Raw genomic sequence first — 55725 nt, forward strand, 5'->3', positions numbered from 1 at the left:
CGGTGCACCCGGCGCTCGTCGCGCGCCAGCCGGGTGAGCGCGTGGTCGTCGCCCAGTTGCCGGGCGAGTTCGTCACCGGTCTCCGTGCGCAGCTGGGCCGCCTCGTCCTTGCGGCCCAGCGCGCCGAGTGTGACCGCCAGGTTGGAGGCGACGCCCAGCACCTCCGGGTGGTGACCGCCCAGGACCTCGCGCAGCGCCCGCACGGTGCGCTGCTCGATCCGCAGCGCCTCGTCCAGTTCGCCCAGGTCCGCCTTGGCGTTGGCGATGTTCACGGCGCAGAACAGGGCGTGCGGGTGCCGTTCGCCCAGCACCTCCCGCATGACCCTGAGGGCGGCCTGGAGCAGCTGCTCGGCGGTCTCCGGCGCACCGCAGCCCCACTGGTAGATGCCCAGGTTGTTGAGGGCGGCCAGGGTGTAGGGGTGCCGCTCCCCCGGCACCTCCCGGTACTGGTCGACGACCTCCTGCGCCAGGTCGCGGGCCGCCACCGGCTCCCCGGCCGCGTACAGGTCGGCGGCGAGGTTCAGGTCGCAGGCCAGCGAGTCGGGGTGCGCGTAGGTGTACTTGGCGCGGTACCGGTTGCGGGTGGCCGTGGTGAGCCGCCGCGCGTCCTCGAGCCTGCCCGCCCTCCGCAGGGACACGGCGAGGCTCTTGCCCGCGGCGAGGGTGCCGGGGAAGGCCCGGCCGAGGGTCTCCTTGTAGTTGTCGTACGTGCGCGAGAGCAGGGCCACCGAGTCCTCGTACCGTCCGACCTCGCGCAGGTCACGGGCGAGCGAGGTGGCCGAGGACAGGGTGTACGGGTGCTCGGGCCCGAGCACTTCGGTGCGCCGGTCGAAGACCTCCTGGTCGATCTCGCGGGCCCGGGAGTACTGGCCGACCATGCGGAGGTTGAGCGCGAGGTTGTTCGCGGCGGCCAGGGTGCGCGGGTGGGAGTCGTGGAAGATCTGGCTGAAACCCTCGTGCGCCTCGGTGGCCAGCTCCATCGCCCTGCCGTACTGGCCGAGCGCGCCGAGGTCCATGGCGAGGCTGGAGGTCGTCATGTACGTGTGCGGGTGGGACCGGCCGAGGACCGCGCGCTGCCGCTCCAGGGTGACCTCGTCCAGCTCTCTGGCCTCCACGTAACGCCCCTGGGAGCGGAGGATGTTGGAGAGGTGGAAGCGCAGGTAGAGGTACTGGAGGTCGTCGTTGCCGAGCATCTCGCGCCAGGCGTCGCGCAGGTCCTCGGCGAGTGCGCCGGCGGTCTGCCAGTCGCCGCGCTTCCAGAGGTAGCGGACGCGGTCGATGAGCAGCCGGCGGGTCTCGGGCTCCTTGCAGTACCGGGCCTCCGAGGTGCCCAGGTGCGGCCAGATGGTGGCGAACCGGGGCCAGGTCTCGGGGTTGTCGATGGGCTCGTCGTCGTCCGGCCTCGCTCCGGCGAGGATCCGGTGGACGGCGTGCCGGGCGTCGCGCTGCTCCTCCTCGGACAGCTGGGCCCGGATCACGGCCTGCACCAGCCGGTGCACCTGGATGGAGTTGGACACCTGGTCGACCTTGGCCAGGGCGAAGCGTCCGATCTCCCGGATCACCCGGCCCAGCACCAGCTTCTCCTGGAGGGAGGCGTCGTACGGCTTGAGTGCCTCGATCATCTCCTTGCTGTAGAGGAGGTTGGCGTGGATCGGCTCGGGCGCGAAGAACGCGCACAGCTGGAGCAGCCGCACGGCGGCCGGTGAGCGTTCCTTGAGCCGTTCGATGGAGACGTTCCAGGTGGCGGCGACCGGCTCGGGGTAGCCGGCCGGCTGGTTGAGCGACAGGGTGCGCGCGGCGGCCTCCTGGAGCTGTTCCAGGTAGGCGGCGACGGGGGTGGCGGTCTCCGCGATCCAGGCCGCCGCCTGTTCGACGGCGAGCGGCAGGTCGCCGACCGCCTCGGCGACCTTGTCGGCGTCCTCCGCGCTCAGGCCCTTGGCGCGGCGCTGGAGGTGCTCGACGGACTCCTCGCGCAGGAACACGTCGACCGGCAGCGCGTCGCCGTACTGCGACCAGGTCTGGTTCCTGGAGGTGACCAGGATGTGCCCGCCGGTGGGGAAGAAGCGCTTCAGCGCGTCGGGGTCGTCGGCGTTGTCGAAGACGAGGAGCCAGCGGTTGGTCGGCACGCCGCGCCGCAGCAGGTCGATGGCCTCCTGGGAGGCGGCGGCCATGTCGTCGCCTCCTTGCGCGCCGAGGCGGACGGCGAGCTCGGCGAGCCCGGCGATCACGTCGTCGGTCTGCTCGGCGGACATCCACCACACCAGGTCGTAGTCGGCCATGAAGCGGTGGACGTACTCCAGGGCGACCTGTGTCTTGCCGACGCCGCCGAGCCCGTACAGGGTCTGCGGCTGGGGCAGGACGACGGCCATCCCGCCGCCGAGCTGGTCGCGCATCCGCTCCAGGACCATGGACCGGCCGGTGAAGCCGGGGTTGCGGGGCGGTGCGTTCCAGATCTTCGGTACGGTCCCGGGGAAGCGCGGCCCGGGCGGCACGCCCTCGTTGAGCTTGACCGGCCGGTCCAGGGCGCGCAGCAGCGCGGCCGTGGCGTTCACCTCGTCGAGCCGGAACAGGTCGACGGGGTTGCGGTCGATGTACGGGGTGGTCAGCCGGACGTCTCCGACGCGCACCGGCAGCAGGTGCCGCCGCCCGCCGCCCGGGTCCTCGGCGGCGGCCCGCTCCCACACCTCCACGGCGCGGGCCGACTTCAGGTACGCGCTGGACAGCAGGACGACCGTGCGGGCGGCGTTCTCGGCGGCGTGCAGGGCGTCGCCGCCGGTGGTCGCCGGGTCGGCGGAGACGTCGCGCGGGACGACGCGGAAGCCGGCGCGGGTGAGGACGGACTCGATCCAGTCGGCCCACATGCGGTTCTCGGCGACGTACGACAGGAACAGGTCGGCGGGCAGGGCGGGGCGGCGCCGGGTGAAGGCGTCGCGGATCCGCAGCCGCACCTCCTCGTTCACCGTCGGCATGGCGGTGACCTCGCCGTCGGTGACGACGGCGGTCAGCCGTTCGAAGGCCGACAGCAGCGAGTTGGCGATCCCGGCGTCGTCGCCGAAGGTCGCGAGGGTCTCCTCGTACGCGTAGTAGGGCCGGTACGGGATCTCCACGGCCCCCCAGTAGGCAGCGAGTTCCTCGCCGGTCATTCCGCTGGGGAAGCCGTCGAACTTCAGCCGTGCGAGGGCCCGGCCGGCGTCGGCCTTCTCCTTCTCGCCCTCGTCGATGCGCATCGGTACGGGGAAGATCCGGATGCCCCGGCCTCCGTACCGTTCGTCGATCTGGCGGGCGACGGCGGCGGCGCCGTCCATGGACTGGTCGCTGAGGGTGAAGCAGTCGACGAGCGCGTCGGGCAGGTGGACCGTACAGATGTCGGCGATGTCGCTGAGGCCGGTGCGGCTGTCGATGAGGACGTAGTCGTAGTTGGCCTTCATGTCGTCGCGCAGCGCGTCGAAGAAGTGCCCGCCGCCGAGCCGGTCGTAGAAGTTGTCCCAGTCGAAGGTGGAGACGGTCGCGGAGTACTCGCGGTTCTGCTTGCCGGCGGAGACGAAGTCGAGGGTGCCGCCGTCGGGGAACTCCCAGCCGAGCGCCTCGGGAGTGAGGGAGACGGCGTGCGGCTGGATGCGCGCGTAGTCGCGGTGCCAGTCGTCGGGTCGCTGGACAGGACTGGTGGCGGCCCAGGCGTACTCGGTGATCAGGTCGATGACGCCGGTGGTGGCGCCGAGGGTGGACGGGTCGAGGAAGGGGTGGAAGAAGCGGTGCAGGCCGGGTGCCTCCAGGTCCCAGTCGACGGCCAGGACCCGTTTGCCGTTCGCGGCGAGAATCCAGGCCGTGTTGGCCAGGGCCATCGTCCGTCCCGTACCACCCTTGTAGGAGTAGAAGGTGACGATGCGTCCGTCACGACTGGCTGTCATCCAGGTCCTCCGCATCGGGCGCGATCTCGTGCGTCTCGGGAATGAAGTGCGTGGTGCCCAGTTCGTTGGCCATCGGGCCGCGCAGCCGGGGCCGCTCGGTGTGCCGGCCGCCCGCGGGCGGGTAGACGGCGGCGTGCCGCAGGTACTGCTGGGCGGCCGCTTCCACCACCTGGGGCAGGATCTGGCCGAACGCCTCCATGCTCGGTACGCCTCTGGCGGCGGCGCGGCTCGCGGCGCGGCCCTGGCCCATCTTGATGGGCATGGTCTCTTCGAGTGTCCGGTTCAGCTCCGCGTCGGCGGCCCTGGTCTGGTGGTCCATCTGGTTGCGGGGGACGACGACGCTCACCCAGGGGCGGTGTTCCGCGTCGAAGGCGGCGAGCCGTTCGCGGCGCTCGTCGTCCTTCAGGGCCCAGCGGTCGAGGAGCAGGATCTCGGGGCGGCTGGGGGGCTGCTTGGCGTCGGGCGGGCCGGCGTCGTGGTCGAACGAGGTGACGGTCGCCTGGTAGTTGAGCGAGCGGACCAGGTCCTCGGTGACGTAGGCGAGCGGCCGGGCGGCGTCGGGGTGGTACGGGTTCCAGTCCTGCGGCATGTCGCCGTAGTACTCGGGGTCGCGGCCCTCGGGCAGTTCGTGGCGGGTGGGGGCGGCGACGGTGACCTGGAGGGGCCTCGGGCCGCGGCCGGGGGCGCCGAAGGCGCTGGGTGCGGCGCGGTAGTCGACCGGTCTGCCGGGGCTGATGGCCGCGGTGTCGGCGACGGAGACGATGCGTTTGGCGAGTTCGTAGACGGCCCGTTCGTACTCCTCGGCGAATATCCGGAGCTTGATCAGACCGTAGAGCCCGTCGGTGACGTACCGGTCGCCGAAGTCGCGGTGGTTGAACTGCAACCGTTCGGCGGGGCCGGGGAGTTGCTCGGGCGGGACCGGTACCCACAGGGCGGGCACGATCGCTTCGGCGGGTTTGTTGTGTTTGGCGTGGTGGTAGATCGCCCGGGTGGCGAAGGCGTACCACTCCTTGCCGCACATCTCGCTGGCGAAGTAGCGGGGCGAGAAGAGGGGGACGAAGACCCGGCAGGTGGCCAGGACTTCTCCCAGCCTTTCCGACCAGCCCTCGCCGGATCGTATCTCCCGGTCCATGAACCCCGCGGGGGCTCCGGCGGGGAGATCCGTCATGGCCATCACATGGCCGCACAGATCGCGGAAGAGCCGCTCCACCCACATGTCGGGATCGGGGCCACCGGCTCCGTACCTCGGCGTGTGCGCATAACTCAGGAAGAAGTACGGCCGATGGTTCGCCGCTCGCGCTTGCGGTGACGCCTGCACACGACCCCCGTCCTCTGTGATCACTCGCATCCGGGATGAGAAGGATACGAGCTGATTAATCATTCCGGAGCAGGCTTTGCTCCACCCCCACGACGTTCAGTCATTCAACGCCGCTTTTCGGTCATCCCCGCGACAGCATGACGGACCGTTCCCTTGATCGGCACAGTTCCTTGCGTACTCCCGCGACCAGGAGTTTGCCGCTCACGGTGAGTTCGGCGGCGTTTTCCAGCAGGTCGAGCGCCCTTTCGACATGATCGGCACACCCTTCCTCGTACGCCGCGAGACCGGCCCGCTCGTACGCCCCGGCGAGCAGGACGGAGACTGGCACCGGCGCGTCCTGCCAGGGCGCGGGGTGGGTCCAGGCGCCGTCCAGCGCGTAGAGGTCCGCGACGTCGAGCAGCGCCCGCAGCTTGGCCCGCCGGAAACCGCGCAGGAGGGCCCGCGCCAGTTCGTGTTCGTCACCGCCGAGCGGCAGGCCGAGCGCCCCGTACCCGTGCCGCCCCACGGACGGTTCCGACCCGGTGACCGGTGTCAGGGTGGTCAGGCACGCGGCGGCCTCCTCGGCCGCTTCCGGTGCCACGTTCCTGAGCAGCGCCCAGGCGCTCTCCAGCCGCCCGTCCCACTCGGCGGCCTCACCAGGCGTGAGCCGGCCGGCGGCGGGCACCGCGAAACGGTCCCGGTACGGGTCGAGGTCGTCGAGCGCCGCGCCGTGCGTCCCCCGCCGCACCGGCCGCCATCCGGGGCCCTCCTCCCCGAGCCGTGCCACGCGCAGCTCCGCGCCCCCGGCCGCCCGCACCAGGAACCCGTCGCCAGCCGGCCGCACCTCCACCGGACCGGCGGCGTCGACCGTGCCGAGCGTCGGCAGGTGCAGCGCGCCGCCCCGGTGGGCGATCCGGACCGGGACGTCGACCCGACCACGTACGGCGGCGGCGGCCACGTACCGGGCGAGCTCCTCCGCCGGGCCGGTCGCCCCGGGGCGCCCTTCGCGCAGGGCGTCCAGGCAGTCGAGCAGCCAGGTGCGCGTGTAGGGGTGGGCGAGCACCTCGTCGAGCCCGTCGGAGCACCCTTCGACGGCGCCGGCCAGCTCCCAGGCCTCGGCCCACCCCTCGCCGCCGCGCCCGTCGAGCTCGCTGTGGAGTTCGGCGAGGAGGACACGGGTCAGGTCGTGCTGTTCGGCGACGAGCGTGCCGGTGTCCGTCACGGCGGGCGCCGCGGTGGCGGCCGCGGTCCGGTCCTCGATTCCCCGGACGAGCGCTTCGAGGTCGGCGCAGTAGACGGACGGGTTGTCGAAGTGGCTGTCGGCCCGGTAGCGGTGGGTGTAGAGGCCGCCGCCGCAGGAGCGGACGACGGGGCATTGCCGGCAGGTCTCGCTGACGCCGTCGAGGCCGAGCTGGCGGACCCGGACGCCGGGGTGGGCGGCGACGTCGTCGAAGGAGTGCCGGTAGACGTCGAACCCGGTGGCGGCGGCGCCTTCGTAGGCGCTCTTGAGCGAGTCGACCTGTTCGAGGGTGCCGTCGGTCTCGACGACCACCAGGTCGGTGGGGGCGAGGCCCAGGGACTCGGTGAGGCTGGGGCCGCCGTTCAGGGTGGACAGCACGGACTCGAAGAGCCGTACGGGGACGGGCCTGCCCCGGTCGTTCCACCGGTCGAAGACGGTGAGGAGCCACTCGGCGTACGCGGTGGGCGAGCCGTCCGGGCGCGGCGGGGGCTGTTCCCAGGTGGCGTGCGGCAGCAGGAAGTCGATGCGCGGGGGCGCGAGCGCGGTGAGCGCGTCGTACACGGCGACCGGGTCGTTGGCCACGTCGATGGTGCACAGCAGGCCGAGGTCGAGGTGGCGGTAGCGCTCCTGGTGCAGGAGGTCGACGGCCTTCAGTACGAGGGGGTGGCTGCTGCGGCCGTCGGCGAACCGGCGGTGGCGGTCGTTGGCCGTCCTGTCGCCGTCGAGGGAGATGCCCACCTTCACGCCGTACTCGTCGAACAGATCGAGGTAGCGGGGGCTGAGCTGGAGGCCGTTGGTGTGGATCCGCAGGTCCAGGTCGGTGACCGGGGCGAGGGTGGTGGTCAGTTCCTCGCAGACGCGCCGGAGGCGCGCGGGCCCTGCCAGCAGAGGCTCCCCTCCGTGCAGGATCACTGACACGGAGGGCAGGGCATGTTTCTTGGCATGCTCGGCCAGTCGCAGAGCTGTCCAGGAAATGGCCTGGTCAGAGATTGCCTTGGGGCGGGTACGCCAGCTCTGATCAGCGTGTTCGTAGATATAGCAGTGGTCACACGCAAGATCACACCTGCTGTGGACCTTCAGAACGATCTCGCGGAATGGGACCAGGGGTCCAGTCATTCCGCCAGTTTAGAGCGCGGAGTTGAACGTCGAGACGCGCTCGGTACGGTCGGTCACCGAGGGCAGAACGCGGCTGAGCTTCTTGGCGGCTGCCGCACCTCGCACGTCGATCTCGGCGAGAGGCACACGGTTCTTCTTCGCGACCGCGAAGGTTACTGAGGTCTGAAAGCTCACGACGGCCGTCCTAGGGGAGTGGGTCGGTTGGGGATAACCGCACCGTTGCAGTGTCGGCGGCACGACTTTACTCTCATGCCCACCCACAGCAAATCAGCGCAAGGGGTTGAAACAAAAGCGTTGCGCCAGTATTCCCCGACCGACCCGGAACGAGCCATTCCATCGAAAGAGTGAAGACAAAACCGCAGACGGGGGTGCGCATGACCGGGTTTCAGGGCCCACTGCAGAGCATGGTCTTCCGAAACGCAGATCTGCCCGTGCTGTTCCACCGGGCGGACGAGATCGCCATCGCCCGCCAGCGCGACGCGGTGCAGGACACCCGCTTACAGCTGTGGCTGCTCGTCCTGGGCGCCTGTCTGGCGGCGGCACCGGCCGGCTGGCGCATCGGCGATACGTTCCAACCTGCGGGCGCGCTCAGTGCGTTGGCGTACGCGGGCGTGCTCCTGGCCACGTATCGCGCCTCCAGGCGCCGAGCGAAATCGCATTGGCAACTGAACCGTTCCGCCGCCGAGTTCATCAAGTCGATGTCCTGGCGGTACGCCGTCCACGGCGCTCCCTTCGACGCCGATTTTCCCGACCCCGACGGGGAGTTCCTGTCCCGGCTGGAAGAGGGACTCGGGGAGCTGCGGAAAGTCGGCTGGGCCGACCCCCGCGCCTCGGCGCCGGCCGATGACCGGGCGGAGCTCATCACCCCGGCCATGCGGATGCTGCGCGACAAACCCTTCCGGGTGCGCAAGGAGACGTACGTCAGAGACCGCCTGATCGAGCAGCGGAACTGGTACCACAGGAAGACGGTGGTGTCGCGCCGGGCGACCGCGCTGTGGTCGGCGACCATCTCCGTGCTCACCGTCCTCGCACTGTTCCTGGGCGTGTTGCGGACCTTCTCGGTCGGCGACTCGGCCGTACTGGCCGCGCTGCTGTCCGCCGCGGCGGCGGCGTGCGTGGCCTGGAGCGAGATCCGCCGCCACCAGCCGCTCATCGCGGCGCACTCCCTGGTGGAGGAGGACCTGGCGGCGATGCACACCGCCATGGAGACGGTGATCGGCGAGGACCGGTGGGCGGCGGCGGTGTACGAGACCGAGCGCATCGTCTCCCCCCAGCACACCGACTGGCTGGTGCAGCACCGGCGCTGACCCGTCAGGGGCGTTCGACGCCGGTGCGCCAGACGACGGTCACCGGCTTCCCTCGGGCGCGGGCGTAGCGGACGATGTCGCCGGTGCCGCCCAGCCCGCGGGCGGGGCGGCCGTCCCATACGGCGATCAGCCGGTCGCAGTGGTCGGCGATGTAGGTACCGGCCGCGAAGTACGCCTCGTCGGTGGAGCGGGGGTAGTCCATCCGGACCTCTCGGGTGGCGCGCTTGCGGAAGGCCTGGTAGCGGGCCAGCTCGTCGGGATCGGTGAAGCCGTCCTCGTAGTCCCCGCTGGGGATGACGACGGTCAGCTCGGCGCCGCAGTCGAGGGCGATGTCGGCGAAGAGCTGGTCCGCCCCGGCCGCCAGGCTGGACAGCGCCTCGAGCGGACCCTCGTGATCCCGGAGCGCGGTATGGATGGCGGCGCGGACCGCGGCACGCACATGGGCGTCGAGCTCGTCGGGGATGTCCCTGTGGCCGGTCACTCCGATGCGCCTCATCCGCCCCCGCTCTCCGAAGTCGCCCTGCGCCCGAGCGCCGTCACATCCTCTCAAATGTGGGCGCTTCCGGGCAGGGCGTCGAGCCCCCGGCCGGAATTCCGGCCGGGGGCCCGTGGCGCTGGGCGGTGCGGTCAGTAGACGCTGACGCGGTAGGCGTTCAGGGCCTCGGTGACCGGCTGGAAGAAGGTGGTGCCGCCGGAGGAGCAGTTGCCGCTGCCGCCGGAGGTGAGACCGATGGCGCGGCTGCCGGAGTAGAGCGGGCCGCCGCTGTCGCCGGGCTCGGCGCACACGTTCGTCCGGATCATGCCGTACACGATGTCTCCGCCGCCGTAGTTCACGGTGGCGTTCAGGCCGGTGACCGAACCGCTGTGGGTGCCGGTGGTGGAGCCGCGGCGGGTGACGGACATGCCGACGGTGGCGTTGGCGGCGCTGGTGATGTCGACGTTGCCGACGGTGCCGGGCTTGGCGATGGAGCTGTTGGAGTAGCGGACGATCCCGTAGTCGTTGTTCGGGAAGCTGGAGCCGGTGGTCGGACCGAGGACGGTGGTCCGGCCGGAATTGGCGTACCAGGTGCCCGCGCCGTCGGTGCAGTGACCGGCGGTGAGGAAGTACGTGGTGCCCGCGCTGTCGCGGACGTTGAAGCCGAGCGAGCAGCGCCAGCTGCTGGCGTAGACGGCGTCGCCGCCGGAGATGAGCTTGGTGAACTTTCCGGGGGTGCGCTCGATCTTCAGGGCGTCGGCGTTGGCCCCGGCCTGGCGCTTGATCTTGGCGATCTCGGCCGGGGAGACGGTCGAGTCGACGGTGACGACCAGCTTGTCGGTCGCCGGGTCGACGTGCCAGGCGGTGCCCGGTACGTCGGCCTTGAGGACGGCCGAGCCGGCGGCGGACAGCTGGGCGGCGCTGAAGGACCGGGGCGACTCGGCGTTCGCGGCGGGGACCGCGAGGGTGGCGGCGGCGGCGAGACCGGTGGAGACGGCGAGCAGACGGGTTCGTCTGGCTATGCCACTGCGGGGGGTGGTGCGCTTGATCCTCACTTCTCGTTCCTCCCGAGGGGAATCGGGGGCCCGCCGTGGGGGTGCCGGGCCCGTGAGGCGCAGTCAGGGAGGGTGTTCGGTTTTCGGACACGGTGTGCCCCTGACAAGCGCTGCTTCGGGAGTATTCGCGGGCCCAACCGGCTGCCGCAAGGGCGTGTTTCGGCCGAGCGGTCGCGGGCGCGGCAAAACGCCCGGCGGCTCCTGACCGTCGCCGGGGTCCGTCCCTGTGACGTATCGACGGCTCACCGCGTTCCGCTCCCGCCTTCGGGGACGGGGACCGGGACGCTGACCACCTGGAGGCTGTACGGGGAGCCCCGGAGCCGGAACACCGGCTCGCCCGAGAGGCCGCGCGGCGCGCCGGTGCTCCGAGGTCGAAGTCACGTACCGCCCGGATCCCTTCGCGGCGCGGGGCGACCACCGCGCCGCTCCCCCGCCGCGACCGGCGGGCGGGGACCGGCGCATGACCGGCGGTCAGCCGGACGTCGCCGGTCAGGAGCGTGCCGTCGACGGTGACGCCGTCGGCGGGGGTGGCTCCGAGGAGCACCCGGCCGCCGTCTTCGCGCCACGTTCCCGGGACGGCCGGAACTCGCCTTTCCGGGTGGCCGGAGGGCCTGGGGGCTCCCCGGACGGACTCCGGGGAACCTTCAGGCGGTCGCCTTACGGTGCGTCAGCAGCCGTCGCAGGGGCAGCAGCAGTCGCAGCCGCCCGGGTTGCAGTCGCAGTCGCGGCAGCAGCCCTCGCGCTTCTTCCGGGACCAGGGACCCTCGTACTCCTTGGCGCAGCAGATCTGGCACGTGCAGAACAGCCAGGTGAAGGCGGCGCAGCCGGCCAGGAGGCCGCGGGGCTTGGGCCGGGAGGGCTCACCGCCGGGCCCGCCGAAGCCGGGCGGCATCCCGCCGCCGGAGCCTCCGGAGCCTCCGTGGCCCCCGTAACCGCCCGAACCGCCACCGTGACCGCCGGGGCCGCCGGGGTGACCGCCCGGCTCGCCGCCGTAGGGGTTCGACGGACCGCCCGGCTGACCGCCGTAGGGGTTCTGACCGCCGTACGGGTTCTGACCGCCGTACGGGTTCTGCCCGCCGTACGGGTTCTGCCCGCCGTACGGGTTCTGCCCGCCGTACGGGCCGTGGCCGCCGCCCTGGTGCGGGGCGCCGCCGCCGTACCCCTGGTGCGAGCAGGTCGTCGTGCCGAACGCCCGGTCCACCGACTGCCGCAGCTCGTGTGCGAGCAGCACGTGCAGCAGCTTGTCGTCCACGAACTGCGCGTCCCGCAGCGCGAGCCGTATCCCGTGCAGTGCGTCGTCCGCCAGCCGGCGTGCCTCGGCGAGCGGGGTCCCGGTCGCGGTGAGCGGGTTCCAGGCACCCGACACGGCGTCGGCCTCGCGGTCCTCCACGGCGTCCAGCAGGTGGGCCAGGCGCCCGAAGAGCCGCCCCGCCTCGGCGAGCGGCGCCACGTTCTGCGGCTTGCCGGCCAGGATCGCGGTGTGCGCGAAGGCCGCGGCGGTCGCCGTCTCGGTCGGCTCGGTGACGTGCAGCAGGGGCGTGCCCGGCCCGGCCAGCGCCTCGATGCCGGTCTGCCGGTCGACCGCGTCGACCAGGACGGCCGTGTCGAAGCCCAGCTCGCGTCCCGCCCGGGCGCCCGCACGGTCCCAGCCGAGGGCCACGCGGCGCGCGGCGGCGGCCATCGGACGGCGGGCCAGCAACCCGTCCCGGTCGGCGACATGGTCCCGTACCTTCGCCGAGGCCAGGACCAGCGAGACGGCGGCCGCGAGCCGGGCTCCCTCGCCCCGGGCGACGGGCGCGGTCCGCATGGCGCGCAGCGGGCAGGGGCCCGCGGTGCGCCGCTCGCCGCCGGTGCGTTCGGTCTGAGCCTCCGTCAGGACCGAGACGATCAGGCCGTCGTAGTTGGTGGCGATCCGGGCGAACTGTCCGTGGTCGGCCCGAAGTGCCAGGCAGAGCCCGCACAGATGGGCCATCCACTCTGTTTTCAGCCCATCGGTGAGCCGATGTGTGCAGGGCCTGACAATTCCGAACATGGTGCTCCCCCGTGACTGGCGCGAACTCGCGGCGGGCATCGTACCGGGCCCGGCTCGTTCACCCGTACGTCCGCACGCTCACCCGTACGGCGGGAATTTCATATTTGAGTTACGCAGGCCCCTTCTCAGGGCCCTTACGCCCGGGGAACCTTGACGAATCGCCACATCTTCTGCACCAGTACCGTCACGAATCGCTCGCGCGGTGACTGTCCACTTGGCGCGCGATCCGCATGATGGACGACCATAGGGATAGCGGAACCACAAGTGACCGCGTGAAAGGAGGCGTCCATGGGATCGGTGCGCAAGGCGAGTGCATGGCTCGGCCTCGTCGAGGACAACGACGAGCGCTACTACGACGACGAGTACGCCGAGGGTGACCGCAGCAGCGACGCCTGGGTGACCGACCCGCGGGTGCGCGTCGCCTCCGAGACCGCCCAGGAGGAGGGCCGCCGGATCGCCACGGTGTCCCCCGACGGGTTCCGGGACGCCCGGAGCATCGGCGAGCTCTTCCGGGACGGCGTCCCGGTCATCATGAACCTCACGTCCATGGAGCCCGCCGACGCCAAGCGCGTGGTCGACTTCGCGGCCGGCCTGACCTTCGGGCTGCGCGGCTCGATCGAGCGGGTGGCGACCCGGGTCTTCCTGCTGACACCCGCGGACACGCAGATCGTCAACGGCGAGCCCGGGACTCACACCCAGGACGGCTTCTTCAACCAGAGCTGATGGGCGAGGCCGTTCACCGGAACGCGTCGAGGCCGGTGAGCGCCTTGCCCAGCACGAGCTGGTGCATCTCCACGGTGCCCTCGTAGGTGAGCACCGACTCCAGGTTGGTGGCGTGCCGCATGACGGGGTACTCCAGTGAGATCCCGTTGGCGCCGAGGATCGTCCGCGAGGTGCGGCAGATCTCGATGGCCTCCCGCACGTTGTTCAGCTTGCCGAAGCTGACCTGCTCGGGGCGGAGCTTTCCGGCGTCGAGCCGTCGCCCGAGGTGGTGGGCGAGCAGGATGCCCTTGTGCAGCTCCAGCGCCATGTCGGCGAGTTTCGCCTGGGTGAGCTGGAAGCCGCCGATTGGCCTGCCGAACTGCTCGCGCGTCTTCGCGTACTCCAGCGCCGCCTCGAACGAGGAGCGCGCGGCGCCCATGGCTCCCCAGACGATGCCGTAGCGCGCGTGGCTCAGGCAGCTCAGCGGCCCCTTGAGCCCGGTGACGCCCGGCAGCGCGGCATCGGCCGGCAGCCGTACGTCGTCCATGACGAGCTCACTGGTGACGCTGGCGCGCAGCGACCACTTGTGCTTGATCTCCGGCGCCGAGAAGCCGGGGGTGCCGGTCGGGACGGCGAAGCCGCGGATGCCGTCGTCCGTCTGCGCCCACACGACGGCGACCCCGGCGACCGAGCCGTTGGTGATCCACATCTTGCGGCCGTTGAGGACCCAGTCGGTGCCGTCCTTCTTGGCGTACGTGCGCATCGCGGCCGGGTCCGAGCCGATGTCCGGCTCGGTCAGGCCGAAACAGCCGATGGTCTCGCCCGCCGCCATGGACGGCAGCCAGCGCTGCTTCTGTTCCTCGGAACCGAACCTGTGGATCGCGTACATGGCGAGCGAGCCCTGCACGGAGACCAGGGAGCGGATGCCGGAGTCGGCGGCCTCCAGCTCCAGGCAGGCCAGCCCGTACTGGACGGCGCTCGCACCCGCGCAGCCGTACCCCTCCAGGGACATGCCGAGCGCGCCGATCGAGCCGAGCTCGCGGGCGAGCTCCCGGATGCCCGGCAGTTCGCCCTTCTCGTACCACTCGGCGATGTGCGGCAGGACCCGGTCGGCGGCCCAGGTGCGCACGGTGTCGCGTACGGCGAGGTCCTCGGGGTCGAGGAGGTCGTCGATGCCGAGGGGGTCGGCGGGGTCGAAGGGCGGGAGCTTCGCGGGTGCGGACATGGACGAGGACCTCCGAGCGGCACGGGGCGACACTAAAACTAGCGGTGTTAGTTACGCTGCGCCGCCGACGTTACGACGCGGCTCCACCGCGCGTCCAGACCCGGAGACGGGCGCCACACCCGGCAGTGTGCCCCACCGGCGGGGCACCCGCGCTCACCGCGTGGTGCGTCCCGACCTGGCGGGCTCCGCCGGTTCGCGCCGGGCGGGCACCCGGGCCGGCGGCACCGCGTCCGCTCCGGTGGCGCACTCCCCTTCCGGCCAGGAGTCGGCGGCGCCCAGGCGGGCGTCGATGTCCGGCTGGCACTCCATCACGCGCGGCAGCCGCAGGGCCATCAGCGCGCCGAGCAGCAGGAGTCCCGCGCTGACGGCCAGCGTGACGTGCAGGCCGTGCACGAACGCGTGCCGCGCCGCCGTGCGCAGCGCCTCGCCCGCCGGGCCGCCCAACTGGGCCGCGACCTGGTAGGCCTCCCCCAGCGAGTTGGCGGCGGCCGAACCGGCGGGCGCGGGGACCCCCGGGACATGGGCGAGGCCGGGCCCGTACGCGGCGTTCATGACGCTGCCGAGCAGGGCGATCCCCATGCCGGCGCCCAGCTGGTAGGACGTCTCGCCGATCGCGGCGGCCCCGCCCGCGCTGTGCGCCGGGGCCTCGCTCAGCATCGACTCGTACGCTCCGAACAGCGTGGTCTGGAGCCCGAAGCCGAGCAGCACGAAACCGACGGTGAGCAGCAGCGGCCGGTCGTGCTGGCCCATCAGGACCAGCAGCAGGACGGCTCCGGCGGTGAGGACGAAGCCCCAGCCGACCATCCGGCGCGGGCCGACACGCCGCAGTGTGTACGAGCCGGTGGCGCCCGCGGCCATGGCGGCGAAGGTGAGCGGCAGCAGCCGCAGTCCGGTCTCCAGCGGGGTCAGCCCCAGCACCAGCTGGAGGTACTGGACGGCGATCAGCTCCAGGCCGACCAGCGCGAGCATGGCGAGGACGATGCAGCCGACGGAGGTGGTGAAGGCGGCCCGGGCGAACATCCGCATGTCGATCAGCGGGTGGGCGCGGCGCTTCTGCCGCCGTACGAACAGGACCAGCAGGGCCGCGCCGAGCAGCAGGGGTCCGGCCGTCTCCGCACCCAGGACGGAGCCTCCGGCGCCGGCCCGCTTGACGCCGAGGACCACGCCCAGCACACCGGCCGCCGCCATGAGTGCGCCGAGCACGTCCCAGGGGCCGTTCCCGCTGCCCTTGGACTCGGGCAGCAGCCAGCGGCCGAGGGGCAGGATCAGCGCCATCAGCGGGATGTTTATGAGGAAGACCGAGCCCCACCAGAAGTGCTCGACCAGGAAGCCCCCGAGGACGGGCCCGGTGGCGGCGCCGACGGCCGCGACGGCCGTCCAGATGCCGATCGCGGTGGCGCGCTCGCGCCGGTCGGGGAAGACGGCACGGAGGATCGACAGGGTGGCGGGCATGATCATCGCGCCGCCGATGCCGAGCAGCGCGCGGGCCGCGATCAGCACGGCGGGCGTCTCGGCGAAGGCCGCGACCGCGGAGGCCACGCCGAACAGTCCGTACCCGGCCAGAAGTACCCGGCGGCGTCCGACCCGGTCGCCGAGCGTGCCGAAGAGGATCAGCAGCGAGGCGCAGACCAGCGGGTAGGCGTCGACGATCCACAGCAGCGCCGTGGAGCTGGGGCGCAGGTCCTCGGTGACGGCGGGGACGGCGACGTGGAGGACGGTGGCGTCGAGCGCGACCAGCAGCAGGCTGACGCAGAGGACGACGAGGACGACCCAGCGGTTGGCACCGCCGCCGGTGGCACGCAGCCGTGCTCCGGCCGTGGTCGTCACGGACATGTACGTACCTCCCACAGACCACAGATGAACCCTCGCGCTCGGTGGGCACCGGCCGGAGGGGGACGACTTCCGGGGGGCCCGGCATCGACGGGCGAGTGAGCCGCCAGCGTACGCGAGTCCGGGCCGGTGGCGCGTGGCCCACCTCTCACGGGGGCAGACGCGCGACTGTGGCGTACGCCACTCCGGCCCGCCCGGCAGCGACCGCGTCGGGCCGCGTACCAGAGGGCGAGGACCGGCGGCGGAGCGGAGGGCAATTCCGGTCCACGGCCGCCCGCGGCCTTTTCCCCCGGCACACAAACCCGCTTCCCCAGTGGCCCTGCGGCAATAGGGCCCCCGGCCCCCGAGGTTTATGGATAAGCAAGGAATAAACAGTCGACTGAGACACAGTCCACATCACATCGTCATCACGAAGAGAGCGGATGGGCGTGGGCCGACACTCACTCCCTGTAACGTCGATTGGGTGCGTACCGACATCTTTGCCCGTCTGGACCGGGAGCCGGAACCGCCGAAGATTGAGATCCCGCGGATGAGCCGCACCCGTCTCGCCCTCTTCGGCGGGACGTCGGCGTTCTACCTCGCCATCGTGGTGGCCGTGCTCGTCTCGTCGTGGCTGGTGACCCTCGACTGGAAGGTCATGCTCTTCCGGCCGTATCAGCAGTGGCCGGAGCTGCACGCGACGCTGGACTACTTCGTGGTGCTGGGCCAGCGCGGCCCGACGGCCGTGATGGTGGCGGCCTGGCTCGGCTGGCGTTCCTGGCGGCAGCACACGCTCCGCCCGCTGCTGGCGCTGGGCGCCGCGCTGCTGCTGCTCAATGTCACGGTGGGCGCGGTCAAACTCGGTCTGGGCCGGCTCGGCCCCCACTACGCGACGCAGATCGGCTCGGCCGAGATGTTCGCGGGCGGCGATATATTTCCTTCCGGACACACCGCCAACGCGGTGGTGACCTGGGGCATTCTCGCGTATCTCGCCACCACGCCCCGGGCCAGGCGCTACCTGTCGGCCCTGTCCGCCGTGGTCGCCCTGGGCGTCGGCCTGACCACCGTCTACCTCGGTACGCACTGGCTGAGCGATGTGCTGCTCGGCTGGGCCGCCGGTCTGCTGATCCTGCTCGGACTGCCCTGGTGCGAGCCGCTGATCGCCCGCGCCGAGGCGATGGTCTTCGCCGTGCGGGAGCAGCTGCGGGCGCGTCGCCGCCAGGCGCCGTCGCTTCCCGTCGCGGCGGGCGGACCCCGGCCGGCGATGTACCAGCAGCGGCCGGGCGGGGCGGACGACGAGCCGGTGCGCGAGCCGGTCTCCACGGCGGGCGGCGTCGGCCGTACCGCGGCGGTCAGGACCACGCTCACACAGCCGCGGCCGCACGCGGTGGTGCGTTCGGAGCGGACACCCGTCACACCCGCGGGCAGCCGCCGGCCGCCGCGTTCACGGCCCGTCACGGGCGGCTGACGACGCAGGCACACAGGGAGGGCCCCGGCTTGGTGAAGCCGGGGCCCTCTTCGTCCGTACGGGGCGGTGCGGGGGTCAGCCGACCCAGCAGCGCGTGACGGTGGCGTTGTCGACCTCGAAATTGATCCGGCCCGCCACGTACTCCAGCGTGATGATCGAGCCGGGCGGCAGCGACCGCACCGTGGTCCAGCCACGGGCGCGGGCGAGCTGCTCCGCGTCGCGTTCGCCGAGGCCGACGTAGGACTCGGGGCTGTCGTCGGGCTGTTCGGGGGAGCTCGGAATCGGTGCCATGGCATTCACCGTAGGGTGCTGCGCCGGGTGACGGAAGGCGGACCGGGCACATCACCCCACCATCCTCACGTACCTCGGCGGTCACGCTTGTGTCACAGGATCACGACATGTGTTCAGTAAGGCCCTCTTCACTCGCGGGGCCTTCCCGCGTCGCTCCGAGGGGTGTTACCGCCGGAATTCCAGAGGGGCGTCAACCTCTGCCCACACCGCCGTACGGGGGAATTCCCGAGGCCCGGGAAAAACGCTTCGGCATATCGTCACGACAATAGGAACGCCACAGCGCATTCACGCCTTCCCCGCAGAATTCCCCCCGCGCGGACCGGGCCGCGCGGACCGGTCCAGCGCCCGGGTGAAGCGGTCACGGATCGCCCTGAGGTGGTCGTCCAGCTCACGCGGCTCGACCACCTCGAACTCCAGCCCCATGAGCGCCACGTGGATCACCAGGACGTCGAGACTGGTGGCGCCCGTGCGCAGCAGACACGTCGACTCCCCCTCGGCCTCCAGGATGCCGTCCATCGGGCCCACCACCCGCGCGGCCTCGGTGACCGGGACGTGGAGCCGGATGACCGCCTTCGCCGCGTACACCCTGCTGGCCACGCCCTCGGAGACGTACGCCGCCAGGTCCTCCGCGGGCGGCGTACGGGGCGGGAAACGCGGACCGTGCGGTGGCCTGGGGTCGATCCGGTCCGCCCGGAACGTCCGCCAGTCGGAGCGGTCCACGTCCCAGGCGACCAGGTACCAGCGGCGCTCGGTGCACACCAGGCGGTGCGGCTCGACCGTGCGGCGGGTGGCCGAGCCGTTGTGATCCCGGTACTCGAAGCGCAGCCGCTCGCCGTCCCGGCAGGCGGTCGCGAGCTCGGTGAGCACCGACGGGTCGACCCGCGACTCGGCCGCGCGCAGCATCGGCACCGTGAAGGTGGTCAGCGCGCTGACGCGGCGCCGCAGCCGGTCGGGCAGCACCTGCTCCAGCTTGGCCAGCGCGCCCACCGACGTCTCGCCCACGCCGTCGATGCCGCTGCCCGCCGCGGTGCGCAGCCCCACGGCGACCGCGACGGCCTCGTCGTCGTCCAGGAGCAGGGGAGGCAGCGCGGCTCCCGCGCCGAGCTGGTAGCCGCCGCCCGTGCCGGGGCTGGCGTTGACGGGGTAGCCGAGCTCGCGCAGCCGGTCGACGTCACGCCGTACCGTGCGCGGGGTGACGCCGAGCCGCTGGGCGAGGTCGGCGCCGGACCATTCGCGGTGCGCCTGGAGCAGGGACAGCAGGCGCAGCAGTCGTGCCGAGGTCTCCAACATGGGGCGAGTCTGCCATCGGTTGCGGACAGCTACGGTCCGCAATGGCTACGGGGTGATCCTCACGCAGAGGTCGTTGTCGGTCGTGTAGCAGGGCGCCGCCTTGTAGCCCTCGCCCTGGTGCACCGGGTAGACGAAGACGTTCTTCCGGTCCCAGACGTCGTCCAGGACGCGGGAGACCCGCACCGGCTCCGCCTCCTCGCTGGGCCGCAGCCACAGCTCCCACAGTTGCTCCGCCCCGACCGGCGGCTCGGCGAGCGCGTCGTAGGCGACGGTGAAGGAGAACGTCCCCTTCTCGCACTCGGCCGGCATCCGGTGGACCGTCCCGCCCAGCCGTGCCTCGGCCACCGCGCCGGCACCGGCCCCCGCCCCGTACAGCGTCCCTTCGACGGTGCAGACACCCTCGCCGAAGACCAGGTCACCGGCCTCTGCGTGCGGCCGGCGCACCCAGCTGCGCACGGCGAGCCGGCCGTCCGCCGTCGGGTAGGGCACGCGCACGGCGACCCCGCCCTCCTCGTCGGGGACCCGGTCGACGAGCGCCCGCAGGTCCCGGATGCCGGGCTCGACCGCCCGCTCGTCGAGGTACACGTCCCAGCGGCCCTCGGGGAGCTCCATGGTGCTCGGCAGCGCCGCCCGCACATGGCCCTCGCTCGCCGGGGTGAGCGGCAGCCGGGTCTCGTCGGAGGGGCCGCCGGAGCCACCGCGCCGTCGCAGTACCAGCACCGGTTCGGCCGTGTCGACGACCGCCAGGTCGAAGGTGATGCCCCCGGCGGAGTCCGCGAGGCAGTCCGCACGCGGCGGCGCGCCGTGCGCGGGGGCCGGGGTCGTGGCGTCGCTCATGCGGGCTTTCCCTTCCGGAGCACATCGGCGGCCTTGTAGCGCACGGAGTACGCGGCGTCCAGGACCGCCCCGCGCGTGCGGTGCAGCGCGTCACGCACCCGGCCGCGCGAGCGGCCGTTCGCCCCCTGTGCGACGAGCTCGGTGAACAGCGCCTCGTGGCGTTCGGCGATCCGTACCGGGTCGAAGCGCTGCGACGCCGCGAGCGCGGCCTGTCCGGTGCGGCGCCTGAGGTCGTCGTCCTGGATGAGGGCGAGCAGCGCGTCCGCGATCGCGTCCACGTCGCCGACCGGCACCAGCCGTCCGTCGACGCCGTCCTCGATGATCTCGCCCGGCCCGTGCGGGCAGTCGGTGGACACCACCGGCAGGCCGCAGCGCATCGCCTCCACGATCGTCATGCCGAAGGATTCGAGGCGGGAGGTGACGGCCGCGATGGAGCCCTTGACCCACTCGGGCTCCAGTGGGTTGGCCGTGCCCATCAGGAAGACGTGGTTGTGCAGCCCCCGCGCCTCGATGAGGGAGCGCAGCGCGTTCCTCTCGTTGCCGGTCGCGTCGCCGGAGCCGTAGATCCGCAGCCGCCAGTCCGGACGGGCGGCGACCACCTTCGCGAAGGCCTCGACCAGCAGGTCGTAGCGCTTCACCCGGGTCAGCCGGCCGGCCGCGACGACCCACTTGGCGGCCGTGTCGGCGGGCGGGACGGTCGGGGCGGGCACGCTGTTGGGCACGGAGTCGATGCGTACGCCGGGCAGTTCGAGCTTGGCGCGGTACGAGCGGGCGTCGGCCTCGGTGACGGTCGTGATCGCGTCGAGCAGGGCGTAGCGGTGGCCGATCTCGCGGCGCAGCCGGTAGCCGTGGCTGTCCAGCGTCAGGTGCTCCTGCCCGACGCGGACGGGGCCGCGGCGGGCCTGGCGGGCGATGTGGACGTTGAGGCCCGGGCGGGTGCCGACGACGACGTCGGCCTGAAGGTTCCTCAGGTGGGCGGCGATCCGGTCGTCGGTGAGGCGGCTGTACTGCTTCCACCGTCCGTCGCCGCGCGGGAAGACCTTGGCGGGCTTCTTGTAGTCGGGGTGCGCGCCGTCGTAGGTGGGGCTGTTCTTGCGCAGGTCGACCAGGTGCTTCATGGTGACGCCGGCGGGGGCGCCGAGCGTCGGCTCCTCGCGGTGGCGGAAGACGGACACGATCTCGACGTCGTGCCGCTCGGCCAGGGTCCGGGCGAGGTTGAACGTCGTACGGATCGTGCCGCCGATGCCGTACGCGTTGTGCAGCAGGAAAGAGATATGCATCGCGTCGCCGCGTCCCCCTGGTCCGGACGTTCCGGTGGTGTCGTCCGATGGTCTCTGGATGGTCGTCAGAAGTGGACTGTACTTGGCTTTTCCCGGCCAGGGCGGTCAGGGCCGGTAGGGGAGCTGGGGGACGGTGGCGCAGTTGCGGTCCATGTCACCTCCCTGGGTGACCCAGCCCCGGCCGTCCTGCCAGCGGGCGACCGACAGGCAGGTGTGACGGGTCTTCGGTGGTTCGGGGAGCCGCTCGAAGCGGACGGGCAGGAGCAGCCCCCGGGCGGTGTACGGCTCGCCGCGGTTGACGAACCGTTCGACACACGCGCGCGTGAGGCCGGTCGTGGCGCAGGACGTGGCGGCGTCCGTGAACCACATGGCGGCCGCCCAGCCCTCCAGCGCCCACTGGGAGAGCGGCTTGTCCTTCATGTGCGCCTCCATCGCGTCACGGAACTCCCGTACGGCGGGATGGGCCTTCTCGTCGTGGTTGCGGCTGGCGCCGGTCACCCACAGGGCGTTGCGGCAGCGCGGGGCGTCCTCGAAGTCGCGCGGGACGGCCTGGTTCCAGTTCTGGACGTTGGTGACCTTGGCGGTGACAGTCGCTCCGACGTCGTCCATCGCCGCGCACAACTGGGCGTTGCCGTGCGTGTCGAGGGCGTCGAAGACGAGGTCGACGCCCTGCTGGCGGAGGTCGGCGGCGACGGCCCGGTAGTTGGGGAGGGCGAAGTCGACCTGTTCGGTGACGACCCGGTAGCCCTCAGCCTTCAGGCCGTCGGTGACCAGCCGGGCGTACGCGGCGGACGCCGCCTGGTTGTAGGCGACGACGGCCGCCGTACGGGCTCCGAGCTCCCGCTTGAACCAGCGGTAGACCTCGGTGCCGCCGGTGAGGACGCCGTTCCAGCCGGGCTCGTCCCCGGTGCGCGGGGCGGAGCTGCCGTAGATGCCGTACAGGTGGGGGTACGTGTCGTACGCGGGGCCGAGCGGCTGGCCGCCGATGTCGGGGACGCCCGCCCGGGACACGCGCGCGGCGCCGGCGTAGTCGAGGGCCGTGGTGGCGACCAGCGCGAAGACGCGCTTGTCGTCGACGAGCTCGTGCACGCACTCGTTGTTGCCGATGCCGCTGCCGCCGTCGTCGCAGGTGATGGTCTCGATCCTGCGGCCGTCGATGCCACCGCGGGCGTTGAGGACGGCGAAGTACGCCAGCGCCCCGTCGCGCGGGCCGGTGAGGGCGCCGCCGCCGACGGGACTGGTGGCACCGGTGATGATGCCGATCCGGATCGGCTCCCCGCCGCCGGTCGTCGGGGCGGGGCGCCGCGACGTGAAGTCGCTCTCCGGGAGGCGGCTGCCGCAGGCGGCGCTCAGTAGGAGGAGCGCCGCGAGCAGGAGGGACTCAGCAGCCCGGCACGGGAGACGCATTGGGGCTGAGCTTGACCAGCGCGCACAGCGTCTTCGCGGACACCTTCCAGATGTCGTCCTGGTGCACGGACGTGCCCCTGGTGTCCGGCAGGGCCGGCTGGCCGCCGACCAGCAAGTCGTAGGTGACGTCGGCCTGGGTGGGCGAGGTGAACGTCACGTTCTTGACCGTCGCGGAGGCCTGCGCGGCCTGCGGGCTGCCGGAGAACGCCTGGAGCACGGGCCGCATCTGTTCGCCGTTCTCCAGCAGCCTGGTCTTCTCCTCGACCGGTGTCTTGGGGTCGAAGAAGGCCACCCAGTTCTTCTCGACCTCCTGCCGGGCCGCGGCCGGGTCGGAGGGCTGATTCTGCGCCGTGGGGGCGGTCGGGCTCGGGGACGTCTGCGATCCGCCGCCGTTGTCGTCGCCGCAGCCCGCGGCGGCCGGTACGACGACGAGGATCGCGGCCGCCGCCAGTGCCGCCGTGCGGGGATGCTCGCGAAGAGACTTGTGGACCATCTGGCTCACCGCCGGGTTCCGGGGTCTGTGCCTTATTGGGCCTTCCTGGGCATAGTGCAAGGAATCGACGCACATCGCCAGCCGGAGGATTCGGGATGCCGACATCGCGGATGCTGTGGTGGGGCGGGATCGTGGCCGCCGCCACCGGCGCGGTGCTGTGTGTGCTGGGCTGGTACGGGGTGTCCGGCGAGCGCTTCGCGGAACGGCAGATCCCGTACCTGGCTTCGTGCACCGTGCCGGGCGCGGCGCTGATGGTCGCGGGGGCGGTCCTGCTGTCGGGGGTGCCGCTGCGGCGCCCCCCGGAGCACGGGCCGCAGGAGCCCGCCTCGGTGGTGGACCGGCCCTCGTCCGACGCGCCGCCCGTGCGGGTGCCGGGCGGCACGCTTGCGCACCGCCCGGACTGTCCGCTGGTGGCGGGCAAGGCGGACGCGGTGCCGGTCGGCGCGGAGGCGCTGGAGCCGTGCCCGGTGTGCGAGCCCGGGAGCTGACGCCCCGGTGTCGTCGCTGACGTACGAACTCGTCCTGGCCGGGCTCGCGGTGGGCAGCGCCGCCGCCCTGACCGGCATCGGACTGATCGTCACGTACCGCGCGACGGGCGTGCTGAACCTCGCGCACGGCGCGATCGCCATGGTCTGCGCCTACGTCCTGCGCCACCTGGTGGTCGAGTGGGGCTGGCCGCTTCCGCTCGCCGCCTGCCTGACGCTGCTGGTGGTGGCTCCCGGCATCGGGCTGGTGCTGGACCGGGCGGTGTTCCGGCCGGCCGCGGTGCTCGACCTGGACCCGGCGCGGACGCTGGTGGCATCGATCGGCGTGTTCGTGCTGCTCGTCGGGGGCGCGGCGCTGGTGTGGGGCGGCGGGGCCCGGGCGGACGCGCCGGTGCTGCTGGGCGACGACCCGTGGCTGCAACTGGCCGTGGTGCTGCTGGTGGGCGGCACGGTGGGGACGGTGACCCGGTGGACCCGGCTGGGGCGTGAGCTGCGGGCGGTGGTGGACAACCGGGAGCTGGCGGTGCTGGGCGGGATCGACGCGGACCGGGTGTCGGCGGCGGGCTGGGCCTTCGGGGCGTTCACGGCGGGGCTGACCGGCGTGCTGCTGGCGCCGTACGTACGGCTGGACCCGTACGGGCTCCCGCTGCTGGTCGTCGAGGTGATCGCGGTGGCGGTGGCGGCCCGGATGCGGAGCCTGCCGGTCGCGGTGGGGACGGCTCTGGCCATCGGGGTCGCCCAGGCGCAGCTGACCCGCTTCCACCCGGAGGGCTGGGCCGGACCGCTGGTCCAGGCGGTCGCCACGAACCTGTTCGTCGTCGCCCTGCTGGTCACCGCGCTGGCGCTGCCGGGCGTGGGCGCGCGGGACGCCCTGCCGCGTACCTCGACGGCGGGGGCGCGCGTCCCGGCCGGGCTGTGGGTGGCGACGGGCGTGCTGTTCCTGCTGCCGCTCGGTTTCGCCGGGAGCGATCTCCAGACGGCGGTCCAGGTACCCGCGCTCGCCGTCGTCCTGTTGTCCCTGGTCGTGGTCACCGGCCGGGGCGGCCAGATCTCCTTGGGCCAGGCGGCGTACGCGGGCCTGGGCGCCCTGTTCACGGCGCTGCTGGCGGCGGGCCGTTTCCCGGGCCTGCCCCGGCTGCCGGAACTGGTGGCGCTCCTGGCCGCCGCCGTGCTGGTCGCCCCGCTCGGCCTCCTCACCGGCTGGCCCGCGATCCGCCGCCACGGCCTGGCCCTGGCGCTGGCGACCCTCGCGGTGGGGGTGGCGGTGAGCCGGTTCGTCTTCGCACAGCCCTACGCCACGGCGGGCCTGTCGGTCTCCCGCCCGGCCGGGCTGGTGTCGGACCGGGCCTACTACGCCGTGGAGCTCGTCGTCCTGGCGTGCGCCCTCCTGCTGGTCGCGGCCCTGCGCAGGGGCCGCACGGGCAGGGCGCTGGCGGCCCTGCGCGACCACGAGGCGGGCGCTGAGGCGGCGGGCGTGCCGGTCCCGGCCCTGAAGCTGCTCGCCTTCGTGGCGGGCGCGGCCCTGGCGGCGGTGGGCGGCGGCCTGATGGGCATGGGCGTCCAGGCGTTCGACCCGGCGGCGTTCGACCCGGTGCGCGGCCTGCTGTGGTTCGCCGCGGTCCTGGTCCTGGGCGCCGACAGCCTGCTGTCCCCGCTGGCCGCCGCGGCCCTTCTGGTCGGCCTCGACGCGGGCGCCCGCGGCGGCGCGGCGGCCGCGGTGATCGGCCTCCTGGCCGCGTTCACGGCCCGCGTCCCGCCGCTGACGTCACTGCTGCCGGCGCGGTCCCGCGTCCCCGACGCGGCACGCCCACGGCCGCGCACCGCCGCGCCCCGCCCGCGCCGCCCGGCACGCGCGCGTGAGACCCGCCCGCCCGTACCCGCCGACGGCGCACCGGCACCCACGGGAAGGCCTGCACCCGGCCTCCCCACCCGCACGGGTGAAGCGAGCGGGCGCACCGGCCCGGCCGGCCGCCGGGCGCACCCCCACCGGCCCGGGGCCGCACCCGCGCCGCGCCCCGCCCCAACGCCGGCCCCCGCCCCCGCCCGCGGCCTGGAGGCCCACCGCCTCACGCTCCGCTACGCGGGGTTCACCGCCCTGGACCGCGTCGACCTCCTCGTGGAACCCGGCAGGGTCACCGCCCTCGTCGGACCCAACGGCGCCGGCAAGAGCAGCCTGTTCCACTGCCTGGCCGGCACCACCCGCCCCACGTCCGGCCGGGTCAGCCTGGACCGGACCGACATCACCGCACGCCCCGCGCACGCCCGCACCCGGCTCGGGATCGCCCGGACGTTCCAGGAGCTGGCCGTGTTCCCGTCCCTGACGGTCGAGGAGAACGTACGCATCGGCAGCGAGCAGGGCCGTGTACGCGACGATCCGTACGCCGTCGGGCGGGCCCTGCGCCTCCTCGGCCTGACCGGCGTCCGCCACCTGCCCGCCGCCGGGCTGTCGACGGGCGCGCTGCGGCGCGTCGAGGTGGCCCGCGCCCTTGCGGGGCGGCCGCACACACTGCTGCTCGACGAACCCGCCGCCGGGCTGGACGCGGACGAGACCGCCGCCCTCGCACGTGTGCTCACGGCGCTCGCCGCGGACGGGACGGCCGTGCTCGTCGTCGAGCACGACCTCGACCTGGTCGCGGGCATCGCGCACACCGTCCACGTCATGGAGGCGGGGCGGATCGTGTCATGAGCGTCGAGATCGCGCTGCGCGCCGCCCGCGTCCGCTACGGCCCCCTGGAGGCCCTGCACGGCGTCGACGTGCCGGTCCCGCCCGCCACCGTGACCGTGCTGCTCGGCCGCAACGGCTCCGGGCGTACGACCGTGCTGCGCGCCCTCGCCGGTACGGTGCCGCTCAGCGCCGGACGTGTGCTGTGGCGGGGTGCCGACGTGACGCGGCTGCACGCCCACCACCGGGCGCGCCGCGGCCTGTGCTTCGTACCGGACCGCCGTGCCGTGTACGCCACGCTGACGGTCGCCGAGAACCTCGGGCTGACCGCCCGGGACGGGGACCTCGCGCCCGCCCTCGACGCGTATCCCGAGCTCCGCCCGCTCCTCCCCCGTCGTGCCGGGACGCTCTCCGGGGGCGAGCAGCGGATGCTCGCGCTCTCCCGCGCCCTGCTCACACCCGCGCGTGTCGTCCTCGTCGACGAGCCCGCCCTCGGCATGTCGCCCGGCGTCGCGGCCCGCACCTACCGCCTGCTGGGCGGGCTGTGCGCACGGGGCGCGGCGGTCGTGGTGGCCGAGCAGCGCCCGCCGGCCGGCCTCCCGCGCGGGACCCTGGCTCACGAACTGCGGCGCGGCACCCTGTCCTTCAGCGGCGAGCTGGCCGAGTTCACTTCCCGGCCGCGGGAGGCGGGACGGCCGCCTTCGGGGCGGGCTTGAGCCCGGGGAGGCCGAGCAGCATCCCCGGCCGGATCCGGTTCGGGTCGGTCCCCACGACCTTCCCGTTGGCCTTGTACAGCGCCTTCCAGCCGCCCGGCACTTTGAACCGCCGCGCCACGGAGGTCAGGGTGTCGCGCGGCTGGACGGTGTGGGCGCGGCCGGACAGTCCGTACTTCTTGGAGCAGGTGGGCCAGGCATTCCAGCCGTGCCAGCGCAGCACCTCCTCGGCGACCGAGATCTGCTGGGCCCGGGTCGCCAGGTCGGCGCGGCGGGCGTGGGCGAGGCCGCCGTACGTCTCCCAGGTGGACTGTGCGAATTGCAGGCCGCCGTAGTAGCCGTTGCCGGTGTTCAGGTTCCAGCGGCGGCCGCTCTCGCACTCCGCGACGCAGCCCCACGGCCACTGGTCGTCGGCGCAGCCGGCGGCGGCCACGGGCTGGGCCCGGGGGCCGGGGGCGGGCGGGGGCGGGTGGGCGCCGCGCACGTCGGGCGCCGCGCCCGCGCCCGTCGTCCCGGCAACGGACAGCAGCACGGCGGGCAGCACGGCCGGCCACAAGCGGATCTTCGGCATCGGCCCACGCTAGGCGGCGTCGTGCCGCTTCCCGCCGCCGCCGCGCGGGGCGGCGGCGAGACCCACCCGGTCGGCCGACGCGCCGAGGCGGGAGTCAACCCGTGACTCCGGCCGCAGATCACCCGTTGAACTCTTCATGAGACGAGCCGGGATCCGCCCGGCATCGCACGCATTGAGTCCGAGGAGCCACCCTTGCCCCGCATGCTCGACGTCAGCGAGGACGTACGCGCCGAGATCGGCGACGAGGAAGCCGACCGGCTGCTCGCCGGTGAGAACGCCCCCGGCAGCTACGACTGCACCTCCTGCCGCACCCCGGGCGACTCCGAGCAGGAGCGCACCAGCACCGTCCTGTTCGTGGGCGAGGAGACCGCCGTCCTCGCCTTCGCCCACGCCACCTGCATCCCCTCCCAGGTCGTCAAGGTCGCCGAGGAGCAGCTCCAGGGTGCCGTCCGGTCCATCACCGGCGCGGAGGCGCAGGGGGCCGCCGCGGCGCCCTCGGTGCCCACGGCCGCCGGTGACCAGGCCGTCCTGGGCGTCACCAGCGGTCTCGTACTGATCGACAACGAGCTGCACCCGGCGCTCGTCGTCGAGCCGACCGCGCCCATCGCCCGTCCCGGTTCGATCGGCGGTGGCGACGAGTTCCTGCCGCTGCTGATCGAGCAGGGCTTCCTGCCGGTCGGGGACGTGAATCACCGGCCGAGCCCGATCGCCGGCTGGTCGGTGCTGCTCGCCATGGGCCAGCTCCACGCCATCCTCCAGCCGGGCACGGGCGGTGGCAGCCCCGTCGCCTGGTGGCAGGCCCACCAGCCGCTCCAGGTGACCGAGGGCTGGCGGGCGGCGGCGAACAAGTCGCACACGGTGCTGGTCTTCGCGGCCCCGGTCGGTTCCATCGGCCAGCAGCCGCGCGAGGACCTGCTGCGAGACGCGCTGGAGAAGGCGGCGGCGAACGGCCGGCTGGTGGCGGCGGCGATGCCGCTGGCCGGCACCTGATGCACACCAGGGCCACGGAGGGCCGGGCCGCGGAGGACCCGGCCGCCCGCCCCGCCGCGCGCCCCGCCGCACGGCCCGCGTTTGCGCCGCCCGCTCCGCGACCGCCGTTTTCCGACCCGGGCCCGCATCCGAAGGGCGGTGAGGTCGTTGGCTCATACGTGCACGCATACGAGCCTTCCCGCCAGCCGTACCAGCAGATTCCCGCCATGCGTTCCACGCAGGACGGACTGTCCGCCCCGTCGGCCACGCCGATCTACGACGCGTTGTACTCCGAATACCTGAGGTCGTTCAGGACCCTGCCCGGCGACCGCAGCGGCGAGGAGGACCTCGACTTCCGGGGGTTCGGTACGTTCGGGTCGGGCGGCACGGGTTCGTATCAGACGCAGCAGAGCAGCGGCTATACGGGAAACTGGCAGCCGGTCGCGATGCGGCGGGCCACCGGGCAGCACCACGTGCCGGCGGCACTGCCACCGGCGCCTCGCAGAGGTTTGTGAACGGACGACGGCGGGGCCGGAGCGTGGGATTCGCTCCGGCCCCGCCGTCGTCATGCGCCGGGCGGGCGCGTCACTTCTTGCGGCCGCGCTTCTCGCGCACCCGCACGGAGATGTGGATCGGGGTGCCTTCGAAACCGAACTCCTCGCGCAGCCGGCGCTCGACGAACCGCCGGTAGCCGTGCTCCAGGAAGCCCGAGGCGAACAGTACGAACCGCGGCGGCTTGGTTCCCGCCTGCGTACCGAACAGGATGCGCGGCTGCTTGCCGCCCCGGATGGGGTGCGGGTGGGCCGCGACCAACTCACCGAGGAAGGCGTTCAGCCGCCCGGTCGGGACACGCGTCTCCCAGCCGGCCAGCGCCGTCTCGATCGCCGGGACGAGCCGGTCCATGTGGCGGCCGGTGAGGGCGGAGACGTTGACGCGCGGGGCCCAGGCCACCTGCTGCATCTCGGTCTCGATCTCGCGCTCCAGGTAGTAGCGGCGCTCCTCGTCGAGCTCGTCCCACTTGTTGTAGGCGATGACGAGGGCGCGACCCGCCTCGACGGCCATGGTGATGATCCGCTGGTCCTGGACGGAGATGGAGTCCGTCGTGTCGATCAGGACGACGGCCACCTCCGCCTTCTCCACGGCGGCGGCGGTGCGCAGCGAGGCGTAGTAGTCCGCGCCCTCCTGGAGATGCACCTTCTTGCGGATGCCGGCGGTGTCGACGAACTTCCAGGTGGTCCCGCCGAGCTCGATGAGCTCGTCGACCGGGTCGCGGGTGGTGCCGGCCATCTCGTTGACGACCACCCGCTCCTCGCCGGCGATCTTGTTGAGCAGGGAGGACTTGCCGACGTTCGGGCGGCCGATGAGGGCGATGCGGCGCGGGCCGCCGACGGCGGTGCCGAAGGACTGCTCGGGGGCCTCGGGAAGGGCCTTGAGGACCTCGTCGAGGAGGTCGCCGGTGCCGCGGCCGTGCAGGGCCGAGACGGGGAACGGCTCTCCCAGGCCCAGGGACCAGAGCATGGAGGCGTCGGCCTCGCCGGAGGGGCCGTCGACCTTGTTGGCGGCCAGCACGACGGGCTTCCCCGCGCGACGCAGCAGCTTGACGACGGCCTCGTCGGTGTCGGTGGCGCCGACGGTGGCGTCAACGACGAAGACGACCGCGTCGGCGGCCTCGATGGCGAACTCGGCCTGGGCGGCGACTGACGCGTCGATGCCGAGGACGTCCTGCTCCCAGCCGCCGGTGTCGACGACCTTGAAGCGGCGGCCGGCCCACTCCGCCTCGTAGGTGACGCGGTCGCGGGTGACGCCGGGCTTGTCCTCGACGACGGCCTCACGCCGGCCGATGATGCGGTTCACCAGGGTCGACTTGCCGACGTTCGGCCGGCCGACGACGGCGAGGACGGGGAGCGGGCCGTGCCCGGCCTCCTCGATGGCGCCTTCGACGTCCTCGATGTCGAAGCCCTCTTCGGCGGCGAGCTCCATGAACTCCGTGTACTCGGTGTCGCCGAGTGCCCCGTGGTCGTGCTGGTCGTTCATGAAGTCCGTTCCTCGTTCATCATCGTCATCGGCGGGATCGAGTGATCCGCTACTCAAGACTCAGTCTCGCTCAGCGCCCGGTGAGGCGCCTGGCGTTTTCCAGGTGGGCGGTGAGCCGCTCCTGGATGCGTACGGTGGCGTCGTCCAGCGCCTTGCGGGTGCGGCGTCCGGAGCCGTCCCCCGCCTGGAAGGCGTCGCCGAAGACGACGTCCACGCGGCTGCGCAGCGGGGGCAGCGCCTTTATCAACCGTCCGCGGCGGTCGGTGCTTCCCAGGACGGCGACCGGGACGATCGGGGCGCCGCTGCGGAGGGCGAAGTACGCGAGGCCCGCGCGCAGCGAGGCGAAGTCGCCCACGCCGCGGGTGCCCTCGGGGAAGATGCCGAGGACACCGCCGCCCGCCAGGACGTCCAGGGCCCCGGTGATGGCGGTGCGGTCGGGTGTGCCGCGGTCCACCTTGACCTGGCCGATGCCTTCCAGGAACGGCCCGAGAGGCCCCTTGAAGGCCTCCTTCTTGATCAGGAAGTGCACGGGCCGGGGCGCGGTCCCCATCAGCATGGGGCCGTCGAGGTTGTGCGCGTGGTTGACGGCGAAGATCACCGGCCCGGAGGCGGGGACCCGCCAGGCGCCGAGGACGCGTGGCTTCCACAGCCCGTACATCAGCCCGATGCCGATGCCCCGGCCGACCGCGGCGCCCTTCTGGGAGGGTGGGGTCACTTGGCGGCCCGCTTCTCCTCGACGAGCGTGACGACGCACTCGACGACCTGCTGGAGGGTGAGGTCGGTGGTGTCGACCTCGACGGCGTCGTCCGCCTTGGCGAGCGGTGACGTCTTGCGGCTGGAGTCGGCCGCGTCGCGCTTGATCAGCGCCTCGCGGGTGGCGTGGACGTCGGCGCCCTTGAGCTCGCCGGAGCGGCGGGCGGCGCGGGCCTCGGGGGACGCGGTGAGGAAGATCTTGAGGTCGGCGTCGGGCAGGACGGTCGTCCCGATGTCCCGCCCCTCGACGACGATGCCCTGCTCGGCACTGGCGGCGATGGACCGCTGGAGGTCGGTGATCAGGGCGCGCACCTCGGGCACCGCGCTGACGGCGCTGACCTTGGAGGTGACGTCCTGCGTACGGATGGGGCCGGAGGCGTCCATGCCGTCGACGGTGATCGTCGGGTGGGACGGGTCGGTGCCCGAGACGATGACGGGCTTGCCCGCGGCGGAGGCGACGGCGTCGGCGTCGTCGACGTCCACACCGTTGGTGATCATCCACCAGGTGATCGCCCGGTACTGCGCGCCGGTGTCCAGGTAGCTGAGCCCCAGCTTGGCGGCGACCGCCTTGGAGGTGCTCGACTTGCCCGTGCCGGAGGGGCCGTCGATGGCGACGATCACGGATTCCACGGTGTCGGACACCTTCCTGATACGCGGGAGAGGGCCGGCCGGTTGCCGAGGGGCCCTGCACAAGGTTACCGACTGCTGCCGCCACCCCTTGCACCCATTCGGGCTACCCCCCTCACCCGGCCGCCCCGCCGGCCCCCGGCGCCCTTACTGCCGCAGCGCCCAGCCCCGCTCGCGCAGTGCCGTCGCCAGCACCGGGGCGGAGGCGGGCTCCACCATGAGCTGGATGAGGCCCGCCTGCTGGCCGGTGGCGTGTTCGATGCGGACGTCCTCGATGTTGACGCCCGCGCGGCCCGCGTCCGCGAAGATCCGGGCGAGCTCGCCCGGCTGGTCGCTGAGGAGGACGGCGACCGTCTCGTAGGCGACCGGGCCGCCGCCGTGCTTGCCGGGGACGCGGGCGCGTCCGGCGTTGCCGCGGCGCAGCACGTCCTCCACGCCGGTGGCGCCGTCGCGGCGCTTTTCCTCGTCGGCGGACTGGAGGGACCGCAGGGCCTGGACGGTCTCGTCGAGGTCGGCGGCCACCCCGGCGAGGACGTCCGCGACCGGGCCGGGGTTGGCCGACAGGATCTCGACCCACATGCGCGGGTCGGAGGCCGCGATGCGGGTGACGTCGCGGATGCCCTGTCCACAGAGCCGTACCGCCGTCTCGTCCGCCTCCGCCAGCCGCGCGGCGACCATCGACGACACCAGCTGCGGGGTGTGCGAGACGAGCGCGACGGCCCGGTCGTGGGCGTCGGCGTCCATGACGACCGGCACCGCCCGGCACAGCGCGACCAGCTCCAGAGCGAGGTTGAGCACCTCGGTGTCCGTGTCCCGGGTCGGGGTCAGCACCCACGGGCGGCCCTCGAACAGGTCGCCCGTCGCGGCCAGCGGACCGGAGCGTTCCTTGCCGGACATCGGGTGCGTACCGATGTACGAGGACAGGTCGAGGCCCATCGCCTCCAGCTCCCGCTTGGGGCCGCCCTTGACGCTGGCCACGTCGAGGTAGCCGCGGGCGATCCCGCCGCGCATGGCGTCGGCGAGGGTGGCGGCGACGTACGCCGGCGGTACGGCGACGATCGCGAGGTCGACGGGGCCCTCGGGCGGCTCTTCGGTGCCGGCCCCGCGCGCGGCGGCGGTGCGGGCCCGGTCCGGGTCGTGGTCGACGAGGTGGACGGTGACACCGCGCCCGGTCAGCGCGAGGGCGGCCGAGGTGCCGATCAGCCCGGTTCCGATGACGACGGCGGTTCTCACTGGGCGATGTCCTTGCGGAGGGCGGCCGCGGCGCCGAGGTAGACGTGCGCGACTGCGGACTTGGGGAGGTCGGTCTCGACGTGGGCGAGCAGGCGCACGACCCGGGGCATCGCGCCGGCGATGTCCAGTTCCTGCGCACAGATCAGCGGTACGTCCACGATGCCCAGCTCGCGCGCCGCCGCGGCGGGGAAGTCGCTGTGAAGGTCGGGAGTGGCGGTGAACCAGATGCTGATGAGGTCGTCGGAAGCCAGGCCGTTGCGCTCCAGTACGGCGGTGAGCAGCTCGCCCACCTGGTCCCGCATGTGTCCGGCGTCGTCCCGCTCCAGCTGGACGGCCCCTCGGACCGCTCGTACCGCCACGTCCCGCTCCTTCACCTGTTGCCGCTCGACGCGAGTGCTGTCGTTCAGCCTAGTCAGCCCGGGGAACCGCGCCGGATCCGTCCGGCATGCAGACGGCGGGTAGAACTGTGTCCATGCTGCTTCACGTCGTACCGGAGCCGGAGTGGTCGGCCGCTCCCGGGCATCCGTACCGCCCCGCCTCCCTCGCCTCCGAGGGTTTCGTGCACTGCTCGGCCGACGAGGGGACGGCGCTGGCCATCGCCGACGCCCATTACCGGGACGTGCCGGGTCCGCTGCTGTTGCTGGCGCTCGATGAGGCGCTGCTGACGGCGGAGGTCCGCTGGGAGGGCGCGGAGGGCCGTCTCTTCCCGCATGTGCACGGTCCGGTCGACCGCGCCGCCGTCGTGGACGTGCGGGAGATCCGCCGCGATGGGGCCGGCCGTGTCACGGGGCTCGCCCCCTGGGCGTAAGCGCCCGCGCGGGTGCTTCGTACGGGCCGCCCGGGGGGCCAGGATGCTGCGCATGAGTCCAGCCCCCACCCCCCGCCGTACCGTCCTCAGGGCCGCCGCCACCGCCACCGTCGTGTTCGCGGCCGGCTGCGGTGACGACGGAGGCGACGCCCCGGCGGCGACCGCCGCCCCCACGACCCCCACGCCTCCCGCCAGCCCCAGCCCCCGCCCGACGGCGGAGCCACCGGACGACGAGCTTGCCCGGACGACCGACATCCCCTCCGGCGGAGGCCGGATCTTCAAGGACCGGAAGGTCGTGGTGACCCAGCCGCAGGACGGCGAGTTCAAGGCCTTCTCCGCGGTCTGCACCCATCAGGCCTGCATCGTCGCCACGGTGGAGGACGGCACCATCAACTGTGCCTGTCACGGCAGCCGGTTCCGTGTCGCGGACGGCTCGGTGGCGCGGGGCCCGGCGACCCGGCCGCTGCCGGCCGAGCAGATCATCGTGGAGGGGGACAGCATCCGACTGGCATAGGGTCTGGCGCATGCTGACCCCCGACGAACTGGTGCGCGACCACACGATCTACTCCTGTGTCATGGGCTCGCGCGCCTTCGGGCTGGCCACGGACGGCAGCGACACCGACCGCCGTGGTGTGTTCCTGGCCCCCACCCCGCTCCAGTGGCGTTTCGACAAGCCCCCCACGCACATAGAGGGCCCGGCGGACGAACAGTTCAGCTGGGAGCTGGAGCGGTTCTGCGAGCTGGCCCTGCGCGCCAACCCCAACATCCTGGAGTGCCTGCACTCGCCGCTCGTCGAGCGCGTCGACGCCACCGGCCGCGAACTGCTGGCGCTGCGCTCCGCGTTCCTCTCCCGCGAGGCACACCGGACGTTCGTCCGGTACGCGAGCGGGCAGCGCAAGAAGCTCGACGCGGACATCCGCCAGTACGGCGCTCCCCGCTGGAAGCACGCCATGCACCTGCTGCGGCTGCTGGCGACCTGTCGCGACCTGCTGCGCACGGGCGAGCTGCAGATCGACGTGGGCGATGAACGCGAGCGGCTGCTGGCGGTCAAGCGCGGCGAGGTGCCCTGGCCGGAGGTCGAGTCGTGGATGGGCCGCCTCGCCGACGAGGCCGACGAGGCGGTCGCGGGCTCCCCGCTCCCGCCGGAGCCGGACCGGCGGGCGGTCGCGGACTTCCTGTTCCGTACGCGCCGGGCGTCAGCCCTCCAGGCGGGTCCGGACGACGAAGTCGTGGAGGGCGTCGTACGTGGCGGGGGCGGCGGCGTCCGGTAGCACGGACGACGCCCGTGCCTCGTCGAGGACGGTGTGCAGCGCCTCGACGTCGGCCCGGACCCGCTCGGTGTCCACGCTGGTGGCCGGGCCGTGCTCGGCATCCGCCTTGGCCGCGATGAGTCCGGCCACGTACTCCGGCGCCGGCACCGACCCGAGGAGGGTCGGCAGGTGGGCCACCACTTCTCCCGTACGCATCAGGTGGATGCCGGTGAGGAGCGCCCGGAAGGTGTAGAGCAGCGGCTTGAGCTCCCCGCTCTTCTCGAAGAGCCGCCACTGGGTGGCGGCGAACCCACGGTAGTGGTGGGCGTGGTGGGTCGTGAGCACACCGGGCGCCAGGCCGGCCAGCTCCGCGTGTGCGTCGGTGGTGTGGGCGACCAACGGGGACAACAGCTGTTCCAGTACGTATCCGTTGCGCCGGAGCATCAGGCGGACGAACTTGCGCAGGTCGTGGGTGACCAGGTCCATCTCGACCCCGTCGCGCTCCCACATCCTCGACCTGGTCTCCTCGGGCTCGCGCAGCCCGATCAGCGAGTCCACCGGCAGCAGGTGCACTCCACGCACGTCCACGTCCGAGTCGCGGGACGGGAAGCCGTACAGGTGCGCGCCGGAGACGGTGGCGAACAACAGGTGGTCGGGCTGCTCGGCGACGACGGAGGCCAGGTCGGGAAGCTCCAGGAGTTCGGTCATGGCCTAAGCGTCCCAGAGCGCCCCCAGCGTCAGCAGCTCACTGCCGTATTCGATCCGGTCCGCCCACTCCTTCGGCCACGCTCCGGCGCCCAGATGGGCTCCGGCGAAGGCGCCCGCCAGGCAGGCGATGGAGTCGGAGTCGCCCTTGGTGCAGGCGGCCCGGCGGATGGCCGTGACGGGCTCCTCGGGGAAGAGGAGGAAGCAGAGCAAGGCACTGGTGAGGGCCTCCTCGGCGATCCAGCCCTCGCCGGTGAGCAGGCACGGGTCGGTCTCCGGGTCGGCCGTGCGCAGCGCGGCGTCCAGGGTGCTCAGGGCGTCGGCGCACTCGTCCCACCCTCGCTGGATGTACGCCTGGGGCGTGGCGTCGTGGGAGTACGTCCACAGGTCGCCGAGCCACTGCTGGTGGTAGCGGGAGCGGTTCTCGTACGCGTACGAACGCAGTTGCCCGACCAGGCCGAGCGGCTCGGCGCCCTGCGACAGCAGGTGCACCGCCCGGGCGGTGAGGTCGGAGGCGGCCAGTGCGGTGGGGTGGCCGTGGGTGAGGGCGGCCTGGAGCTGGGCGGCGCCGGCCCGCTGCTCCTGGCTGAGCCCCGGGACGAGCCCGATGGGGGCGACCCGCATGTTGGCGCCGCAGCCCTTGGAGCCGATCTGGCTGGCCTGCTGCCAGGGCCGGTCGCCTTCCAGCTTCTGGCAGGCGACCAGGCAGGTGCGGCCGGGGGCGCGGTTGTTCTCCGGCGAGTGGTACCAGTCGACGAACTCGTCGCGCAGCGGGCGGGTCAGGCTCAGCGGGGCGAGCGCGCCGCGCGCGAGCGCCGTCCGTACGGCACGGGCGACCGCGAGGGTCATCTGGGTGTCGTCGGTGACGATCGCGGGCTTCGGCAGGGTCATCTCCCGCCAGGGGCCGCACTTGGCCAGGATGGACGGGACGTCGTTGAACTCGGTGGGGAAGCCCAGCGCGTCACCGAGCGCGAGCCCGATGAGCGAGCCGGTGGCCGCCTGCTTGGTGATGGTCCTGGACGTGATCATTCCTGCCGTCCTTCCGGTCGCAGCAGTGGCGGGTGCAGGGCCGTGGCCTGGCCCGCCCGGTACAGAGCGGCCGGTTTCCCCCGTCCGCCGGTCAGGCGCGGCGGTCCCTCCACGGCCTGGACGAAGCCGGGCGTGGTGAGGACCTTGCGCCGGAAGTTGGGGCGGTCGAGCTCGACGCCCCACACCGTCTCGTACACCTGGCGCAGCTCGCCGAGGGTGAACTCGGGCGGGCAGAAGGCGGTGGCCAGGCAGGTGTACTCGAGCTTGGCGCCCACGCGCTCGTGCGCGTCGGCGAGGATCGTGTCGTGGTCGAAGGCGAGGGGCCCGTACGAGCCGTACGGCAGCCACTGGGCGTGCGCGGCGTCCCCGCCGCCCCGCGGCTCGGGCAGGTCCGGGACGAGGGCGGTGTAGGCGACCGACACGACCCGCATCCTGGGGTCGCGGTCGGGGTCGCTGTAGGTGCGCAGCTGCTCCAGGTGGAGGTGGGCGACGGTGGCGTCGGACAGCCCGGTCTCCTCGGCGAGCTCGCGGCGGGCGGCCTGTCCGGCGGACTCCCGGGGCAGGACGAAGCCGCCGGGCAGGGCCCAGCAGCCCTGGTAGGGCTCCTGGCCCCGCTCGACCAGGAGCACCTGGAGCCGTTCGTCCCGCACGGTGAAGACGGCGAGGTCGACGGTGACGGCGAAGGGCTCGAAGGCGTACGGGTCGTAGCCCTCGGGCCGCCGGGCGGCGGTCATGCCGGTCCCTCCGTCCCGCTCGTCGTGCGGGCCTTCACCACCCCCGCCGCGACGGCGCCGGAGCCTGAGCCACCCCCGTGGGTCCAGGTCCACCGGCCGTACGCGGCGGAGGTGATGAAGACGTTCTCGGTGGTTCGCACACCGCCCCCTTAAGAGTCACCTTGACTATAAAGGCGCCCAGGGGTGCCCCACAAGCACGAAAGCCCGCGGCCTTTTGGCAGGCCACGGGCTTTCGTACGGGTATGGGCTACTACAGGCCGACTTCCTTCATCAGCATGCCGACCTCGGTGTTCGTCAGGCGGCGCAGCCAGCCCGACTTCTGGTCACCGAGCTGGATCGGACCGAACGCGGTCCGCACCAGCTTCTCGACCGGGAAGCCGGCCTCGGCGAGCATGCGGCGCACGATGTGCTTGCGGCCCTCGTGGAGCTGCACCTCGACCAGGTAGTTCTTGCCGGTCTGCTCCACCACCCGGAAGTGGTCGGCGCGGGCGTAGCCGTCCTCCAGCTGGATGCCCTCCTTGAGCCGCTTGCCCACCTCGCGCGGGAGCGGGCCCGTGATGGCCGCCAGATAGGTCTTCTTCACGCCGTACTTCGGGTGCGTGAGGCGGTGGGCCAGCTCACCGTGGTTGGTGAGCAGGATGATGCCCTCGGTCTCGGTGTCGAGCCGCCCGACGTGGAAGAGCCGGGTCTCCCTGTTGGTGACGTAGTCGCCCAGGCACTGGCGGCCGTCGGGGTCCTCCATGGTGGAGACGACACCGGCGGGCTTGTTCAGGGCGAAGAAGAGGTACGACTGGGTGGCCACGGTCAGGCCGTCGACCTTGATCTCGTCGTTCTCCGGGTCGACGCGCGTGCCCTGCTCGATGACGATCTTGCCGTTGACCTCGACCCGGCCGGCGTCGATCAGCTCCTCGCACGCCCTCCGCGACCCCACGCCGGCCCGCGCGAGCACCTTCTGCAGGCGCTCACCCTCCTGGTCGCCGAACGTCTTGGGCGTCTTGATCTCGGGCTTGTTCGCGTACCGCTCGCGGTTGCGCTCCTCGATCCGGGCGTCCAGCTCACGCGGACGCGCCGGCATCGTGCGGCCGCCACCGCGCTGGGGGGACTGGCGGGGGCCGCCCTTGGCACCGCCCCGGGCCGCCGCGCCACGCCCGCGCTTGGGGCCGCCCTCACCGGGGGCGCCCACGTCGTAGCTGCGCTCCTCGGGGCGGGGGCGGCGCGGGTTGCTCCCGCCCTTGGGGCCCTGGCGGTCGTCGCGGCTGTTACCGGCACCCCGGTAATTGCCACGGCCGCCGCTGCTGCCGCGGCCGCCGCTGTTGCCACCACGGCTCCCGCCGTTGTTTCCGCTGCTGTTCCTGCCGCTGCTGCTTCGCATCAAAGTTCCGTCTTGTCGTCTGCGTGCTCGGAATCCGGAGCGTCCGGATCGAACGACGGGACACCTTCCTGCGTCTCGGCCTCGATCGCGTCCGCCTCGGGGAGGAAGGGCGCGAGCTCGGGGAGCTCGTCCAGGCCGCGAAGGCCCATCCGCTCCAGGAAGTAGTTCGTCGTCCTGTACAGGATCGCACCTGTTTCGGGTTCCGCGCCCGCCTCCTCCACCAGACCCCTCTGGAGAAGGGTGCGCATGACCCCGTCGCAGTTCACCCCGCGCACCGCCGAGACCCTCGACCGGCTCACCGGCTGGCGGTACGCGACGACCGCCAGGGTCTCCAGCGCGGCCTGGGTGAGCCGGGCCTGCTGCCCGTCGAGGACGAAGCTCTCGACGGCCTCCGCGTACTCGGCCCGCGTGTAGAACCGCCACCCCCCGGCGACCAGCCGCAGCTCGAACCCCCGGCGCTGTACGTCGTACTCGTCGGCCAGCTCCCGCAGCGCGTCGGCGACCTCCCGGCGGGGACGGTCCAGCACCTTGGCGAGGTGCTCCTCGGTGGCCGGCTCGTCGACGACCATGAGAACGGCCTCCAGGGCCGGCTTCAGCTCCATCACGCATCCTCCTGGTCGAACTCGTCCGTCACGGCGACGCTCTCCCCGCCCGTCCACCTCACGGTGAGCTCCCCCAGGGCCTCGTCCTGGTCGAGGGCGACGGCCTTCTCGCGGTACAGCTCCAGAAGGGCGAGGAACCGGGCGACGACGGTGAGGGTGTCCGGGGCACCCTCGGCCAGCTCCCGGAAACTCACCTCGCCGCGTTCCCTCAGCCGGGACACGACCACCTCGGCCTGTTCGCGGACGCTGACCAGCGGGGCGTGGATGTGCTCCACGTACACCTGCGGCTTGGCCTTGGGCTGCATGGCCTTGACGGCCAGCTTGGCGAACCCCTCGGCACCGATGCTGATGACGACGTCGGGCAGCAGTTCGGCATGGTGCGGCTCCAGGCCCACCGTGCGGGGGTAGCGCCGCCCCTCGCTCTCCAGCCGCTCGCTGAAGATGTCGGCGACCCGCTTGTAGGCGCGGTACTGGAGCAGCCGCGCGAACAGCAGGTCCCGCGCCTCCAGCAGCGCCAGGTCCGCCTCGTCCTCCACCTCGGCGGCGGGCAGCAGCCGGGCGGCCTTGAGATCGAGCAGTGTCGCCGCGACCACCAGGAACTCGGTGGTCTGGTCGAGGTCCCAGTCCGGCCCCATGGCGCGGATGTGCGCCATGAACTCGTCGGTGACCTTGGACAGGGCGACCTCGGTGACGTCCAGCTTGTGCTTGGAGATCAGCTGCAGAAGCAGGTCGAACGGCCCCTCGAAGTTCGCCAGCCGGACGGTGAACCGCCCGTCGGCCTCGCCGGGCGGCGCGTCCGGCGGTGCCGGGACGGGCTCGTCGGACGCGCCTGGGGCGGGCTCGTCGGACCCGTCCGGGGCGGGCTCGGGCTCCGCCGCAGGCGGCTCGGGCTTCGGCTCCGGCTCGGGCGGCTCGGGCGCAGGCGGCTCGGGGGCGGCGCCCGGGGCGGCGGGGTCCGCGAGGGGTGGCGGAGGCGGCGGGTCGGGCACCGCGACGGGGGCCGGCGGGGGAAGGGGGGCCTCCGGCCGTGCGGCCCCCGGGCCGCGGCCGAGGGAGCGGCGGCGGGGGGTGGGAGCGTCGGTCGGGGGCATCCTGGTCCTGGGGCGAAGCGAGAACGGGCGGCGGCCCGCGCAGGCTACCGTCAGCGCCCGCGCAGGCGCCGCACGAGGATGCTCGCGTCGCCCCGCGACTCCAGATCGGCCAGCACCACGGCGACCGCCTCACGGACGATGCGCCCGCGGTCGACGGCCAGGCCGTGCTCGCCGCGCAGGACCAGGCGCGCGTGCTCCAGGTCCATGAGTTCCTCGGCGGAGACGTACACCGTGATCTTCTCGTCGTGCCGTTCGCGTCCGCTGGGCCGCCGGTTCGCCGAGCGGCCTCGGCGCCGGGCCGGAGCGGCGGCGGGGGCCGTCTTCGAGGGCTGCTCCGCCTCGCGGCTGCGCGGCTCCGCGGCGTCCGCCTCGGCGGCCGCGTGCTCCTCGGGAGCCGGTGCGGGGGCGGACGCGGACGCCGGGGCGGACGCCGCCGGGTCGCTCTCGCCCGCCGGCGCCGGCACCCGCGGCTCGCCGTTCTGCCGTCGCGGGGTGGACGACTGCAGCGCCATGCCCCCTGTCGTACGGAACAACTCGTCGGCACCGGGCAGACTCACTCGGCGTGACACCGGGCGAGCACCTCCCTGGCGAGCTGACGGTAGGCGGCGGCACCGACCGAGTTCGAGGCGTACGTGGTGATCGGCTCACCCGCGACCGTGGTCTCCGGGAAGCGCACGGTCCGGCCGATCACCGTGTGGTACACGTGGTCGTCGAAGGCCTCGACGACACGGGCGAGCACCTCACGGCTGTGCACCGTGCGCGAGTCGTACATCGTGGCGAGGATGCCGTCGAGCTCCAGCTCCGGGTTCAGCCGCTCCTGGACCTTCTCGATGGTCTCGGTGAGCAGCGCGACGCCACGCAGTGCGAAGAACTCGCACTCCAGCGGCACTATCACCTTGTGAGCGGCCGTCAGCGCATTCACGGTCAGCAGACCGAGCGAGGGCTGACAGTCGATCACGATGTAGTCGTAGTCGTTCAGCAGCGGCTTGAGCGCCCGCTGCAGCGTGGACTCGCGCGCGACCTCGCTGACCAACTGCACTTCAGCGGCTGACAAATCGATATTGCTGGGCAGCAGGTCCATGTTGGGCACGGCGGTCTTCAGCAGGACCTCGTCCGCCGACATGCCCCGCTCCATGAGCAGGTTGTAGACGGTGAGGTCGAGCTCCATCGGGTTCACGCCGAGACCGACCGACAGGGCTCCCTGCGGGTCGAAGTCGACGAGCAGCACCCGCCGTCCGTACTCCGCGAGCGCGGCGCCCAGGTTGATGGTCGACGTCGTCTTGCCCACGCCGCCCTTCTGGTTGCACATCGCGATGATCTTCGCGGGGCCGTGGTCGGTCAACGGTCCCGGGATCGGGAAGTACGGCAGGGGCCGTCCGGTGGGGCCGATCCGCTCCCGGCGCTGGCGGGCAGCGTCGGGCGCGAGGGTGGCCGCGTACTCCGGATCGGGCTCGTACTCGGCGTCAGGGTCGTAGAAGTGCCCCTCGGGGACTTCGTCGTAGGCGGCGAAGTGGGTGGACTCTCGGCCACTCTCGTTGCCGGCCATGGCGTTCACGTGTTGGCCGTCCATCATCTTCATCGTGTGGGCTGTCGTCCTGTGCTGCTGGCCGGCCGCGAAGGTTCGGACAGCGACCGAGCCGGCATCGCCGACCGTTCCTGGCTGACCACCCCCAGGAGTAAATGTCGACTCATTCACAAGTCGTCTTACCTCCTTGGACGTGACCAGGAAACTTATCGATAGGTCAGCGTGGCACCATGCCGACGGTTTGCGACTCTATGGCGTGTCACCGCTCCGCAGCAACACAATCGCCCGGACGCGGGCCGATGTGTCGGCAAAGAAACAGTCCCGTGTCAAGGGCGCACGGCCATGCTTCGACACGTTTCCCGGGTGTGCGAAACGGTTAAAGGGTTACGTTCGAGACGACTTGAGCGACGGTCAGGAGCTCGGCGGACACACGTCCGGCCGGACCTCGTCGCGAAGGTCCGGCCGGATGTGTGAGGTTGACGGCAACCGTTGACGGTCCGCCGGAGGGTCGGCGTGGGTCAGCCGATGAGCGAGGTCAGCTCGGTGTGCTCCAGGCCGTGGGCCTCGGCGACCTCCTTGTAGACGACCTTGCCGTCATGGGTGTTGAGGCCCCTGGCGAGCGCGGCGTCGCGGCGCAGCGCCTCGACCCAGCCATTGTTGGCCAGCGACACGATGTAGGGCAGCGTGGCGTTGGTCAGCGCGTAGGTGGAGGTGTTGGGCACCGCGCCGGGCATGTTGGCGACGCAGTAGAAGACCGACTCGTGGACGTTGAAGGTCGGCTCGGCGTGCGTGGTCGGACGGGAGTCCTCGAAGCAGCCGCCCTGGTCGATCGCGATGTCGACAAGGACACTTCCCGGCTTCATCCGGGAGACGAGCTCGTTGGTGACCAGCTTCGGGGCCTTGGCGCCCGGGATGAGGACGGCACCGATGACGAGGTCGGCGTCGAGGACGGCCTTCTCCAGCTCGAAGGAGTTGGACATGACGGCCTTGACCTTCGTACCGAAGATCTTGTCGGCCTCACGCAGCTTGTTGATGTCACGGTCGAGCAGCGTCACCTCGAAGCCCATGCCCACGGCGATCTGGGTGGCGTTCCAGCCGGAGACGCCACCGCCGATGACGACGGCCTTGGCCGGGATCACGCCCGGGACGCCGCCCGGCAGCACGCCACGGCCACCGGCCGCGCGCATCAGGTGGTAGGCGCCGACCTGCGGGGCGAGGCGGCCCGCGACCTCGGACATCGGGGCGAGCAGCGGCAGGGCGCGGTTGGCGGTCTCGACCGTCTCGTACGCGATGGCCGTGGTGCCGGACTCGATCAGGGCGTCCGTGCACTCGCGGGAGGCGGCGAGGTGCAGGTAGGTGAAGAGGGTCTGGTCCTTGCGGAGGCGGTGGTACTCCTCCGCGATGGGCTCCTTGACCTTGAGCAGCAGGTCGGCGGTGGCCCACACCTCGTCGGCGGTGGGCAGGATCTGCGCGCCGGCGGCGACGTACTCGTCGTCCGTGATCGAGGAGCCGACACCGGCGTTCTGCTCGACGAAGACCTGGTGCCCGTTGCGCACGAGCTCGTGCACACCGGCGGGGGTGATGGCCACCCGGAACTCGTTGTTCTTGACCTCGCGGGGGATGCCGACCTTCACGTCGATCACGGTCCTTGGCTTTGGGGGTACGGGGGCAATGCAATACATACCCGGATACACAGGACGCACCGGGATACACCGCGGTCAATCGCGGCTCACCCAGTCTATTGAAGGGTCCACCGTTGTCTAGCCTTGCAAAGCATTAATCTTTGGCTGAAGCACTGCGGATTTCGCAGGTAGATCCGGCGGTGGAGTTGTCCGTTCCCAGCAGCCGGTCGGCCGCGGCCCGGTGCAGCCGGGCGGCGGCGGGATCGCCGAGCCGGTCGAGGGTGTCCGCCAGCCGCAGCTGGAGCGCCGCGAGAAGCCGCACGTCCTTGGCCCGGCGCGCCCACTCGACCGCCTCCTCGCAGGTGCGCAGACACTCCTGCGGCCGTCCCGCGTACTCCTGGACCCGGGCCGCCTCGCTCAACGCCCGCGCGTGGCCCCCGAGATCGCCGAGGCGGCGGTATCCGGCCGCGGCGGCCCGCCAATTCCTGAGCGCCTCGCCGTACCGGCCCTCGTAGGTGTGCACGGCACCGAGCCGGCCGTACAGCCGCGCCTGGTCGGCCCGCTCGTCGCGGGCGAGGCGCTGCGAGAGGGCCCGGCCGTACCAGTCGGCGGCCCGCTGCCAGTCCCCCAGCTCCTGGTGGGCACCGCCTACGGATTCCATCGCGCGGCTGATCGCGTACGGGTCGCCCGCGAGCCGCCCGGCGTCCAGGGCCTTCCGGTAGCGGGCCAGCGCCTCGGTCGTACGGCCGGTGCGGGCGTCCAGGTCGGCGAGGTTCAGCAGGGCGGCGGCCCGCTCGCGGTGCAGCCCGCGACGCTCGGCGACGTCCAGGACCAGCTGGTGCAGCCCGTACAGCTCCGGTGCGGCCTCCTCGGCGCCCCGGTGCGCGGTGAGCGCCCGGACGAGGGCGGCCACCAGGCGGCGGGCCAGGGTGTCGAGGTCCCCGTCGGCGACGGCGACCCGGGCGGCGGCCAGCAGTGCGGGCTGCCGGGTGCGCAGCCATGCGGCGGCGGCCTCCGGTCCGGCGAAGCGCAGCGCCCTGGGCAGCCCGGCCAGCTTGCGCCGCGCCGGCGAGCCCTCCGGCTCGGTGACCGCCCGGCACGACTGCAGCAGCCGTACGGTCCGCTCCAGCATCCGCGCGCGGGCGAGCTGGACCTCGGCCGGCCGGTCCTCGCTCTCCAGCCGCTCCCGCAGCAGCGGCATGAGGCAGCCGGGCACCTCGTACTGTTCGTCGTCCGCCGCGTGCACGAACCCGGAGGCGGCGAAGCTCTCCAGGGCGGAGCGGGCGGCGGACACCGAGCAGCCGGCCAGCGCGGAGGCGGTGTGGGCGTCGGCCGTGCCGACCGGGGCCAGGGCGAGCAGGCGCAGCGTCCGCGCGGCGGGCGCGGGGAGCGCCTCGTACGCCAGGTGGAAGGCGCGGGCCAGCGGCCGGTCCGCGACGGGGCGGTCGGGCTCGTCCTCCAGGGAGCGGAGCCGTTTGGTGAGGTCGGCGACGGACGACATGGGGCGGGCGGCGAGCCAGCCGCCGGCCAGCACGAGGGCGGTGGGCTGGCCGCCGCACAGCTCGGTGAGCGTCTCGGCGGCCTGCGGGTCGACGGTGATCCGTACCGAGCCGGTGAAGCTGTCGAGCAGTTCGATGGCGGACTTGGCGTCCAGTCCGCCGACCGTGCACGGCCGTACGTCCGGGATGCCGGTGAGCGGGCCCTGCGCGACGGCCACGACGAGGCACGCGGGGTTGTCGGGGAGCAGCGCGGCGACCTGGTCGGCGTGCGCGGCGTCGTCCAGCAGGAGCAGGGCGCGGCGTTCGGCGAAGGTGTCCCGCAGCAGCCCGGTCAGTTCGTCCTCCCACGCCCCGGCGGGCGCGGGTACGCCGAGCCGGTCGAGCAGCCCGCGGGCGACCCGCTCGACGGGCACCGGTTCACCGCCCGGCTCGGTCAGCCGGGCCCGCAGGACGCCGTCGCGGTAACCGCGCGCGAGGTCGCCGACCAGTTCCTCGGCGAGCGCCGTGCGGCCGCTGCCGGGCCGCCCGGCGATCAGCAGGACCCGGGCGCGCGGGGAGGGCCGCCCGGCGAGGGTGTCGAGCCCGGCGCGGGCGATGTCGGCCCGCAGTTCCTTGAGCTCGCGCACCCGCCCGAAGAACCGACGGCGCCCGGGCCGCGCCCCGGACCGGTCCGCACCGCCCGCGCCGCCGAAGTCCACCGCCTGATCCGTCACGGGCCACGCTCCCGTCCGCCTGTGCACGTACTGATCCCGCCGGGTCCCCAGGCGGGCGATCCGAGCGTAGTTCAGCCGCGGTGCCCCACCCGGCGGAGCACGGCGAACGAGTCCCTCAATCGGATCAGCCGATCGTCACACCGGACCGCCGCAGCCACTTCCCCGGGCGGCCCCGCCGGTGCACCCGCTCCCGGCCACGAGGGCCCTAACGCTCGAACGGGCGGGCCGGCCAGGGGGCCTCGGCCGGGCGCAGCGCGTCCAGCCCGTCGCCGGCGCGGGCGGCGAGGACCGAGAGCACACCCACGACCAGGCAGTTGTTGTGCAGGTCGCCCGCCAGGACGCCCCGCGCCAGCTCGTCGAGGGGCACCCGGGCGAGCTCCATGTCGGCCTCCTCCTCGGCGACCTCGAAGCGCTCCCCCTCCGCCGCCGACAGGCCGCGCGCCAGGAAGATCCGTACGGCTTCGTCGCAGCCGCCGGGCGTGGTGTACACGTCCGTGAGGACGTGCCACTTCTCCGCCTTGACGTGTGCCTCCTCGTACAGCTCGCGCACGGCCGCGTTCAGCGGGTTCTCACCGGGCACGTCCAGCAGGCCGGCCGGGATCTCCCACAGCTTGTGCCGCACCGGATGGCGGTACTGGCGCAGCACCAGGACCCGGTCCTCGTCGTCGAGGGCGAGGACCGCCACCGAGCCGGGGTGGACCTGGTAGTCGCGGCGTACGACGGTCCCGTCCGGCATGACCACGTCGTCGGTGCGGACACTCGTCTTGTTGCCCTGGAACGGCACGGCGGTCGCGGTGACCCGCCACTCCTCGGGCGTGTCCTTGATGGTCATGAAAGACGTCCTCCCTCGTACACCACGTACACAGAAAACCGGGGCACAAGCCCTGATCAGGCCCGTACCCCGGTCAACCGTATCGCTAGCGCGTCACTTGCCCGTCTTGCGCTCCACAGCGGCCTTCACCAGGCCCGCGAAGAGCGGGTGCGGCCGGGTCGGGCGGGAGCGCAGCTCCGGGTGCGCCTGCGTGGCGACCAGGTAGGGGTGCACCTCGCGCGGGTACTCGACGTACTCGACGAGCTTGTTGTCCGGCGAGGTGCCGGAGAAGACGATGCCCGCCTTCTTCTCCAGCTCCGCGCGGTAGGCGTTGTTCACCTCGTAGCGGTGACGGTGCCGCTCGTCGACGTACGGCTGGTCGCCGTAGACCTCGCGGACGATGGAGCCCTCGGCGAGCTTCGCCGGGTACAGGCCCAGGCGCATCGTTCCGCCCAGGTCGCCGGCGCCCTCGACGTACGCCAGCTGCTCCTCCATCGTCGAGATGACGGGGTGGGAGGTGGCCGGGTCGAACTCGGTGGAGTTGGCATCCGCGATGCCCGCCAGGTTCCGCGCCGCCTCGACCACGATGCACTGGAGGCCCAGGCACAGGCCGAGCAGCGGGATCTTGTTCTCGCGGGCGTACTGGATGGCGCCGACCTTGCCGTTGACGCCGCGCTCGCCGAAGCCGCCGGGGATGACGATCGCGTCGACGTCACCGAGCTGCTTGGCGGCGCCGGCCTGCGTCTTGCAGTCGTCGGAGGTGACCCACTTGACCTTGACGCGGGCCTTGTTGGCGAAACCGCCGGCGCGCATGGCCTCGGTCACCGACAGGTAGGCGTCCGGCAGGTCGATGTACTTGCCGACCAGCGCGACGGTGACCTCGTGGTCGGGGTTGTGGACGCGGTCCAGCAGGTCGTCCCACGTGGTCCAGTCGACGTCGCGGAACGGCAGGTCCAGCTTGCGCACGACGTACGCGTCGAGGCCCTCGGTGTGCAGCACCTTCGGGATGTCGTAGATCGACTTGGCGTCGATGGCGGCGACCACCGCCGCCTCGTCGACGTCGCACATCAGCGAGATCTTGCGCTTGATCGCGGTCGGTACGTCACGGTCGGCGCGCAGCACGATCGCGTCGGGCTGGATACCGATGTTGCGCAGGGCCGCGACCGAGTGCTGGGTCGGCTTGGTCTTCAGCTCGCCGGACGGGCCGATGTAGGGCAGCAGCGAGATGTGCACGACGAAGACGTTGTCCCGGCCGACCTCGTGACGGACCTGGCGGACCGTCTCCAGGAACGGCAGCGACTCGATGTCGCCGACCGTGCCGCCGACCTCCGTGATGACGACGTCGACGTCGTCGGTGGCCATCCGGCGGATGCGGTGCTTGATCTCGTTGGTGATGTGCGGGATGACCTGGACGGTGTCGCCGAGGTACTCGCCGCGCCGCTCCTTGGCGATGACCTGGCTGTAGACCTGGCCCGTGGTGACGTTGGCCGAGCCGTCGAGGTCGACGTCGAGGAACCGCTCGTAGTGGCCGATGTCCAGGTCGGTCTCGGCGCCGTCGTTGGTGACGAACACCTCACCGTGCTGGAACGGGTTCATGGTGCCCGGGTCGACGTTGAGGTACGGGTCGAGCTTCTGCATCGTGACCCGAAGGCCCCGGGCCTTGAGGAGCGCACCCAGGCTGGAGGCGGTCAGGCCCTTGCCGAGGGAGGACGCGACACCCCCGGTGACGAAGATGTGCTTGGTCGTCGTGGATTTGGGCGGCATGGCCAAGAGGGGGCTCCCGTGGTCGCGTTCTGGAGGTGCGTTCCGGCGTCCGCCCGGAGGGTTCCGGGGGTGCCGTCGCTGCGGTTCGGGGGCCGCCGATTCGAGGTGCGGCGCCCACCGGTCCACGGGCTACCAGGGTATCAGCGACCCGGGGCCGCCGCTTCCGGCCACACGGCGGGACCGGCCCCGCCGGGGCGGCGGCGGGGTCGGCGCGCCGGACGCGGGGCGCCGGGTACCCCGCCGCGTACACGCTGCGCGCACGTACCGGCACCCACGGCACACGAGCCCGGCAGGGGTTTCGTACGGGGAGAGGAGGGTCACTCGTTCTGCTCAACAGCTCTACCAGGACCATCACACAGAGGGCCGGGGCGCGTCGTATCCTGCTCGGACATCCGCTGCCGAGCCAGGCCCTCATAACGGCACCACCCCCGCCCGTCACCGGGAAACGTGCTCGTCGGCGATCCTTGACCTTGACCCCAGTAAGCGCCCCACGGGGGCGAACGTTGCCGTTCGACTGGAGATTGCACGTGGCCGGGCGCATCGAGGACTACGCACTCATCGGAGACATGCAGACCGCCGCCCTGGTCTGCCGGGACGGTACGGCCGACTGGCTGTGCCTGCCCCGCTTCGATTCGCACGCCGTCTTCGCAGGACTCCTCGGTACCGAGGAGCACGGTTTCTGGCGGATCGGGCCGGCGCACGCCGATGACGCCGAACCGCCGGCGGCCGACCGGCGCCGGTACGTCGGTGACTCGCTGATCCTCGAATCCGAGTGGGACACCGTGCGCGGCACGGTGCGCGTGACCGACTTCATGCCCCCGCGTGACGGCGCCCCGCAGCTCGTGCGCATCGTGGAGGGGATCAAGGGCCGGGTGCGGATGCGGTCCGCGCTGCGGATGCGGTTCTCCTACGGACGCGTGGTGCCCTGGGTGCACCAGGTCGACGGCCGGACGGTCGCCGTCGCCGGACCCGACTCCATCTGGCTGGACACCGACGTGGAGACGCACGGCGAGGACCTCACCACGTACTCGGACTTCACCGTCAAGGAGGGCGACCGGGTCGCCTTCACCATCAGCTGGCAGCCCTCGCACCACCCGCAGCCGCCGCTGGCGGACCCGCTGGGCGCGCTGGAGGCCACGTCCGAGTTCTGGCGCGAGTGGGTCGACCACTGCACCTACCGGGGGCCCTACCGGGAGGCGGTGGTCCGCTCCCTGATCACGCTGAAGGCGCTGACGTACGCCCCGACGGGCGGCATCGTCGCGGCGCCCACCACCTCGCTGCCGGAGGACATCGGCGGCGTACGGAACTGGGACTACCGCTACACCTGGCTGCGCGACGCGGCGATCACCCTCTCCTCGCTGCTGCGCACCGGCTACCGCGAGGAGGCCCGCGCCTGGCGCGAGTGGCTGCTGCGCGCGGTCGCCGGCGACCCGGAGAACCTCCAGATCATGTACGGCATCGCGGGCGAGCGGGAGCTCGGCGAGGCCGAGCTGGACTGGCTGCCGGGGTACGAGAACTCCGCCCCGGTCCGGGTGGGCAACGGCGCCGCCAACCAGCTCCAGCTCGACGTGTACGGCGAGGTCACCGAGGCCCTGCACCTGGCGCACATGACGGGTCTGTCGCGCAACGACTACGCCTCGCTGCTCCAGCTGAAGCTGATCCGGTACCTGGAGGACCACTGGGACCAGCCCGACGAGGGCATCTGGGAGGTGCGCGGGCCGCGCCGCCACTTCGTGCACTCCAAGGTGATGGCGTGGGTCGCGGTCGACCGGACGATCAAGCTGATCGAGTCCGGGGACGCGGACGGTCCGCTGGACAAGTGGACCGAGCTGCGCGACACGATCCACCGGGACGTGTGCGAGAAGGGCTACGACCCGGAGCGGAACACCTTCACGCAGTCGTACGGCTCGAAGGAGCTGGACGCCTCGCTGCTGCTGATTCCGCAGGTGGGTTTCCTGCCGCCGGACGACAAGCGGGTCATCGGCACGATCGAGGCCATCCAGCGGGAGCTGTCCACGGAGGACGGCTTCATCCTGCGCTACCCGACCGAGGGCGCGGACGAGGGTGTGGACGGTCTGCCCGGCGACGAAGGCGCCTTCCTGGCCTGCTCGTTCTGGATGGCGGACGACCTGGCGATGATCGGGCGGGTCGACGAGGCGCGCAAGCTCTTCGAGAAGCTGCTGGGACTGCGCAACGACCTGGGGCTGCTGGCGGAGGAGTGGGATCCGCGCCTGCAGCGCCAGGTCGGCAACTTCCCGCAGGCGTTCAGCCACGTGCCGCTGATCGACACGGCACTGCGGCTGACCGCCTCGGGCGCGTACGGCGGCTGACGCGCCGGTCCGGCTAACAGGCGGCGATCACCTCCCGGGCGGCGCGCTCCCCTTCGGTCGCGCCGCCCTCCATGAAGCCCTGGAAGTCGTAACTGCAGTGCTCGCCGCCGATGTGGATGTTCCCCTGGGCGGTGCCCTCGTACCCGGCGTACCGGTGCAGGTAGCCGACCGGCCACATCGAGTACGCGCCGAGTGTGTACGGGTTGAGGTGCCAGGCGGAAAGCTGGGCACGGCCGGTCCAGGCGCGGGACGTGCCGGGGAAGAACGCGTCGATGCCGCGCAGCCGACGGGCGGCGAGGTCGCGGACGTACGGATCGGACTCGGTGGAGAACGGCCCGGCGGGGGCGAGGTTCCTGGCGAGGGTGCCGCCGTTGTACTGGATGAGGATGCCGCCGGTGCCCGGCTGGATCTTGGTGGTGTCCCAGGTCTGCTGGACGTCGGTGTCGGTGAAGCAGTCACCGGCACAGACACCCGGCCAGGGGCCCGTGCCGCGCCAGGGGCGGGTGCCGCACTGCATGTTGAGCTTGGTGCAGTGGCCCATGCGCGCGTCGCGCAGCAGGTTCCTCATGCGCGGGTCGAAGCCCGCCTGGCCGAGGTCGAGCCGCTGGAGGACGGGCAGCGGGACGCACAGCACGGTGTGGTCGGCGGTGACCGTGCGGGTGGAGCCGCCCTCGGTGAAGGTGAGGGTCTGGGTGCCGTCGGCGTTCGCGCGCACGGCGGTGAGGGACCAGCCCATGCGGAGCGTGCCGGAGGGCAGTGACCTGGCGATGGCGTTCGGCAGTTGATCGTTGCCGCCGGTGATGTGGTAGCGCTCGTTGGACAGGCCCCAGACGTTGAAGTGACCCGGGTTGGTCTGATAGCCCATCAGCAGGACGAGGGCGAGCGACGACTGCTCGGTGGTGTCCGCCCCGTACTCGACGTTGTAGGCGACGTCGATGAACTTGCCCAGCGGTGAGGTGTGTCCGCCGGGGACGCGGCTCTCGATCCAGTCGTGTATCGACATGGTGTCCAGGGCGGTGCCGTGGGGGGTGCTCTGGTTCCACTTCACCTCACCGGCTTCCTGGAGGTCCCGGTGGAGTTGCTGGTACACGGCCTTGAAGTCCTCGTCGGCCTGGTGGCGCGGGTAGTAGGTGCCGTCGAACCACAGGACTTCCTCGGCGCCGGTGGGGCCACCGCCGAGGAAGTCCTCCAGGAGCAGGCCGAAGCGACGGCAGAGTTCCTGGATCTTCTTGTGGCTGGTGTCGATCAGCTCGCCGCCGATCTCGGAGAGCTGGCCATGGGCCCAGTGGTCGCGCTGCGTCCACATGCGGCCGCCGACCCGGGTCGGGTTCGCCTCGTACAGGGTGCAGTTGAGGCCCGCGTCCTTGAGGGTGAGCGCCGCCGTGAGGCCGGCGATGCCGGCGCCGACGACGGCGACGCGCGGGGCCGTCGCGGCGTGCGCCTTCGTCGGCCGGGCCGCCACCGCCGTACCGACACCGGCGGCGAGACCGAGGGCGGCGGCGCGGCGGAGCAGGTCGCGGCGGGTGGATTCGCGGACGGCGGCGACGGGCATGCCGAGCCGGTCGGCGGCGGCGCGGTGGGCGGCGATGTCACGCAGGGCGCGCATCAGGGGTGTACGGGACATGGTCAGGCTCCTCAGACGGTCGCGGGCTGGTGGTCTTCGTCTGTGCGCTCGGCCGCGTCCTCGAGGACGATCCGGCCGATGATCTCGTACCTCTCGGGTTGTCTGGCCTTCAGGTAGAAGCCGAGGCCCAGGCCGCCGAAGAACACGGCGCCGACGATCCACGGGATGAGGGTGAAGAAGAGGGAGTCGGCGGCGAGGCCCGCGGCGGTCTCCATGTTGATCACCAGCAGGACGACGACCGCGGTCATCCCGATGCCGCCGAGGAGGGGTGCGGTGAACGTCCTGAACCAGTGCCGGTCTTCGGGGTGGTTCTTGCGGAAGTAGCCGATGACGGCGAACGAGCAGAGCGTCTGGACGATGAGGATCGCCATCGTGCCGAGGATCGCCAGCAGTGTGTAGAGGTGGATGTACGGGTCCTGGCCGGTGAGCCAGAAGGCGCCGACGAGGGCGACGGCGATGGCGCTCTGCACGTAGGAGGCGATGTAGGGCGAGCCGTGGGTGGCGTGCGTACGGCCGAGTGCCGGGTGCAGGAAGCCCTCGCGGCCGATGGCGTACAGGTAGCGCGAGGCGCACTGGTGGAAGGCCATGCCGCAGGCGAAGGAGCCGGTGAGCAGCAGCCACTGGAAGGCGTCGACGGCCCAGGCGCCGATGTACGACCGCGTCGGGTCGAAGAACAGGTCGAGCGGGCTGGTGGAGGCGGACACCTCGACGGCGCCGTCCAGGCCGTTGCCCGCGATGGTCATCCAGGAGACGTAGATGTAGAAGAGGCCGACGCCGACGACGGAGACGAGGGTGGCGCGCGGGATGACGCGTTTGGGGTCGCGGGACTCCTCTCCGTACATCGCGGTCGACTCGAAGCCGACCCACGACCAGAAGGCGAAGAAGAGGCCGAGGCCGGCGGAGGCGCCGGTGAAGGCGTTGGCCGGGTTGATCGGCTCCACCGGTATCCCGTCCGGGCCGCCTCCGTTCAGCAGCACGGCCGTGGCGACGGCGAACAGCACGGCGATCTCGGCGATGAGCATCACGCCGAGGGCCTTGGCGGTGAGGTTGATGTCGAAGTACGCGAGGACGGCCGTGACGGCGAGCATCGCCGCCGCGTACACGATCCACGGCAGGTCCACGCCCAGCTGGTCGGCGACGGTCGTCTGCGTGAAGTAGGCGAAGACGCCGACGATCGAAGCCTCGAAGACGATGTACGCGAGGACCGCGAGCATGCCGGAGGCCATCCCCGCGATACGGCCGAGACCGTGCGAGATGTAACCGTAGAAGGCGCCGGCCGCGGTGATCCGCTTCGCCATGGCGACGTAGCCGACGGAGAAGACGGTGAGGACGAGCGTCGCGAAGAGGTAGCCGGCCGGGGCGCCGGTGCCGTTGCCGAAGCCGACGGCGATGGGGAGGTTGCCGGTCATCGCGGTGATCGGTGCCGCGGTGGCGACCGCCATGAACACGACGCCGACGAGTCCGACGGAGTTCGCCTTGAGCCGTTGCACCTGGTGGCCTGCTGGAGTGGGATTCTCTGCCATGGCGGGACACCCTCCTCCGGCGTGACGTACGCCACAATCGACAGGCGGTCGCGCAAATGGCGCGTCGGCGCGACGAGTTGTCGCCCAGTGCCGGTGGTCGTCATCGTCCGGTGATGTCCTCGGAACACGGACGCGGGTAGCGTCCGGCCGTATGACCTCCATGAACGATCAGGGCGGGATCACCGTGCAGCGGGCGCTGGAGCTGCCCGGGCTGCGCGGGGGCCTGCCGGAAGTGGTCGCCGGAGCGGACCGGCTGAACCGGACGGTGCGCTGGGTGCACGCCGGTGAGGTGCCGAACATCGCGTCCCTGCTGAAGGGCGGCGAGCTGCTGCTGACGACCGGGCTGGGGCTCGGTACCCGGCCGGCCGAGCAGCGGGCGTTCGTACGGCGGCTGGCGGAGCGCGGCATCGCGGCGCTGGTGGTGGAGCTGGGGCCGCGGTTCTCCCGGCTGCCCGTGACGATCGTGGAGGCGGCGCGGGCGGCGGGCCTGCCGCTGGTGCAGCTGCACCGGGAGGTCCCCTTCGTCTCGGTGACGGAGGAGGTCCACACCGAGATCGTCAACGGGCACTATGCCCTGCTGCGGCAGGCCGAGGACGTGCACCGGCGGTGCACGGAGGCGCTGCTGGGCGGCGGCGGGGTGCCACAGGTGCTCGGCATCCTCTCCGGCTTCGCGGCCAACCCCGTGTTCCTGGAGACCGCGGACGGCCAGCTGCTGTACGCCGCGGGCGGCGGCGAGGGGCCGGATCCGCTCCAGGTGTGGGAGGGACTGCGCGGCCAGCGGGAGGCGCGGGAGGCGGGGCCGCCGACGGGGGCGGTGCTGGTGGACGTGCCCGGCGGCGGTCCCGGCGCCGCCGCGGTACGCGCCCGTCTCGTCCTGCTGGCCGTGTCCGGGGCGCTGCTGCCCGTCCACCGGATGGCGGCGGAACGGGCGGCCGGGATCCTCGCGGTGGTGCTGATGCAGGCGCGGCAGGAGGAGGAGCTGGCGGCGCGGGGCCGGGGCGACTTCCTCACCGACCTCGCGGAGGGCCGCGTCACGGCCGAGGACGCGCCCGCGCAGGCCCGGGTGCTGGGCTTCAAACCGGGTGACGGCCCGCTGCTGCCGGTCGTGATGCGGCTCGCCTCGGACGTGATGCCGTCGGGGAACTGGTCGGTGCTGGCCCGCGCCGTGCTGGAGGAGCTGTCCTCCGTGGGCGTCCCCGTCCTGCTGGGCGTGCGCCCCGTCGAGGGCCGGGTGCCGCTCCTGCTGGGTCTCCGGGGCGAGTCGGAGCGGACGGCCGTCGCCGACCGGGTGGCCGCGGCGCTGCGGGCGGGTGTGGCGCGGGCGGGGCTGGAGCTGGCGTCGGGCGGGCAGCCGCCGGTCGTGGTGGTGGGCGTCGCGGGCGGCTGGGCGGCGGCGTCGGCGGGGCTGCGGCACGCGGCGGAGACGGCGACCGCGGCGCAGGGG

Annotated in this window: 50 protein-coding genes (2 of these 50 cut by a window edge); 13 read left to right on the forward strand and 37 right to left on the reverse strand. The window is 72.4% G+C overall.

Features of this window, described 5'->3' with window-relative positions; genetic code table 11:
* From fxsT to fxsA, 4 genes are all read right to left on the reverse strand, one after another.
* Positions 1-3908, reverse strand: the 5' portion of a protein-coding gene (fxsT, locus tag ACZ6C1_RS25160; RefSeq protein ID WP_469243397.1) for an FxSxx-COOH system tetratricopeptide repeat protein. 25 nt of this gene lie to the left of the window's left edge; the window shows 3908 of its 3933 coding nt (coding positions 1-3908); it begins with the start codon at positions 3906-3908; its stop codon lies off the left edge, out of view.
* Complete coding sequence (locus ACZ6C1_RS25165; protein WP_469243399.1) at positions 3892-5256, reverse strand: TIR-like protein FxsC; 1365 nt, start codon at positions 5254-5256, stop codon at positions 3892-3894. Before ACZ6C1_RS25165 ends, fxsT begins: the two co-directional genes overlap by 17 nt.
* Positions 5257-5347: 91 nt before the next feature.
* A complete protein-coding gene (fxsBH, locus tag ACZ6C1_RS25170) occupies positions 5348-7561 on the reverse strand; it encodes a radical SAM/SPASM protein FxsBH, inactivated beta-hydroxylase extension form (RefSeq protein WP_469243400.1) in 2214 nt (737 codons plus the stop codon).
* Positions 7562-7570: 9 nt separating this feature from the next.
* Positions 7571-7735 carry an FxSxx-COOH cyclophane-containing RiPP peptide gene (gene fxsA / locus ACZ6C1_RS25175; protein WP_366131532.1) on the reverse strand — a complete coding sequence of 55 codons (165 nt, stop codon included), beginning with the start codon at positions 7733-7735 and terminating at the stop codon, positions 7571-7573.
* A gap of 230 nt (positions 7736-7965) precedes the next feature.
* Between fxsA and ACZ6C1_RS25180 the strand changes: the two genes are divergently transcribed.
* Entirely contained in the window at positions 7966-8868 is a 903-nt protein-coding gene (locus ACZ6C1_RS25180; protein ID WP_469243402.1) for a DUF4231 domain-containing protein, read from the forward strand.
* A 4-nt stretch (positions 8869-8872) separates the two neighbouring features.
* Here ACZ6C1_RS25180 and ACZ6C1_RS25185 read toward each other — a convergent pair whose 3' ends face one another.
* From ACZ6C1_RS25185 to ACZ6C1_RS25195, 3 genes are all read right to left on the reverse strand, one after another.
* Positions 8873-9364, reverse strand: a complete 492-nt coding sequence (locus ACZ6C1_RS25185) for a hypothetical protein (protein ID WP_469243404.1) — start codon at positions 9362-9364, stop codon at positions 8873-8875.
* A 131-nt stretch (positions 9365-9495) separates the two neighbouring features.
* Positions 9496-10398 (reverse strand): S1 family peptidase, encoded by a 903-nt coding sequence (locus ACZ6C1_RS25190; protein ID WP_469243406.1) that lies wholly within the window; start codon positions 10396-10398, stop codon positions 9496-9498.
* A 667-nt stretch (positions 10399-11065) separates the two neighbouring features.
* Positions 11066-12430 (reverse strand): DUF5685 family protein, encoded by a 1365-nt coding sequence (locus ACZ6C1_RS25195; RefSeq protein ID WP_469243408.1) that lies wholly within the window; start codon positions 12428-12430, stop codon positions 11066-11068.
* 288 nt (positions 12431-12718) lie between these two features.
* On the opposite strand from ACZ6C1_RS25195, the gene ACZ6C1_RS25200 reads away from it, so the two are divergent.
* Entirely contained in the window at positions 12719-13153 is a 435-nt protein-coding gene (locus ACZ6C1_RS25200; protein ID WP_469243410.1) for a cell division protein SepF, read from the forward strand.
* A gap of 13 nt (positions 13154-13166) precedes the next feature.
* Here ACZ6C1_RS25200 and ACZ6C1_RS25205 read toward each other — a convergent pair whose 3' ends face one another.
* A complete protein-coding gene (locus ACZ6C1_RS25205; RefSeq protein WP_469243412.1) occupies positions 13167-14357 on the reverse strand; it encodes an acyl-CoA dehydrogenase family protein in 1191 nt (396 codons plus the stop codon).
* Between the two features lie 153 nt (positions 14358-14510).
* Positions 14511-16190 carry an MFS transporter gene (locus tag ACZ6C1_RS25210; RefSeq protein ID WP_469243414.1) on the reverse strand — a complete coding sequence of 560 codons (1680 nt, stop codon included), beginning with the start codon at positions 16188-16190 and terminating at the stop codon, positions 14511-14513.
* Positions 16191-16650: 460 nt separating this feature from the next.
* On the opposite strand from ACZ6C1_RS25210, the gene ACZ6C1_RS25215 reads away from it, so the two are divergent.
* On the forward strand, positions 16651-17634 hold the full coding sequence (locus ACZ6C1_RS25215; RefSeq protein WP_469243416.1) for a phosphatase PAP2 family protein: 984 nt from the start codon (positions 16651-16653) through the stop codon (positions 17632-17634).
* 75 nt (positions 17635-17709) lie between these two features.
* On the opposite strand, the gene ACZ6C1_RS25220 is transcribed toward ACZ6C1_RS25215, so the two are convergent.
* From ACZ6C1_RS25220 to ACZ6C1_RS25245, 6 genes are all read right to left on the reverse strand, one after another.
* Positions 17710-17925: an I78 family peptidase inhibitor gene (locus ACZ6C1_RS25220; RefSeq protein ID WP_469243418.1), complete on the reverse strand. Its 216-nt coding sequence runs from the start codon at positions 17923-17925 to the stop codon at positions 17710-17712.
* A gap of 285 nt (positions 17926-18210) precedes the next feature.
* On the reverse strand, positions 18211-19215 hold the full coding sequence (locus tag ACZ6C1_RS25225) for a helix-turn-helix transcriptional regulator (protein ID WP_469243420.1): 1005 nt from the start codon (positions 19213-19215) through the stop codon (positions 18211-18213).
* A 45-nt stretch (positions 19216-19260) separates the two neighbouring features.
* Positions 19261-20052 carry a hypothetical protein gene (locus ACZ6C1_RS25230; RefSeq protein WP_469243422.1) on the reverse strand — a complete coding sequence of 264 codons (792 nt, stop codon included), beginning with the start codon at positions 20050-20052 and terminating at the stop codon, positions 19261-19263.
* Positions 20049-21332 carry a glycosyltransferase family 4 protein gene (locus ACZ6C1_RS25235; RefSeq protein ID WP_469243424.1) on the reverse strand — a complete coding sequence of 428 codons (1284 nt, stop codon included), beginning with the start codon at positions 21330-21332 and terminating at the stop codon, positions 20049-20051. Before ACZ6C1_RS25235 ends, ACZ6C1_RS25230 begins: the two co-directional genes overlap by 4 nt.
* Positions 21333-21437: 105 nt before the next feature.
* Positions 21438-22739: an ABC transporter substrate-binding protein gene (locus ACZ6C1_RS25240; protein ID WP_469243425.1), complete on the reverse strand. Its 1302-nt coding sequence runs from the start codon at positions 22737-22739 to the stop codon at positions 21438-21440.
* Entirely contained in the window at positions 22714-23232 is a 519-nt protein-coding gene (locus tag ACZ6C1_RS25245) for an MTB12 C-terminal domain-containing protein (RefSeq protein WP_469243511.1), read from the reverse strand. Before ACZ6C1_RS25245 ends, ACZ6C1_RS25240 begins: the two co-directional genes overlap by 26 nt.
* A 95-nt stretch (positions 23233-23327) precedes the next feature.
* Between ACZ6C1_RS25245 and ACZ6C1_RS25250 the strand changes: the two genes are divergently transcribed.
* From ACZ6C1_RS25250 to ACZ6C1_RS25260, 3 genes are read left to right on the forward strand one after another with little or no spacing between them, the layout of a single operon-like run.
* Positions 23328-23720, forward strand: coding sequence for a hypothetical protein (locus tag ACZ6C1_RS25250; protein WP_469243427.1), 393 nt, complete (start codon positions 23328-23330; stop codon positions 23718-23720).
* Positions 23721-23727: 7 nt separating this feature from the next.
* Positions 23728-26403 carry an ABC transporter permease subunit gene (locus ACZ6C1_RS25255; protein WP_469243429.1) on the forward strand — a complete coding sequence of 892 codons (2676 nt, stop codon included), beginning with the start codon at positions 23728-23730 and terminating at the stop codon, positions 26401-26403.
* Positions 26400-27095 (forward strand): ABC transporter ATP-binding protein, encoded by a 696-nt coding sequence (locus tag ACZ6C1_RS25260; protein WP_469243431.1) that lies wholly within the window; start codon positions 26400-26402, stop codon positions 27093-27095. The genes ACZ6C1_RS25255 and ACZ6C1_RS25260 overlap by 4 nt, the downstream gene beginning before the upstream one ends.
* Here the strand turns inward: ACZ6C1_RS25260 and ACZ6C1_RS25265 are convergent.
* Both ACZ6C1_RS25265 and ACZ6C1_RS25270 read right to left on the reverse strand, forming a co-directional pair.
* Positions 27046-27663, reverse strand: coding sequence for a LysM peptidoglycan-binding domain-containing protein (locus ACZ6C1_RS25265; protein ID WP_469243433.1), 618 nt, complete (start codon positions 27661-27663; stop codon positions 27046-27048). The genes ACZ6C1_RS25260 and ACZ6C1_RS25265 overlap by 50 nt on opposite strands.
* Before the next feature lie 9 nt (positions 27664-27672).
* Positions 27673-27801: a hypothetical protein gene (locus tag ACZ6C1_RS25270; RefSeq protein WP_469243435.1), complete on the reverse strand. Its 129-nt coding sequence runs from the start codon at positions 27799-27801 to the stop codon at positions 27673-27675.
* A gap of 54 nt (positions 27802-27855) precedes the next feature.
* On the opposite strand from ACZ6C1_RS25270, the gene ACZ6C1_RS25275 reads away from it, so the two are divergent.
* Both ACZ6C1_RS25275 and ACZ6C1_RS25280 read left to right on the forward strand, forming a co-directional pair.
* Positions 27856-28653, forward strand: coding sequence for a hypothetical protein (locus tag ACZ6C1_RS25275; protein ID WP_469243436.1), 798 nt, complete (start codon positions 27856-27858; stop codon positions 28651-28653).
* A gap of 206 nt (positions 28654-28859) precedes the next feature.
* A complete protein-coding gene (locus ACZ6C1_RS25280) occupies positions 28860-29147 on the forward strand; it encodes a hypothetical protein (RefSeq protein ID WP_469243438.1) in 288 nt (95 codons plus the stop codon).
* Positions 29148-29217: 70 nt separating this feature from the next.
* On the opposite strand, the gene der is transcribed toward ACZ6C1_RS25280, so the two are convergent.
* The 5 genes from der to aroH form a co-directional block, all read right to left on the reverse strand.
* Entirely contained in the window at positions 29218-30666 is a 1449-nt protein-coding gene (der, locus tag ACZ6C1_RS25285; protein WP_469243439.1) for a ribosome biogenesis GTPase Der, read from the reverse strand.
* 70 nt (positions 30667-30736) lie between these two features.
* A complete protein-coding gene (locus ACZ6C1_RS25290) occupies positions 30737-31381 on the reverse strand; it encodes a lysophospholipid acyltransferase family protein (protein ID WP_469243440.1) in 645 nt (214 codons plus the stop codon).
* Positions 31378-32040, reverse strand: coding sequence for a (d)CMP kinase (cmk, locus tag ACZ6C1_RS25295; RefSeq protein WP_469243513.1), 663 nt, complete (start codon positions 32038-32040; stop codon positions 31378-31380). Before cmk ends, ACZ6C1_RS25290 begins: the two co-directional genes overlap by 4 nt.
* Positions 32041-32193: 153 nt before the next feature.
* Positions 32194-33279 carry a prephenate dehydrogenase gene (locus ACZ6C1_RS25300; RefSeq protein ID WP_469243441.1) on the reverse strand — a complete coding sequence of 362 codons (1086 nt, stop codon included), beginning with the start codon at positions 33277-33279 and terminating at the stop codon, positions 32194-32196.
* Entirely contained in the window at positions 33276-33638 is a 363-nt protein-coding gene (gene aroH / locus ACZ6C1_RS25305) for a chorismate mutase (RefSeq protein WP_469243442.1), read from the reverse strand. The genes ACZ6C1_RS25300 and aroH overlap by 4 nt, the downstream gene beginning before the upstream one ends.
* A 113-nt stretch (positions 33639-33751) precedes the next feature.
* Here aroH and ACZ6C1_RS25310 point away from each other — a divergent pair, with 113 nt between their 5' ends.
* From ACZ6C1_RS25310 to ACZ6C1_RS25320, 3 genes are read left to right on the forward strand one after another with little or no spacing between them, the layout of a single operon-like run.
* A complete protein-coding gene (locus ACZ6C1_RS25310) occupies positions 33752-34087 on the forward strand; it encodes a DUF952 domain-containing protein (RefSeq protein WP_469243443.1) in 336 nt (111 codons plus the stop codon).
* Positions 34088-34139: 52 nt separating this feature from the next.
* Entirely contained in the window at positions 34140-34601 is a 462-nt protein-coding gene (locus ACZ6C1_RS25315) for a Rieske (2Fe-2S) protein (protein WP_469243444.1), read from the forward strand.
* 10 nt (positions 34602-34611) lie between these two features.
* Positions 34612-35358: a nucleotidyltransferase domain-containing protein gene (locus ACZ6C1_RS25320; RefSeq protein WP_469243445.1), complete on the forward strand. Its 747-nt coding sequence runs from the start codon at positions 34612-34614 to the stop codon at positions 35356-35358.
* Here the strand turns inward: ACZ6C1_RS25320 and ACZ6C1_RS25325 are convergent.
* The 13 genes from ACZ6C1_RS25325 to ACZ6C1_RS25385 form a co-directional block, all read right to left on the reverse strand.
* Positions 35284-36045, reverse strand: coding sequence for a nucleotidyltransferase domain-containing protein (locus tag ACZ6C1_RS25325; protein WP_469243447.1), 762 nt, complete (start codon positions 36043-36045; stop codon positions 35284-35286). The two genes, ACZ6C1_RS25320 and ACZ6C1_RS25325, sit on opposite strands and share 75 nt — an antisense overlap.
* Positions 36046-36048: 3 nt before the next feature.
* Positions 36049-37071, reverse strand: coding sequence for an ADP-ribosylglycohydrolase family protein (locus tag ACZ6C1_RS25330; protein ID WP_469243451.1), 1023 nt, complete (start codon positions 37069-37071; stop codon positions 36049-36051).
* Positions 37068-37805, reverse strand: coding sequence for an NUDIX hydrolase (locus ACZ6C1_RS25335; protein ID WP_469243453.1), 738 nt, complete (start codon positions 37803-37805; stop codon positions 37068-37070). The genes ACZ6C1_RS25330 and ACZ6C1_RS25335 overlap by 4 nt, the downstream gene beginning before the upstream one ends.
* Positions 37802-37945 (reverse strand): hypothetical protein, encoded by a 144-nt coding sequence (locus tag ACZ6C1_RS25340; protein ID WP_469243455.1) that lies wholly within the window; start codon positions 37943-37945, stop codon positions 37802-37804. Before ACZ6C1_RS25340 ends, ACZ6C1_RS25335 begins: the two co-directional genes overlap by 4 nt.
* Before the next feature lie 110 nt (positions 37946-38055).
* A complete protein-coding gene (locus ACZ6C1_RS25345; protein ID WP_064072045.1) occupies positions 38056-39177 on the reverse strand; it encodes a pseudouridine synthase in 1122 nt (373 codons plus the stop codon).
* The gene (gene scpB / locus ACZ6C1_RS25350) at positions 39177-39779 is read right to left on the reverse strand and encodes an SMC-Scp complex subunit ScpB (RefSeq protein ID WP_469243457.1); all 603 of its coding nucleotides are present in this window, start codon (positions 39777-39779) and stop codon (positions 39177-39179) included. Before scpB ends, ACZ6C1_RS25345 begins: the two co-directional genes overlap by 1 nt.
* Positions 39779-40870 carry a segregation and condensation protein A gene (locus tag ACZ6C1_RS25355; RefSeq protein WP_469243459.1) on the reverse strand — a complete coding sequence of 364 codons (1092 nt, stop codon included), beginning with the start codon at positions 40868-40870 and terminating at the stop codon, positions 39779-39781. The genes scpB and ACZ6C1_RS25355 overlap by 1 nt, the downstream gene beginning before the upstream one ends.
* 50 nt (positions 40871-40920) lie before the next feature.
* Complete coding sequence (locus ACZ6C1_RS25360; protein ID WP_469243515.1) at positions 40921-41427, reverse strand: hypothetical protein; 507 nt, start codon at positions 41425-41427, stop codon at positions 40921-40923.
* Positions 41424-42449, reverse strand: a complete 1026-nt coding sequence (locus ACZ6C1_RS25365; protein WP_064072041.1) for a ParA family protein — start codon at positions 42447-42449, stop codon at positions 41424-41426. The genes ACZ6C1_RS25360 and ACZ6C1_RS25365 overlap by 4 nt, the downstream gene beginning before the upstream one ends.
* 464 nt (positions 42450-42913) lie before the next feature.
* A complete protein-coding gene (gene ald / locus ACZ6C1_RS25370) occupies positions 42914-44029 on the reverse strand; it encodes an alanine dehydrogenase (RefSeq protein WP_469243517.1) in 1116 nt (371 codons plus the stop codon).
* Between the two features lie 142 nt (positions 44030-44171).
* Positions 44172-46229 carry a tetratricopeptide repeat protein gene (locus tag ACZ6C1_RS25375; protein ID WP_469243461.1) on the reverse strand — a complete coding sequence of 686 codons (2058 nt, stop codon included), beginning with the start codon at positions 46227-46229 and terminating at the stop codon, positions 44172-44174.
* Positions 46230-46434: 205 nt separating this feature from the next.
* Positions 46435-47061 (reverse strand): NUDIX domain-containing protein, encoded by a 627-nt coding sequence (locus ACZ6C1_RS25380; RefSeq protein WP_469243463.1) that lies wholly within the window; start codon positions 47059-47061, stop codon positions 46435-46437.
* 93 nt (positions 47062-47154) lie between these two features.
* A complete protein-coding gene (locus tag ACZ6C1_RS25385) occupies positions 47155-48804 on the reverse strand; it encodes a CTP synthase (RefSeq protein ID WP_469243465.1) in 1650 nt (549 codons plus the stop codon).
* 527 nt (positions 48805-49331) lie between these two features.
* Here ACZ6C1_RS25385 and ACZ6C1_RS25390 point away from each other — a divergent pair.
* Positions 49332-51134 carry a glycoside hydrolase family 15 protein gene (locus ACZ6C1_RS25390; protein WP_469243467.1) on the forward strand — a complete coding sequence of 601 codons (1803 nt, stop codon included), beginning with the start codon at positions 49332-49334 and terminating at the stop codon, positions 51132-51134.
* A 13-nt stretch (positions 51135-51147) separates the two neighbouring features.
* Here ACZ6C1_RS25390 and ACZ6C1_RS25395 read toward each other — a convergent pair whose 3' ends face one another.
* Both ACZ6C1_RS25395 and ACZ6C1_RS25400 read right to left on the reverse strand, forming a co-directional pair.
* Positions 51148-52758: a flavin monoamine oxidase family protein gene (locus ACZ6C1_RS25395; protein WP_469243469.1), complete on the reverse strand. Its 1611-nt coding sequence runs from the start codon at positions 52756-52758 to the stop codon at positions 51148-51150.
* 11 nt (positions 52759-52769) lie between these two features.
* Positions 52770-54281, reverse strand: a complete 1512-nt coding sequence (locus ACZ6C1_RS25400) for an APC family permease (RefSeq protein WP_469243471.1) — start codon at positions 54279-54281, stop codon at positions 52770-52772.
* 160 nt (positions 54282-54441) lie between these two features.
* On the opposite strand from ACZ6C1_RS25400, the gene ACZ6C1_RS25405 reads away from it, so the two are divergent.
* A protein-coding gene (locus ACZ6C1_RS25405) for a PucR family transcriptional regulator (RefSeq protein ID WP_469243519.1) crosses the window boundary here: on the forward strand, positions 54442-55725 show its 5' portion. It continues 339 nt past the right edge of the window; 1284 of the gene's 1623 nt are visible here — the first part of the coding sequence; it begins with the start codon at positions 54442-54444; the stop codon falls past the right edge of the window.

It is taken from the genome of Streptomyces sp. NPDC041796, from assembly GCF_055590785.1.

What these genes read in the sequence shown, in the direction of transcription:
- ACZ6C1_RS25165 (WP_469243399.1), bottom strand. Translation starts at nt 5,256, where the DNA reads ATGCGAGTGATCACAGAGGACGGGGGTCGTGTGCAGGCGTCACCGCAA.
- fxsBH (WP_469243400.1), bottom strand. Translation starts at nt 7,561, where the DNA reads ATGACTGGACCCCTGGTCCCATTCCGCGAGATCGTTCTGAAGGTCCAC.
- ACZ6C1_RS25180 (WP_469243402.1), top strand. Translation starts at nt 7,966, where the DNA reads ATGGTCTTCCGAAACGCAGATCTGCCCGTGCTGTTCCACCGGGCGGAC.
- ACZ6C1_RS25185 (WP_469243404.1), bottom strand. Translation starts at nt 9,364, where the DNA reads ATGAGGCGCATCGGAGTGACCGGCCACAGGGACATCCCCGACGAGCTC.
- ACZ6C1_RS25195 (WP_469243408.1), bottom strand. Translation starts at nt 12,430, where the DNA reads ATGTTCGGAATTGTCAGGCCCTGCACACATCGGCTCACCGATGGGCTG.
- ACZ6C1_RS25200 (WP_469243410.1), top strand. Translation starts at nt 12,719, where the DNA reads ATGGGATCGGTGCGCAAGGCGAGTGCATGGCTCGGCCTCGTCGAGGAC.
- ACZ6C1_RS25205 (WP_469243412.1), bottom strand. Translation starts at nt 14,357, where the DNA reads ATGTCCGCACCCGCGAAGCTCCCGCCCTTCGACCCCGCCGACCCCCTC.
- ACZ6C1_RS25210 (WP_469243414.1), bottom strand. Translation starts at nt 16,190, where the DNA reads ATGTCCGTGACGACCACGGCCGGAGCACGGCTGCGTGCCACCGGCGGC.
- ACZ6C1_RS25220 (WP_469243418.1), bottom strand. Translation starts at nt 17,925, where the DNA reads ATGGCACCGATTCCGAGCTCCCCCGAACAGCCCGACGACAGCCCCGAG.
- ACZ6C1_RS25225 (WP_469243420.1), bottom strand. Translation starts at nt 19,215, where the DNA reads ATGTTGGAGACCTCGGCACGACTGCTGCGCCTGCTGTCCCTGCTCCAG.
- ACZ6C1_RS25230 (WP_469243422.1), bottom strand. Translation starts at nt 20,052, where the DNA reads ATGAGCGACGCCACGACCCCGGCCCCCGCGCACGGCGCGCCGCCGCGT.
- ACZ6C1_RS25235 (WP_469243424.1), bottom strand. Translation starts at nt 21,332, where the DNA reads ATGCATATCTCTTTCCTGCTGCACAACGCGTACGGCATCGGCGGCACG.
- ACZ6C1_RS25240 (WP_469243425.1), bottom strand. Translation starts at nt 22,739, where the DNA reads ATGCGTCTCCCGTGCCGGGCTGCTGAGTCCCTCCTGCTCGCGGCGCTC.
- ACZ6C1_RS25245 (WP_469243511.1), bottom strand. Translation starts at nt 23,232, where the DNA reads ATGGTCCACAAGTCTCTTCGCGAGCATCCCCGCACGGCGGCACTGGCG.
- ACZ6C1_RS25250 (WP_469243427.1), top strand. Translation starts at nt 23,328, where the DNA reads ATGCCGACATCGCGGATGCTGTGGTGGGGCGGGATCGTGGCCGCCGCC.
- ACZ6C1_RS25260 (WP_469243431.1), top strand. Translation starts at nt 26,400, where the DNA reads ATGAGCGTCGAGATCGCGCTGCGCGCCGCCCGCGTCCGCTACGGCCCC.
- ACZ6C1_RS25265 (WP_469243433.1), bottom strand. Translation starts at nt 27,663, where the DNA reads ATGCCGAAGATCCGCTTGTGGCCGGCCGTGCTGCCCGCCGTGCTGCTG.
- ACZ6C1_RS25270 (WP_469243435.1), bottom strand. Translation starts at nt 27,801, where the DNA reads ATGAAGAGTTCAACGGGTGATCTGCGGCCGGAGTCACGGGTTGACTCC.
- ACZ6C1_RS25280 (WP_469243438.1), top strand. Translation starts at nt 28,860, where the DNA reads ATGCGTTCCACGCAGGACGGACTGTCCGCCCCGTCGGCCACGCCGATC.
- der (WP_469243439.1), bottom strand. Translation starts at nt 30,666, where the DNA reads ATGAACGACCAGCACGACCACGGGGCACTCGGCGACACCGAGTACACG.
- ACZ6C1_RS25310 (WP_469243443.1), top strand. Translation starts at nt 33,752, where the DNA reads ATGCTGCTTCACGTCGTACCGGAGCCGGAGTGGTCGGCCGCTCCCGGG.
- ACZ6C1_RS25315 (WP_469243444.1), top strand. Translation starts at nt 34,140, where the DNA reads ATGAGTCCAGCCCCCACCCCCCGCCGTACCGTCCTCAGGGCCGCCGCC.
- ACZ6C1_RS25320 (WP_469243445.1), top strand. Translation starts at nt 34,612, where the DNA reads ATGCTGACCCCCGACGAACTGGTGCGCGACCACACGATCTACTCCTGT.
- ACZ6C1_RS25325 (WP_469243447.1), bottom strand. Translation starts at nt 36,045, where the DNA reads ATGACCGAACTCCTGGAGCTTCCCGACCTGGCCTCCGTCGTCGCCGAG.
- ACZ6C1_RS25330 (WP_469243451.1), bottom strand. Translation starts at nt 37,071, where the DNA reads ATGATCACGTCCAGGACCATCACCAAGCAGGCGGCCACCGGCTCGCTC.
- ACZ6C1_RS25335 (WP_469243453.1), bottom strand. Translation starts at nt 37,805, where the DNA reads ATGACCGCCGCCCGGCGGCCCGAGGGCTACGACCCGTACGCCTTCGAG.
- ACZ6C1_RS25345 (WP_064072045.1), bottom strand. Translation starts at nt 39,177, where the DNA reads ATGCGAAGCAGCAGCGGCAGGAACAGCAGCGGAAACAACGGCGGGAGC.
- scpB (WP_469243457.1), bottom strand. Translation starts at nt 39,779, where the DNA reads ATGGAGCTGAAGCCGGCCCTGGAGGCCGTTCTCATGGTCGTCGACGAG.
- ACZ6C1_RS25355 (WP_469243459.1), bottom strand. Translation starts at nt 40,870, where the DNA reads ATGCCCCCGACCGACGCTCCCACCCCCCGCCGCCGCTCCCTCGGCCGC.
- ACZ6C1_RS25365 (WP_064072041.1), bottom strand. Translation starts at nt 42,449, where the DNA reads ATGAAGATGATGGACGGCCAACACGTGAACGCCATGGCCGGCAACGAG.
- ACZ6C1_RS25380 (WP_469243463.1), bottom strand. Translation starts at nt 47,061, where the DNA reads ATGACCATCAAGGACACGCCCGAGGAGTGGCGGGTCACCGCGACCGCC.
- ACZ6C1_RS25385 (WP_469243465.1), bottom strand. Translation starts at nt 48,804, where the DNA reads ATGCCGCCCAAATCCACGACGACCAAGCACATCTTCGTCACCGGGGGT.
- ACZ6C1_RS25395 (WP_469243469.1), bottom strand. Translation starts at nt 52,758, where the DNA reads ATGTCCCGTACACCCCTGATGCGCGCCCTGCGTGACATCGCCGCCCAC.
- ACZ6C1_RS25400 (WP_469243471.1), bottom strand. Translation starts at nt 54,281, where the DNA reads ATGGCAGAGAATCCCACTCCAGCAGGCCACCAGGTGCAACGGCTCAAG.